General features: G+C 49.2%; 51 protein-coding genes and 1 tRNA gene (2 of these 52 cut by a window edge). 19 read left to right on the top strand and 33 right to left on the bottom strand.

Annotated features, from left to right (window positions below; all coding sequences use genetic code 11):
• Positions 1-402, bottom strand: the start of a protein-coding gene (locus IE181_RS09150; RefSeq protein ID WP_191252199.1) for an ArsR/SmtB family transcription factor. Its footprint begins 522 nt before the window's first position; only the first 402 of its 924 coding nucleotides appear in the window; it begins with the start codon at positions 400-402; the stop codon falls past the left edge of the window.
• Between the two features lie 203 nt (positions 403-605).
• Between IE181_RS09150 and IE181_RS09145 the strand changes: the two genes are divergently transcribed.
• Positions 606-1,343, top strand: coding sequence for an MlaA family lipoprotein (locus tag IE181_RS09145; protein ID WP_191252197.1), 738 nt, complete (start codon positions 606-608; stop codon positions 1,341-1,343).
• A 78-nt stretch (positions 1,344-1,421) separates the two neighbouring features.
• Here IE181_RS09145 and IE181_RS09140 read toward each other — a convergent pair whose 3' ends face one another.
• Positions 1,422-1,796, bottom strand: a complete 375-nt coding sequence (locus IE181_RS09140) for a VOC family protein (RefSeq protein ID WP_191252194.1) — start codon at positions 1,794-1,796, stop codon at positions 1,422-1,424.
• A 169-nt stretch (positions 1,797-1,965) separates the two neighbouring features.
• On the bottom strand, positions 1,966-3,636 hold the full coding sequence (gene ettA, locus IE181_RS09135; RefSeq protein ID WP_191252192.1) for an energy-dependent translational throttle protein EttA: 1,671 nt from the start codon (positions 3,634-3,636) through the stop codon (positions 1,966-1,968).
• Positions 3,637-3,715: 79 nt separating this feature from the next.
• On the opposite strand from ettA, the gene IE181_RS09130 reads away from it, so the two are divergent.
• Positions 3,716-4,318: a methyltransferase family protein gene (locus IE181_RS09130; RefSeq protein ID WP_191252191.1), complete on the top strand. Its 603-nt coding sequence runs from the start codon at positions 3,716-3,718 to the stop codon at positions 4,316-4,318.
• Positions 4,319-4,343: 25 nt separating this feature from the next.
• On the opposite strand, the gene IE181_RS09125 is transcribed toward IE181_RS09130, so the two are convergent.
• The 5 genes from IE181_RS09125 to IE181_RS09105 form a co-directional block, all read right to left on the bottom strand.
• Positions 4,344-5,006, bottom strand: coding sequence for a glutathione S-transferase family protein (locus IE181_RS09125; RefSeq protein WP_191252190.1), 663 nt, complete (start codon positions 5,004-5,006; stop codon positions 4,344-4,346).
• 14 nt (positions 5,007-5,020) lie between these two features.
• Entirely contained in the window at positions 5,021-5,674 is a 654-nt protein-coding gene (locus tag IE181_RS09120; RefSeq protein ID WP_191252189.1) for a glutathione S-transferase family protein, read from the bottom strand.
• Positions 5,675-5,706: 32 nt separating this feature from the next.
• The gene (locus IE181_RS09115; protein ID WP_191252188.1) at positions 5,707-6,702 is read right to left on the bottom strand and encodes an alpha/beta fold hydrolase; all 996 of its coding nucleotides are present in this window, start codon (positions 6,700-6,702) and stop codon (positions 5,707-5,709) included.
• A gap of 28 nt (positions 6,703-6,730) precedes the next feature.
• Positions 6,731-8,098 carry a sodium-dependent transporter gene (locus tag IE181_RS09110; RefSeq protein ID WP_191252187.1) on the bottom strand — a complete coding sequence of 456 codons (1,368 nt, stop codon included), beginning with the start codon at positions 8,096-8,098 and terminating at the stop codon, positions 6,731-6,733.
• 264 nt (positions 8,099-8,362) lie between these two features.
• Positions 8,363-9,283, bottom strand: a complete 921-nt coding sequence (locus IE181_RS09105) for a TIGR01777 family oxidoreductase (protein ID WP_191252186.1) — start codon at positions 9,281-9,283, stop codon at positions 8,363-8,365.
• A gap of 131 nt (positions 9,284-9,414) precedes the next feature.
• Here IE181_RS09105 and IE181_RS09100 point away from each other — a divergent pair, with 131 nt between their 5' ends.
• Positions 9,415-11,025 (top strand): fumarate hydratase, encoded by a 1,611-nt coding sequence (locus IE181_RS09100; protein WP_191252184.1) that lies wholly within the window; start codon positions 9,415-9,417, stop codon positions 11,023-11,025.
• A gap of 95 nt (positions 11,026-11,120) precedes the next feature.
• Here the strand turns inward: IE181_RS09100 and IE181_RS09095 are convergent, their stop codons facing one another.
• The 3 genes from IE181_RS09095 to IE181_RS09085 all read right to left on the bottom strand — a co-directional run bounded on the left by IE181_RS09095 (position 11,121) and on the right by IE181_RS09085 (position 14,621).
• Entirely contained in the window at positions 11,121-13,214 is a 2,094-nt protein-coding gene (locus IE181_RS09095; protein ID WP_191252183.1) for a TonB-dependent receptor plug domain-containing protein, read from the bottom strand.
• A 364-nt stretch (positions 13,215-13,578) separates the two neighbouring features.
• Positions 13,579-14,301: an acetoacetyl-CoA reductase gene (phbB, locus tag IE181_RS09090; RefSeq protein ID WP_191252181.1), complete on the bottom strand. Its 723-nt coding sequence runs from the start codon at positions 14,299-14,301 to the stop codon at positions 13,579-13,581.
• A gap of 56 nt (positions 14,302-14,357) precedes the next feature.
• Positions 14,358-14,621 carry an ACT-like domain-containing protein gene (locus IE181_RS09085; protein ID WP_191252179.1) on the bottom strand — a complete coding sequence of 88 codons (264 nt, stop codon included), beginning with the start codon at positions 14,619-14,621 and terminating at the stop codon, positions 14,358-14,360.
• Between the two features lie 141 nt (positions 14,622-14,762).
• On the opposite strand from IE181_RS09085, the gene IE181_RS09080 reads away from it, so the two are divergent.
• Positions 14,763-15,236: an Lrp/AsnC family transcriptional regulator gene (locus IE181_RS09080; RefSeq protein ID WP_191252177.1), complete on the top strand. Its 474-nt coding sequence runs from the start codon at positions 14,763-14,765 to the stop codon at positions 15,234-15,236.
• 78 nt (positions 15,237-15,314) lie between these two features.
• Here IE181_RS09080 and IE181_RS09075 read toward each other — a convergent pair whose 3' ends face one another.
• Together IE181_RS09075 and putA are read right to left on the bottom strand one after the other, a co-directional pair.
• On the bottom strand, positions 15,315-16,727 hold the full coding sequence (locus IE181_RS09075; RefSeq protein ID WP_229819297.1) for an amidohydrolase: 1,413 nt from the start codon (positions 16,725-16,727) through the stop codon (positions 15,315-15,317).
• A gap of 202 nt (positions 16,728-16,929) precedes the next feature.
• On the bottom strand, positions 16,930-20,052 hold the full coding sequence (putA, locus tag IE181_RS09070; protein ID WP_191252175.1) for a bifunctional proline dehydrogenase/L-glutamate gamma-semialdehyde dehydrogenase PutA: 3,123 nt from the start codon (positions 20,050-20,052) through the stop codon (positions 16,930-16,932).
• A gap of 147 nt (positions 20,053-20,199) precedes the next feature.
• Between putA and IE181_RS09065 the strand changes: the two genes are divergently transcribed.
• The 3 genes from IE181_RS09065 to IE181_RS09055 all read left to right on the top strand — a co-directional run bounded on the left by IE181_RS09065 (position 20,200) and on the right by IE181_RS09055 (position 23,962).
• A complete protein-coding gene (locus IE181_RS09065) occupies positions 20,200-20,676 on the top strand; it encodes an Lrp/AsnC ligand binding domain-containing protein (RefSeq protein ID WP_191252173.1) in 477 nt (158 codons plus the stop codon).
• Positions 20,677-20,878: 202 nt separating this feature from the next.
• Positions 20,879-23,323 carry a M1 family metallopeptidase gene (locus tag IE181_RS09060; protein ID WP_229819294.1) on the top strand — a complete coding sequence of 815 codons (2,445 nt, stop codon included), beginning with the start codon at positions 20,879-20,881 and terminating at the stop codon, positions 23,321-23,323.
• 123 nt (positions 23,324-23,446) lie between these two features.
• Positions 23,447-23,962 (top strand): DUF6702 family protein, encoded by a 516-nt coding sequence (locus tag IE181_RS09055; protein WP_191252169.1) that lies wholly within the window; start codon positions 23,447-23,449, stop codon positions 23,960-23,962.
• 81 nt (positions 23,963-24,043) lie between these two features.
• Here the strand turns inward: IE181_RS09055 and IE181_RS09050 are convergent, their stop codons facing one another.
• Entirely contained in the window at positions 24,044-24,856 is an 813-nt protein-coding gene (locus tag IE181_RS09050; RefSeq protein WP_191252167.1) for a thioesterase family protein, read from the bottom strand.
• Between the two features lie 334 nt (positions 24,857-25,190).
• Between IE181_RS09050 and IE181_RS09045 the strand changes: the two genes are divergently transcribed.
• A tRNA-Ser gene (locus IE181_RS09045) sits at positions 25,191-25,280 on the top strand.
• Between the two features lie 182 nt (positions 25,281-25,462).
• Here the strand turns inward: IE181_RS09045 and IE181_RS09040 are convergent.
• Together IE181_RS09040 and IE181_RS09035 are read right to left on the bottom strand one after the other, a co-directional pair.
• Positions 25,463-26,140 carry a DUF4336 domain-containing protein gene (locus IE181_RS09040; RefSeq protein WP_191252164.1) on the bottom strand — a complete coding sequence of 226 codons (678 nt, stop codon included), beginning with the start codon at positions 26,138-26,140 and terminating at the stop codon, positions 25,463-25,465.
• A gap of 39 nt (positions 26,141-26,179) precedes the next feature.
• Positions 26,180-26,731 carry a TetR/AcrR family transcriptional regulator gene (locus IE181_RS09035; RefSeq protein ID WP_191252162.1) on the bottom strand — a complete coding sequence of 184 codons (552 nt, stop codon included), beginning with the start codon at positions 26,729-26,731 and terminating at the stop codon, positions 26,180-26,182.
• Between the two features lie 65 nt (positions 26,732-26,796).
• Here IE181_RS09035 and IE181_RS09030 point away from each other — a divergent pair, with 65 nt between their 5' ends.
• The 4 genes from IE181_RS09030 (at position 26,797) to IE181_RS09015 (ending at position 31,549) form a co-directional block, all read left to right on the top strand.
• Positions 26,797-27,189 carry a hypothetical protein gene (locus IE181_RS09030; protein WP_191252160.1) on the top strand — a complete coding sequence of 131 codons (393 nt, stop codon included), beginning with the start codon at positions 26,797-26,799 and terminating at the stop codon, positions 27,187-27,189.
• A gap of 257 nt (positions 27,190-27,446) precedes the next feature.
• A complete protein-coding gene (locus IE181_RS09025; RefSeq protein ID WP_191252158.1) occupies positions 27,447-28,463 on the top strand; it encodes an AraC family transcriptional regulator in 1,017 nt (338 codons plus the stop codon).
• Positions 28,464-28,630: 167 nt separating this feature from the next.
• A complete protein-coding gene (locus IE181_RS09020) occupies positions 28,631-31,120 on the top strand; it encodes a S8 family peptidase (RefSeq protein WP_191252156.1) in 2,490 nt (829 codons plus the stop codon).
• 129 nt (positions 31,121-31,249) lie between these two features.
• The gene (locus IE181_RS09015; RefSeq protein ID WP_191252154.1) at positions 31,250-31,549 is read left to right on the top strand and encodes a hypothetical protein; all 300 of its coding nucleotides are present in this window, start codon (positions 31,250-31,252) and stop codon (positions 31,547-31,549) included.
• A 14-nt stretch (positions 31,550-31,563) separates the two neighbouring features.
• Here IE181_RS09015 and IE181_RS09010 read toward each other — a convergent pair whose 3' ends face one another.
• The gene (locus tag IE181_RS09010) at positions 31,564-31,902 is read right to left on the bottom strand and encodes a hypothetical protein (protein ID WP_191252152.1); all 339 of its coding nucleotides are present in this window, start codon (positions 31,900-31,902) and stop codon (positions 31,564-31,566) included.
• Between the two features lie 232 nt (positions 31,903-32,134).
• Here IE181_RS09010 and IE181_RS09005 point away from each other — a divergent pair, with 232 nt between their 5' ends.
• Positions 32,135-33,304: a PepSY-associated TM helix domain-containing protein gene (locus IE181_RS09005; protein WP_191252150.1), complete on the top strand. Its 1,170-nt coding sequence runs from the start codon at positions 32,135-32,137 to the stop codon at positions 33,302-33,304.
• A gap of 58 nt (positions 33,305-33,362) precedes the next feature.
• Here the strand turns inward: IE181_RS09005 and IE181_RS09000 are convergent, their stop codons facing one another.
• The 5 genes from IE181_RS09000 to IE181_RS08980 form a co-directional block, all read right to left on the bottom strand.
• Positions 33,363-33,668, bottom strand: coding sequence for a DUF1905 domain-containing protein (locus IE181_RS09000; protein ID WP_191252148.1), 306 nt, complete (start codon positions 33,666-33,668; stop codon positions 33,363-33,365).
• Between the two features lie 168 nt (positions 33,669-33,836).
• Entirely contained in the window at positions 33,837-36,011 is a 2,175-nt protein-coding gene (locus tag IE181_RS08995; RefSeq protein ID WP_191252146.1) for an acylase, read from the bottom strand.
• A 62-nt stretch (positions 36,012-36,073) separates the two neighbouring features.
• Positions 36,074-37,303 (bottom strand): NAD(P)/FAD-dependent oxidoreductase, encoded by a 1,230-nt coding sequence (locus IE181_RS08990; protein ID WP_191252144.1) that lies wholly within the window; start codon positions 37,301-37,303, stop codon positions 36,074-36,076.
• A 64-nt stretch (positions 37,304-37,367) separates the two neighbouring features.
• Complete coding sequence (locus tag IE181_RS08985) at positions 37,368-38,420, bottom strand: M14 family metallopeptidase (protein ID WP_191252142.1); 1,053 nt, start codon at positions 38,418-38,420, stop codon at positions 37,368-37,370.
• A complete protein-coding gene (locus IE181_RS08980) occupies positions 38,417-39,907 on the bottom strand; it encodes a glutamate-cysteine ligase family protein (protein WP_191252140.1) in 1,491 nt (496 codons plus the stop codon). Before IE181_RS08980 ends, IE181_RS08985 begins: the two co-directional genes overlap by 4 nt.
• 263 nt (positions 39,908-40,170) lie before the next feature.
• Between IE181_RS08980 and IE181_RS08975 the strand changes: the two genes are divergently transcribed.
• Positions 40,171-41,094 carry a hydroxymethylglutaryl-CoA lyase gene (locus IE181_RS08975; protein ID WP_191252138.1) on the top strand — a complete coding sequence of 308 codons (924 nt, stop codon included), beginning with the start codon at positions 40,171-40,173 and terminating at the stop codon, positions 41,092-41,094.
• A gap of 273 nt (positions 41,095-41,367) precedes the next feature.
• Complete coding sequence (locus tag IE181_RS08970) at positions 41,368-42,096, top strand: hypothetical protein (protein ID WP_191252136.1); 729 nt, start codon at positions 41,368-41,370, stop codon at positions 42,094-42,096.
• 7 nt (positions 42,097-42,103) lie between these two features.
• Here IE181_RS08970 and IE181_RS08965 read toward each other — a convergent pair whose 3' ends face one another.
• The 10 genes from IE181_RS08965 to groES form a co-directional block, all read right to left on the bottom strand.
• The gene (locus IE181_RS08965) at positions 42,104-43,264 is read right to left on the bottom strand and encodes a CCA tRNA nucleotidyltransferase (RefSeq protein ID WP_191252134.1); all 1,161 of its coding nucleotides are present in this window, start codon (positions 43,262-43,264) and stop codon (positions 42,104-42,106) included.
• Between the two features lie 4 nt (positions 43,265-43,268).
• Complete coding sequence (locus IE181_RS08960; RefSeq protein WP_191252132.1) at positions 43,269-43,604, bottom strand: COX15/CtaA family protein; 336 nt, start codon at positions 43,602-43,604, stop codon at positions 43,269-43,271.
• Between the two features lie 18 nt (positions 43,605-43,622).
• The gene (locus IE181_RS08955; RefSeq protein WP_229819291.1) at positions 43,623-44,237 is read right to left on the bottom strand and encodes a CoA pyrophosphatase; all 615 of its coding nucleotides are present in this window, start codon (positions 44,235-44,237) and stop codon (positions 43,623-43,625) included.
• Entirely contained in the window at positions 44,237-44,812 is a 576-nt protein-coding gene (locus tag IE181_RS08950; protein ID WP_191252130.1) for a DUF1285 domain-containing protein, read from the bottom strand. The genes IE181_RS08955 and IE181_RS08950 overlap by 1 nt, the downstream gene beginning before the upstream one ends.
• Before the next feature lie 85 nt (positions 44,813-44,897).
• A complete protein-coding gene (locus IE181_RS08945; RefSeq protein ID WP_191252128.1) occupies positions 44,898-45,434 on the bottom strand; it encodes a GNAT family N-acetyltransferase in 537 nt (178 codons plus the stop codon).
• Positions 45,435-45,658: 224 nt separating this feature from the next.
• Complete coding sequence (locus IE181_RS08940; protein WP_191252126.1) at positions 45,659-47,092, bottom strand: PQQ-dependent sugar dehydrogenase; 1,434 nt, start codon at positions 47,090-47,092, stop codon at positions 45,659-45,661.
• A 177-nt stretch (positions 47,093-47,269) separates the two neighbouring features.
• Entirely contained in the window at positions 47,270-48,604 is a 1,335-nt protein-coding gene (locus IE181_RS08935; RefSeq protein ID WP_191252124.1) for an OprO/OprP family phosphate-selective porin, read from the bottom strand.
• Between the two features lie 192 nt (positions 48,605-48,796).
• Positions 48,797-50,854: a methyl-accepting chemotaxis protein gene (locus IE181_RS08930; protein ID WP_191252122.1), complete on the bottom strand. Its 2,058-nt coding sequence runs from the start codon at positions 50,852-50,854 to the stop codon at positions 48,797-48,799.
• A 195-nt stretch (positions 50,855-51,049) separates the two neighbouring features.
• On the bottom strand, positions 51,050-52,702 hold the full coding sequence (gene groL, locus IE181_RS08925) for a chaperonin GroEL (protein WP_191252120.1): 1,653 nt from the start codon (positions 52,700-52,702) through the stop codon (positions 51,050-51,052).
• Positions 52,703-52,761: 59 nt separating this feature from the next.
• Positions 52,762-53,049, bottom strand: a complete 288-nt coding sequence (groES, locus tag IE181_RS08920) for a co-chaperone GroES (RefSeq protein WP_191252118.1) — start codon at positions 53,047-53,049, stop codon at positions 52,762-52,764.
• A 567-nt stretch (positions 53,050-53,616) separates the two neighbouring features.
• On the opposite strand from groES, the gene IE181_RS08915 reads away from it, so the two are divergent.
• The 4 genes from IE181_RS08915 (at position 53,617) to IE181_RS08900 (ending at position 57,493) form a co-directional block, all read left to right on the top strand.
• A complete protein-coding gene (locus IE181_RS08915; protein ID WP_191252115.1) occupies positions 53,617-54,078 on the top strand; it encodes a hypothetical protein in 462 nt (153 codons plus the stop codon).
• A gap of 151 nt (positions 54,079-54,229) precedes the next feature.
• Positions 54,230-55,537, top strand: coding sequence for an FAD-dependent oxidoreductase (locus IE181_RS08910; RefSeq protein WP_191252113.1), 1,308 nt, complete (start codon positions 54,230-54,232; stop codon positions 55,535-55,537).
• A 166-nt stretch (positions 55,538-55,703) separates the two neighbouring features.
• Complete coding sequence (locus IE181_RS08905; RefSeq protein ID WP_191252112.1) at positions 55,704-56,756, top strand: GSCFA domain-containing protein; 1,053 nt, start codon at positions 55,704-55,706, stop codon at positions 56,754-56,756.
• Positions 56,753-57,493 carry a hypothetical protein gene (locus tag IE181_RS08900; RefSeq protein ID WP_191252110.1) on the top strand — a complete coding sequence of 247 codons (741 nt, stop codon included), beginning with the start codon at positions 56,753-56,755 and terminating at the stop codon, positions 57,491-57,493. The genes IE181_RS08905 and IE181_RS08900 overlap by 4 nt, the downstream gene beginning before the upstream one ends.
• A 10-nt stretch (positions 57,494-57,503) precedes the next feature.
• On the opposite strand, the gene IE181_RS08895 is transcribed toward IE181_RS08900, so the two are convergent.
• Positions 57,504-57,671 carry the end of a PaaI family thioesterase gene (locus IE181_RS08895; RefSeq protein WP_191252108.1) on the bottom strand. The gene runs 246 nt beyond the window's last position, so only the last 168 of its 414 coding nucleotides appear in the window; its start codon lies beyond the right edge, outside the window; the stop codon is at positions 57,504-57,506.

The raw sequence follows: 57,671 nt of genomic DNA, 5'->3' as shown, positions 1-57,671 counted from the left end.
TTCTTCCGGTACGTACAGAGACCGTATTTCATCCCAGCTTGCAGCATTCTCACGGAAATATGTTTGCGCTTTTTTGAAATTGGCTTCCCGAATACTGCGCAGTCTGGTCTCGTCATCCTGAATAACGGGGTCATCATCGCCTAATAAAGGCAGGATACGACTGCTGAAACTTTCTGCACGGCCCTGATCAGCTAGACGGTAAAAAACCAGCGTCCCTTCTTGAAAGCGAACCAGCAGATTTGCATCACACAGTAGTTTAAGGTGCCTGGAAACACGCGGTTGACTTTGATCCAAAACCTGAACAATTTCACCAACAGTCAATTCCCCATGGCGAAGCAAGGCAAGTATGCGCAGACGGGTTGCCTCGCCAGCGGCGCGCAGCTCTGTCAACAACCTTTCCATATGCCAGTACTCCTCCAATTGCTTCACTGCAATATAAAGTTTTCTTTATATTTGTAAAGGTGAAAAAATATATAATCAGAATTAGTTTCTCTAATGATCACGTGCTGGTAAATTAATCGTCAAGACCATTGAAACTGCCCTCTGGTTGACATATTTCAAGGGCAACGTTCCGAGTATAAATAAGTAAAATTAAGAACACCCACATGAGAAGTTTATTTAAAAAATTCATAATTCTTGGTGTTCTGCTGGCATCTGTTAGCGCCTGCAGCACAACCCAGACAGCGAACAGCGACCCACTGGAAGGCTTTAACCGCACCATGTTTGCCTTCAATGAGGTAACGCATAAAGCCGTCCTGAAGCCCGTTGCCAAGACTTACGAAACAGTAGTGCCTGAGCCTCCCCGCAAGGCAGTACGCAACTTTTTCCGCAACCTACGTGAACCGTGGGTTTTCATAAACGACATTCTGCAAGGCGAATTCAAGCGGGCTGGCACTACTTTCCAGCGCTTTGTGATTAACTCTACCGTCGGGATTGGCGGCCTTCTAAATATTTCAGAAGGGGCCGGCCTTGAATATCATCAGGAAGACTTTGGACAAACCCTTGCTGTTTGGGGTGTTGGCGATGGTCCTTATCTGGTTCTTCCCTTTCTCGGGCCATCAAGTGGCCGCGATGCCTTTGGCAGTGGTGTTGGATTCTTCGCCGATCCGGCAGCTATTGCGATCGACAATGCTGACGAAGAAGGACTGCAGCTTGGCAAAATTGGTGTAGAATCTCTGGATCGTTACTCCCGCAGTTATGGCCTGATTGATGAAGTTCTACGCAACAAAGATCCGTATCTATACATGCGTATCCAGTATCAACAAAACCGGGCCTTTGAGATCAGAAACGGCAAGCGTGACCACTCTGAAGCGGATGATATATTTGATGAAATAGAAGATTAAACTTCATCCAGGAAAAGTTCTCACAAATAAAAAAGGCGCCTTACTTGGCGCCTTTTCTTTTAATAAAACTAGCTTTGATTAAGCGCTTGTCATCGCGAAAAAATTCAGTTTATTTCCGTCCAGGTCCCGGAAATAAGCGGCATAAAAACCATCCATACGCTCGCCGGGCTCGCCCTCGTCCGTGCCGCCAAGCTCTAAAACTTTTTTATAGAGTGCATCTACCTTTTCCGGGCTCTCGACATGCAAGGCAACCATAACACCATTACCAACGGTGGCAGGCTTGCCGTCATGCGGTTTGATTACACAGACTGATGGTGCATCAGGTGCCGTAGCCCATGCGACGAACGAGTCGCTTTCCATAAAACGGCCTGCGCCCATTTCGCCCATTAGGGCGTCATAAAAAGCCACAGCTTTATCGTAGTTATTTGTTCCTAAAGTTACATATCCAATCATACTTCTTCTCCCTTGCTGATGGACATTAACCATACTCCATGTTCCCCATTTGTTCCAAGAAAAAAAGAGCACCAATAATGAATAGTCTGTAAAACATTTTTGCATAGAAAAAGGCGACCAACATTGGTCGCCTCCTCCATAGGTATTTTTATAAGACTTTTATCCGCGATTAACGTTCGAACTTGCGGAACTTAATCTTGTGTGGCTGATCGGCGTCTGCACCAAGACGACGTTTTTTGTCTTCTTCGTAAGCTTCAAAGTTACCTTCAAACCACTCCACGTGGCTGTTGCCTTCAAACGCCAGAATATGCGTCGCAATACGGTCAAGGAAGAAACGGTCGTGTGAGATTACCACGGCACAACCGGCGAAATTTTCCAGCGCTTCTTCCAGTGCTGACAAAGTTTCAACGTCCAGATCGTTTGTTGGTTCGTCAAGCAGGAGTACGTTACCGCCCTCTTTCAGCATCTTGGCCAGGTGTACGCGGTTACGCTCACCCCCAGACAGGATACCGACTTTCTTCTGCTGGTCACCACCCTTGAAGTTAAAGGCACCAACATAGGCACGCGTATTAATCTCGGTTTTGCCAAAATAGAAGACGTCATTACCTTCGGAAATTTCTTCCCAGACATTTTTGTTCGGGTCAAGGGCATCGCGGCTCTGATCCACATAGCCAAGCTGAACAGTGTCACCCACTTCAATTGAACCAGCGTCTGGTGTTTCCTGACCGGTAATCAGCTTAAAGAGTGTAGTCTTACCAGCACCGTTCGCACCAATCACGCCAACGATACCACCCGGTGGCAGAGAAAAGTTCAAATCATCAAATAGCAGTTTGTCACCAAATGCCTTTGTAAGGCCTTTGGCTTCAATAACCTTATTACCAAGGCGCTCAGGCGGCTGAATCTTAATCTGTGCACTACCTTGCAGACGCTCCTGCTGCTGATTAAGAAGCTCATCGTACGCCTTGATACGCGCTTTTGATTTCGCCTGACGGGCTTTCGGGCTTTGACGAATCCATTCCAGCTCTGCGTCCAGTGCTTTTTGACGGGACTTCTCGGCTTTTTCTTCCTGGGACATACGCTTGGATTTCATTTCCAGCCATGCACTATAGTTGCCTTCAAACGGAATACCGCGACCCCGATCAAGCTCCAGAACCCAACCAACAACATTATCAAGGAAATACCGGTCGTGCGTTACAAGGATCACACAGCCTTTATAGTCCTGCAGATAACGCTCAAGCCATGCAACTGTCTCAGCATCCAAATGGTTGGTTGGTTCGTCAAGCAGCAGCATTTCAGGCTTTTCAAGCAGAAGCTTACAAAGCGCAACACGGCGGCGTTCACCCCCAGAAAGCTTATCTACAGCCCAATCAGATGGCGGACAACGCAGCGCGTCCATCGCCACCTCTGCCTGACCCTGCAGGTCCCATGCATCAGCCGCGTCAATCTGCTCCTGCAGTTCTCCCATACGGTTCAGAAGGTCCATGTTTTCAGGGTCCATACCGTAATCACCTGCAACCTGATTAAACTCGTCAACCAGAGCCTGCAAGTCCGCCAAGCCGAGCATGACATTGCCAAGAACATCCAGACTATCGTCCAGCACTGGCTCCTGCGGCAAATATCCAACACGGGCACCTTTGGCAGCAAAACACTCGCCCTGATATTCTGTATCAATACCCGCCATAATCCGCATCAAGGTTGATTTACCGGCACCGTTGTGGCCGATTACAGCGATCTTGGCGTTCGGCAGGAAGTTCAGGCGGATGTTATTCAGAACCTGCTTGCCACCAGGGTAAGTTTTGGACAGGCCCTGCATCTGATACACATATTCGTAGGAAGCCATTCGTTTTTGTTCCTTGTTCAAATGGAAATATTTGGCCATGCTGTACCGCAAGATGCCGCGAAGTACAAGGGGAACTAGGATGGAAACTATCGGCTGGCCGAATTGGACAATACTGATTTTCGGCGCTGTAATGATTGGCGGCTTTGTCTGGCGGACAGAACAAATGCGCCGCTCGTCCGGCATCAACCCCTACCGTTTGAAAGCTGACGACAGCCCGATGGGAGAGATCGGCAAATGGTACAAGCGGGTAACCTTGCTCGTGATGCTCTATGCAGTTGCACGCTGTTTCTGGGATATTGACATCCATACGGGGCCTTTTGCAGCCTTCTACCTACCCGCCGTGCAGTGGGCAGGCGTTGTGGTTACCAGCTTTGGGATCGTTTGGTCCCTTGCCGCGCAGGCACAAATGTCTGATAGCTGGCGCATTGGCATCCCGGACGACGAACCTGGTGCGCTGGTGGACCGCGGTCTTTTCAGTATAAGCCGTAATCCGTTTTTCCTTGGCAGTGTGATATTTAATCTGGGTATGTTTCTGATGCTGCCAAGCTGGTTTATGTTGATGATGCTAACCCTTGGCTGGGTCGCAGTGAACATACAGGTACGGCTGGAAGAAGAGTTTTTGACCAGATCGATAGGGGATGATTATCTGGTCTACAAAGAAAAAGTACGGCGCTGGGTATAAGCGCCGTACTTGAAATTCATTAACATTAATCAGCCATTGCTGCCTGCAGATATTCGAATGATTTCTGCATCCGGGCCATACAGTTCTGCACGATAGCTGTGTCCTGCACATTGCCCCACCATGCTGCCAGAACTTTATGATCTGCCAAAACATCAAAACCAAAAGCATCCTTAGCCAACTGCGCATGAAACATATAAGGGATCAAGGCAGCATCGCCCGTGGACCAACTATCGCCAATCACATTTGGGCCATCCCCGATATAGCGTTCCAGTGCCTTAATCGCATCTGGAATACCTTTCTCAATCGCATTCTGTTCGCCTTCGGGGTCTTGATAACCAAATATCACATTGCCAGACAATTTTCCCTGATGCGGAAAGATATATGTGTCCACAATCCTGCCAATCAGGGAAGCGCGCGCCCTATCGTACGGGTCAGCGGGTGTCAACGTGGGTCCCCCCACAACACCGTCCAAATATTCCATGATCACCTGGCCTTCAATCAGACAGGTATCATCATCCAGTTCCAGATAAGGGATTTTACCGTAAGGATGCCCCTTGAAATGCGCATCAGATTTCATCCCACCCGGCGGGAACCCAGGATACTGAACAGCATCCAAAGCATTTTTCATTTCAAGAGCGATCAAACACCGTTCGTAAAAAGGCGAGACACTACTTCCGTACAATTTCATTATTCGACCCCTTCTTATTTTTTCTGCAGGAACGCTAGTAGCTGTTCCAATGACTTTTCTGCACGCACCATACTGTCTTTGACAATATCTGTTTGGGAGACATGGGCATACCATTCCTGTAATTTAGGGCGGTCCCCAAAGCCGTCAACACCGTGCTGTTTTGCAAATTTTTCCATATGAAACAGCCACGGGATCAAAGCAGCATCCGCAATGGTCCAACTATCACCGCTTAGATATTTACCGCCGGTGATAAAGTGCTCCAAATAGTCAAAAGCCGCTGGCAGGCTTTCTGTGGCAGCCTTCTTGACTTCCTCGTCTGAGTATCCCCGATTGGCCCAAAAACGTTCCATCGCCGGGGCCATATATGTATCAATGATACGGCAGATCATCAGCGCGTGCGTTGCTTCATCCAGGTCTTCGGGGACCAAGGCATCCCCCTCGAGAATAGCATCCAGATATTCGGCAATAACCTGACTTTCAATCAGGTAAGTGCCATCATCTTTCTCCAAGTATGGTATCTTTCCAGTCGGATTTGCCGCCATATGTGCCGGGGACTTCATACCGCCCGGAATATCTCCCAACTCTACCGCATCTGTTTGGCCTTTAAGGGCCATAACCAGATAACAGCGCCCAAAATAGGGCGATAAATGTGCTCCATAAAGTTTCATAGAAACCTCCTTATAAATCCGTATATGTGTTGCTAAACGCTATCATTCAACCATGACTGAATTGCTTTATTCACTTCATCTGGCTGTTCCTGCATACTCCAGTGACCGCAGCCACTTAGATCATGCCGTCTATAATCTGTGCATAGTGCGTCCATGCCATCCGCCAAATGGGCAGGACATGCCCGGTCCATATCAGCAGTGATCATAAGCGTTGGTATTTCAACAGTCGGCAACTGGCCTTCTTCGTTCACAAATCTTTTTTGATCCTGCCAATTAGCGGTCATATTCCTGTACCAGTGGATTGGTGCGCGATAACCACCCGCCTTGAAAGCATCTACATAGACCTGAACATCTTCTTCTCCTAGCAGCAGTTCACCGCCCCAGGACTGCTCCCCTGCTTCAATCATATCCAGCAGGTTTAATGAATTTTTTCTCTGGCTTTCGTTCTTAACCCGCTTGGTGTTCTTGCCCGGCTTCCGGAGGAAAAAGCGCATGGTATGCAACGGGTCTTTTTCCAGTATTTTCTCGCAGCTGCCATCATCCTTCTGGAAGCGTACGATATACATATCGTCGCCGAGGCCCGCCCGCATCATCTGGACCGGGTCCATGGGATAGTGCGGTAACAGCGGAACATTCAGCCCAGCACAGCCAAGCAGAATTTCAGGAACATAAAAAGGCATTTGCCACAGCACCAATGCTCCCCAGTCGTGCCCGACAAAAACAGCTTTGTCTATGCCGTATGCCTTGATCATATCCGCCATGGCGCCCGTCAGTTTAGTCATTGTGTAATCACTGACATTGTCTGGCTTGCTGCTTTTTCCGTATCCGGGCATATCTGGTACCAACACAGGGTACCCTTCAGCAGCAAAATAGTGCGCCTGATAGCGCCAGCTATACGCCAGTTCCGGGAACCCGTGCATAAATACAAGCGTTGGCTTATCCGTTTCGCCAGGCTTAGGGCCAAACTCGTAAACTGCCAGCGTAAAGTCCTTGGTTTCGACCATTTGTGGTGTCGGCCACTGTGTCATTATATTCCCCTTTTAACAAACAAGCAGATTATAGCCCCAGACTGTAGACAAACAGCGCGGCGATTGCCACCGGCACCAAATATCTGACAACCTGAAACCATAAAGCAAAAAAGATCGTGTCTTCCATCGGCAGCGCAGCGCGTACTCTGTCGCGCCCAACGCCCCAACCCACCATCAAGGCAAAAGCAAAAGCCCCGACCGGCAACACGATATTATTGGTAAACTCCCGCATCAGATCAAACCATGTCATCCCGTCAAAACCTAGCGCGGCAAGCGGGAAAACATGCTGCCAGTCTGTTAGAGACATGGCGGTCAGAAAACTGAAGAAGAAGGCAATAGAGACAACTAGCCAGGCAGATTTATACCGGGCTATTCCACTCTCTTCCATACGCTGTACCGCGGGTGCAATCATAGAGATCGCAGACGTTATCGCGGCAAACACAAGCAGTGTAAAAAAGATGCAAGCAACGATGCTACCTGCGGGCAATTGTCCAAACGCAATCGGAAGCGTTAAAAATACCAGCCCGGGGCCCGCTGCAGGCTCCACATCAAAACCAAACACAAAAGAAAATACCGCAAGACCAGCCACAATTGCGACCAACAGATCCATTGCCACAATCCACAGAACCGCGCGCGGCAAACGAACATTATCGCCCATATAGGCACCGTACATCATGATACCACCTACCCCGACAGAAAGTGTGAAAAAAGCCTGTCCGACGGCCTCCATCACAACGCGCGGGGTCAAAGTAATATCAGAGAAGCCAAACATAAAATTCGTGGCGGCGGCAAAGTCACCCACCAAGGCTGCATAAATGACCAACCCAATCAACATGATAAATAAGGCGGGCATTAACAGCTTACCTGCGCGTTCCAAGCCTGACCGTACATCCGCCGATACGATCAGGGCCGTTGCCGCACAAAACAGGCCGGACCAAACGAGTGGCAACAAAGGCCCTGCCTTGAAACTACTATCAAGGGCAGCGACATCTTCAGCAGAAACAGCGGAAAACCCACCTGTCAGAGATACAAAAATATAATGCATCGCCTGCCCTGCAATCACACTATAGTAGCCGAGGATAACAATCTGTGACACAACACCAAGCCAGACAGCCGGCGCCCAAGGTAGACGCGATCCTGATTGTTTCTGTAACGAGCGTAACGAGGTTGGCGGGCTGGCTTTGCCAAGCCTGCCCAGAAGAAGTTCCGCCATAAAAACAGGGGCTGCCACCAGCGCCAGCGCAAGCAGGTAAATCAGAACAAAACCACCGCCACCATTCTTGCCGGCAACATAGGTAAAACTCCAGACATTACCCAGACCAACAGCAGCACCAGCCGTCACAAGAATAAACGCAAGCCGCGAAGAGAACTTCGGTAAACTATTTGGATTTGACATACTTCCCCCGAACGATCTGCAGTCCTGCAGCCTTAAAACCCGGCAAAGCTTCGGTCAGGTCCTGATGTAAAGTCAAGTATCAAAAGGGGATAGCGAAGATACATAACAAACTATTGACTAAAAAGGGCATCCAGGCGGATACCCTTTTTAGTCAAATCGACATTACAGAAACTGTAAAACTGGAAACTGAAGCCAGCCCCTTAGTCTTCCCTCATTCTCCTGATAAATCAGGCGACAGTCTATAAGCGAGACAGCTGTGGGCAATCATTGTGCATGTAATTCGTGCCGGTATAGACTTAGGTCTGAGAAAGCGTCGTCAAGCGACGGATACTGAAAAACGAAACCAGCGGTTTCCAGTTTTTCTGCAGACATTCTCTGACCGGAAAGAAAGAGATGCTCCATCCCCCCTGGCAACAACCGCAAAAAGAATGACGGCACTTTTAGAAACGCCTTTTTGCCGTATACTCTGGCTAAACGCTCGGTAAAGATACGCTGCATCACCATGTCCGGCGCGGCCATATTTATAGGACCCGAGACTTGATTATCCTTCAAGGCGAACATCAACGCCCGGATTAAATCTGCCTTATGGATCCATGGGAAATACTGCTCCCCTGACCCAAGAATTGCGCCCATTCCGACTTTGGCTGGCAGTGCCAGTTTTGGAAAAGCACCCCCATCCTGGCCAAGAACAATGGAAATACGGGGAATTACCAAGCGCACGCCGTATCCCGTGACGCCGCTAGCTGCCGCTTCCCAATCTGCACACAGGCTAGACATAAAAATATTTTGCGGTGGTTCCTCCTCACCCAACAGATCATCTTTTCTGTCACCATAATATCCGGCAGCAGAGGCGCTGATCATCACAGACGGTTTTATTGCCATCCTGCCAACAAGGCGCACCAACTCCCGCGTTGTGTCTACCCTGCTGTTTAGGCACTTGTCCTTGTAGGACGATGTCCAAAGGCGGTCCGCAATAGGCGCGCCTGCAAGATTAATGATTGCCCCAACATGGGTATCAGCCCCCATGGTCCGCAAATCCGTTACGAGAGACACTGTTGGCCCCAACAATGCCGAAGCCGTGGACAGATCACGTACATAAGCAGTGACCTTGTATCCCTCAGCGAGTAGTTCCTGAACTAGTGTGGTCCCAATAAACCCCGTGGCACCTGTTATCAAAACATGCATCTATTAAATCCTTTTCTTCTTCTACGGAAAAAGAACCAGAATGGATGCACTTTCCACTGGCACCCCTATACTAGCATGATATAACAAGCGCGAATAAGATCAGACACCTACATTTAAGGCGGATATAATTCATGAGCGACTATACCTATTCCAAACTTTTTCAGCATGGATCGGATGACACTGAATACCGTAAACTCACCTCTGACTATGTTTCCACAATCGAAGTGGACGGACGAAAAATTCTGAAAGTGGAAGACGAAGGTCTGAAGCTTCTGTCCAAAGTCGCCATGTCTGATATCGCTCACCTTCTAAGGTCCAGCCATCTGCAGCAGTTGGCCGATATTCTGAAAGACCCTGAAGCATCAGAGAATGACCGCTTTGTTGCAACGGAACTGCTGAAAAACGCCAACATTGCAGCGGGACGTGTCCTGCCAAGTTGCCAGGACACAGGCACTGCGATCATTGTCGGGAAAAAGGGGCAAAATGTCTGGACCAGTGGTGACGACGCAGAACCACTGACACGCGGTGTGATGGAAACCTATACCGAAACAAACCTGCGTTACAGCCAGATGGCACCTCTGACCATGTACAAAGAAGTAAACACCAAAAACAACACCCCTGCGCAGATTGATATCTATTCTGGCACCGGGGCGCAGTATGACTTCCTTTTCATGGCCAAAGGTGGCGGAAGCGCAAACAAAACGTTCCTATACCAGCAGACAGCTGCCTTGCTGCGTGAGGATAAAATGCTGGCATTTCTGGATGAAAAAATTCGCACGCTTGGTACTGCGGCCTGTCCGCCATACCACCTGGCTATTGTAATTGGTGGTCTGTCGGCAGAACAAAATCTGGCAACTGTGAAAAAAGCGTCAGCACGCTACATGGACAATCTACCGACTGAAGGGGATGCTACTGGCCGTGCTTTCCGCGATCTGGAAATGGAAAAAGCAGTTCACCAGATGACGCAGAAAATGGGCATTGGTGCGCAGTTTGGCGGCAAATATTTCTGCCATGACGTTCGCGTCATACGTCTACCTCGCCACGGCGCCAGCCTGCCTGTTGGTATCGGCGTTTCCTGTTCTGCGGACAGACAGGCAAAAGCAAAAATCACAGAAGAAGGCATTTTCATCGAAGCACTGGAAACAGAGCCGGTAAAATACCTGCCGGAAGTCTCGCACGGTGATCTGTCTGCCGATGTGGTGAAAGTTGACCTGAACCGTCCGATGGCAGAAATCCTGTCCGAGCTGTCAAACTATCCGATCAAAACGCGCCTGTCCCTAAGCGGTACAATCGTCGTTGCACGGGATCTGGCACATGCCCGTATACAGAAAATGATCGAAGACGGCGCTGAAATGCCTGCTTATTTCAAAGATCACATCATCTATTATGCAGGCCCGGCGAAAACACCGGAAGGCTATGCGTCCGGTTCGTTTGGGCCAACAACCGCGGGCCGCATGGACAGCTATGTCGGACCTTTCCAGAAATTGGGTGGCAGCATGGTGATGCTAGCCAAAGGCAACCGCAGCAAAGCAGTCACCGACGCGTGTGCGGCAAATGGCGGCTTCTACCTGGGCTCAATCGGTGGTCCTGCTGCTATTCTGGCACAAAACAATATTCGCAAAGTCGAAGTATTAGACTTTGAAGAACTGGGCATGGAAGCCATTTGGAAGATTGATGTCGAAGACTTCCCGGCCTTCATCGTGGTGGATAATAAAGGCAACGACTTCTTCCGCGATATTTAGTCCGCACGCTAGACAAAAGATAAAGGGGACGATTTTTCGTCCCCTTTTTTGTATGACCTATATTCAATTTTCTCAAAACAGCGGCAAATCTGCTATTAGAATTGCCCGCTTAGAGAAATCGTGAAGGATGGATCCTGCGGATTATATTCCGTCTCAAAATAGTCCACAGTTCCTAACAAGCGACTATCTGCATACCGGATTTTTTCACTGCCTGTTGCAGGCGACAAAATATTATTTGCAGAAACAGACAGACGCACCACGTCAGACAATTTCTTTTCAACGAACAAGTTCAGGCTAGGAGCCTCACCGCCCCAATGCCCCGTTTCGTTATAATCAAACCAGTACCGTTTACTGCTCCAGTTAAGGGATCCGCCAATACGGCCGCCCCATTCCTGAAAACTACGGTCCAGACTGGCACTAAGATGATATTTGGCAAAGCCAGACATCAATCTTTTTTCATTCAGGAAAGGATCTATAATTGTTGAATCCTGAGCCAGCACCCTAAAGTCAAGTTTGGTCTCGTCTTCACCACGCCATATAAAACTGCTTTTCAGTTCGACGCCAAAACGTTTGGCCTTACCAATGTTGCCCGTGACACTCGTATCACCAAAAGGAACATCACCGATGGCATCATCCATCCAAAGATGGAATGCCTTTACACGAATACGACCGGCACTCTCAGCAAGCTGTTTTTCGTAAACAAGGGCAAGACGCCAATTCTTTGTCGGACTAAGATCTGGATTACCAGCCTCAACCTTCCCCTCATCCAGGTCAACAGACGTGATAAATTCATCAAAATTTAGCTGCCCAACATTTCTGCCGAAATCCACATTAACTTTTTCTGATGCATTCAGGTCGTGTGTCAGGGCAATGCGCGGTTTGAAGAAAGCCAGCTGTCTGCTTTGGGCAACGTCTTCGCCCTTTTGCCGGATTTTGGAAAACTCATATATACTGGAGACTTCCAGCCTTGTGTCATCGCTAACGGACTTTGACAGGTTGGCAAAAACCTCACCGCGCATTTCGTCAACCTCAGCGCTGGCATTATCAATATCAATGATTTCAAGTTCTTCGAGGTTATCGCCTGTGAATTCTTCCTGATCCTTTTGCAGGTAATTATAGGCCCCTTCTGCACCATAACGGACAGACCATCCGTCAAGAAACGGGCTGTTCAGAGTAGCCCGCACAACCGACTCTCCCCGCTCCCGGTCCTCGGCAGAGCGTGTGGCGGCAACTGGCAGATTGTCTGCTACTTCTTCCCTGTCTTCATTTTCCCAGCGGTCGTTATAAGACTGCAACATCGTTAAAGTCAGAGATGTGCTGGAGCTTAACTCTCCATCCAGATTGGCGCTTAGTTCATACGCGGTCAACTTCTGGTCCCGCATCTGGTCTTCATTCGACTGAACCAGCGCCTCATCGACGACCTCTGTGAAAGCTTCGTCGCGGATCACTTTCTCATCCTGGAACTTTAAAAGCCCATTCAGGGACATGGCAACATCGCTGAATAGCTGGTCATTATACCCAAACGAGAAATTCAGACCATCGCGGGTATAATCACCGGTTCTGTCTGCATTATAGACTTCTACTTCCTCAATAGAGTCACGGGTACGCACTTTTTGGAATTCCGTCTTGCGCTCAAATATTTCGGCACCAAGTGTGACCAACCGGCTACCGTTTCTGTAGTTCAGGTTTACACTGGCGTTCGGCGCCATGATACCGCGATTTTTGAGAATTGCCTCGGTTGCCCAGCGCCCTGTCAGCGCACTACTGCCCGGCTTCAACACCACATTGACAACCATATTACTGCCGGTCAGACCTAGGTGCTCGGCGCCATTACGGTACACTTCGATCGTCTCAACGCTGTCAGGCGGCATTTGTTCCAATACTGTCTGGGCACCAGTAGACTTGCCCGTAATGCGCTTACCGTTGATCAGCAATCGCTCACTGCGACCACCTAAACCGCGGCCACCACCGCCACCAGATAAAACAGAATCTGCATTAGGAATAAACTGCACCATCTGAAGGGCATTTGACGGATCACGTGCTTCGAAATACTCAGTCGCATAATTTTCAGGCGCGGGAGGGCTGGCGGCTGACACTGTCGGCGATGCCAGTGAATATATTACAGCAGACACCGCAATCAACGAAACAAAACCAGATTTTACCCTGTAGTTTGAAGCCGGTGTGTCCATGCCTGACTAGTCTCCATTGCCTGAATTAAAGAGTAGATTTTTATATTTCTTGTGCTGAGGTCGGAATCTTCGGCTAATTTGGTTAAAAAAACCTTTAGAATCCTGAAGCTACCGGCCAACCGTACCCTTTCCTCCTTACAAGAATCACTCGCGATTGCAAAGAATAATTTATTTTTGCAATAGTTTTTTTAACAAAATTGCGTATTCAGCCCTGAAAACGGCTAAAAACCTCACAAAATCACTGAAGTTTTTTCCTCAGGGTACAGAAAACTTCTTTCTTAGAATGACAAAAACCGGCAGATAGACACTGCCGGCTTCAAAGACTTTCAGAATTTTATTGTTTATTTCAGATACAGGTATCTGATTAATACATATGCTGGCCACCATTGATTGACAGCGTAGAGCCCGTGACAAAGTCCGCGTCTTCTGCCGCCAGGAAAGCAACACCGCGTGCAATATCATCTGCCTTGCCAAGGCGACCGGCAGGAATTTTGGCAATGATTTTTTCCAGCACATGATCCGGCACCGCCGCAACCATGTCTGTGTCTACATAGCCAGGGGCAATAGCATTGACCGTAATACCCCAACGCGCACCTTCCTGTGCCAGCGCCTTTGTGAAACCATGAATGCCGGATTTGGCGGCCGCATAGTTTACCTGTCCATACTGCCCGGCCTGCCCATTGATAGAGCCAATATTGATGACCCGCCCAAATTTTCTGTCTTTCATGCCGTCAAACGTAGCCTTGCACATATTATAGCAGCTACCCAGATTGGTATCGATCACCGCCTGCCAGGCATCATGATCCATTTTCTGCAGGGTGCCATCGCGCGTAATGCCTGCATTGTTTACAAGAACATCCACACCGCCCAGCGCAGCCTCGACGGCACGGACACCAGCCTGGCATGCCTCAAAGTCACTAACATCAAACCGGAACACCGGAATACCTGTTTCCGCGGAAAAAGCCTCGGCTTTTTCTGTGTTCCCCGCATAGTTTGCAGCCACCTGAAAGCCATCAGCCTTCAGTTTTTTACAAATTGCCGCCCCTATACCGCGGGTTCCACCTGTCACTAATGCCGTTCGAGCCATATCATCCTCCCACCTGATGTTTTTAAAGATGTCTGGCTACGCTGCACTCCCCGAAACTATGCAGCAGCGCGGACCAGTGTTTCCATTCTTACACCGCGAACTGTTACGATTTGAAGTAATTTATTTTTCAGAACCGTTGCACTGTCATCTTCCAGATTGGAACAATATAGTTCGATGAACTGGTGGCCATCTTTTGTTTTACGTGCGGAAACCGTATCATAACACAGCCCGCGCAAGGTAAATTGTTCCAGAACACGGGACAAAGTGTTTGCTTCATACTCCGCCTGCACTGCGAAAGTCGTTTGTGTATTACTTTTCAAAACCATTTCCTGAACCTCTCAGAATGTTGTGTGAATTTTGACCCATAATACGGCTTTTCTTAGGGAATTTGTCCCTAGTTTTCCTTGCAATACACAAATTTACGGAATATTTTCCCTGAAAATAAACATTTTGAGGAATATATGTCATACAAACTTGATGAACTGGATACACGCATCCTGAAAGAGCTGCAAAAAGATGCACGGATTTCACTGGTCGATCTGGCAGAGAAAATTTCCTCATCCAGATCTGTTGTCTGGCGCCGCATTCAAGGCATGGAACAGGCAGGCATCATCCAAAAGCATACGGTCATTCTGGACCCAAAGCTTGTTGGCGTCGGCGTCATGGTTATCGCACAGGTAAAAATGCAGGCCCACAATCGGGAAGCACTTCCTAATTTTATTGAGAAAGTTAAAAGCTTTCCCGAGGTTGTTGAATGCCACACTCTGATGGGCAACATCGACTTTATCCTGAAAGTCATGGTGAAAGATGTACAGGCATATGAAGAATTTTTCTGGAACCGCCTGTCACAGATTGAAGGCGTCCGGGAAATCAGTAGTTCCATTGCGCTTACTGCAGTGAAAAATACTACTGAACTTCCTATTCGGCTTGACTAGGCCCCTTACGGGTGTCGCCTAACAAAAAGGCAGGGAGTATCCCTGCCTTTCTTCTAATCCAGTATTTTGAGCTGCTGCTTACTTTGCAATCGCCTTCTTGATCTCAGCGCCTTTTCGTACCGCTGCGGCCCGCACCTCTTCGGCATTCAGGCTTTTAACCTGCCTGTCTTCCATCAAAACAGCACCGTCCACAATAGTTGTGACAACATCGCGACTGTTAACCGCGTAAACAAGATGACTGATGACATCATACAGCGGTGTTGTCTCTGTGCTTTCCAGAGATATCTGGATCATATCAGCACGCTTGCCAACTTCCAGGGAACCCACGAGACTATTTTGACCAATAGCTTCGGCACCGCCAAGGGTTGCCATATGAAGCGCCGCACGTGCAGGCACAGCAGTGGCATCACCGCTTACACCTTTATGCAGAAGCGCGGCCAGGCGAATTTCTTCCCACATATCCAGATTATTGTTGGACGCAGCACCGTCTGTTGCCAACCCAACCTTCACGCCAGCTTTCAGCATTTGCGGTATTGGGGCAAATCCGGCAGCCGTTTTCATGTTAGATGTAGGATTATGGATGGCACCCAGAGGTGCCTCAGCCAGCATTTTGATCTCGTCTTCATTTGGCCAGACCACGTGCGCAGCAATCATATTTACATCCAGCATACCGATGTCTGCAACATGAGGGATTGGGCGCTTGCCGTACCGCTCCAGAATTGTCTCGGTCTCTGACTTGTCCTCTGCCAAATGCATGGATATCCAGCCGCCTGTTTTTTTGGCTTCTGCAACCACCTCTGCAAGATGCTCTTCAGAAACTGTATAAGGGGCATGCGGGGCATAAGCCGGACGGATACGCGGGTGCTTACCCATCCAGTCTGCTACGAATTTTTTCGCGGCAGCAAAGCTGTCATCCCATCCTTTGAACCCCGGGCTGGGAAAGTCAATGGCCGGAGCAGACAGGGTTGCACGTACGCCGCACCTCTCAACAACAGCCGCGATAACCTCTGGATAAAAATACATATCAACAAAGTTGGTTGTGCCTGTTTCAATCATTTCAAGGCACGCGAGACTGGATCCGATTTCAATCATTTCAGGGTCTACAAACTGCCCTTCCAGCGGGAAAATGTATTTCTGCAGCCATGTCATTAATTCATAGTCATCCGCAACACCGCGGAACATGGTCATGGCCGTATGGGTGTGACCATTAATCAGGCCCGGCATCAACACACGGCCTTCACCCCCAATTACCTTATCTGCCTGATAGGACGCTGCAATATCTGCCTCTGGACCAACTGCGATAATAACGCCGTCCCGGACAACCACTGCCGCTTTTTCCTGCACCGAACTCTCTGGTGCCATAGATACAAGATAATCTGCTTTAACGATCAGATCCGCCATTGTTCTCTCCGCGGCAAAAAGGGGAAATGTAGCAAGGATGGCACCAATGCCGACCAATGCCGATTTGACTAATGATGGTAGGGTAAACACCTGACCTGACTCCCGAGCTGTTAATATGGCGGGAGAATACCCAATTCGGTCAACTTTACCAATGTTTTTGGGCACCGTTTTCCATATCCAGAAAACACTCTGGCTGCAGCCCCATATCGATGCAGTGTATCTCTGACATAACAAAAAATTCCCCGCCCTGAGTGCCAGAGCGAGGAATTTACTCTTCTTTCAAATCTTAGGCTTAACCCAACATCAACAGATCAGCGTTACCGCCGGTCGCAACGGTGTTGATAGTCAGGACGCGTTCCCCGGCAAACCTGTGCATGTAAAGCGGTCCACCTGCCTTTGGCCCAGTACCAGAAAGCCCTTTACCACCGAATGGCTGAACCCCAACAACGGCTCCAATCTGGTCACGGTTGACATAGGTATTACCAGCAAGACTATTTGCGTAAATATAATCTGCCATGCCCTCGATGCGACTGTGGACTCCGATTGTCAGGCCATACCCAGTTGCCTTCAACTCATCCAAATGACGTTTCAAATCCCGTGTCTTATATCTAACAACATGCAGAATTGGGCCAAATTGCTCTTTCTGCAGATCGTTCGCGCCACTGATTTCAAACATATAAAGGCCAACAAAGTCACCGTTTGAACACTCTGGTCCCGGCTTGACTTTGTGCAACAGTTTACCAGCATCCGACATTGCATGTGCATGCGCCAACAGCCCCTGCTTGGCTTCATCATCAATAACAGGGCCAATATCGGTCGTCAGTTTTGCAGGGTCACCCAGTGCCATTTCATCCATGGCGCCTTTGATCATCTCGATCACTGTGTCGGCAATATTATCCTGAATATACAGAATACGAAGCGCACTACAGCGCTGTCCTGCACTGTGGAAAGCTGAACGCACAACATCATCCACAACCTGCTCAGGCAGGGCTGTGCTGTCTACGAACATGGCGTTTTGACCACCAGTTTCAGCAATGAACGGAATGATCGGCCCTTCACGGTACGCCAACACGCGAGAGATGATCTTGGCCGTGTCTGTCGACCCTGTCATCGCTACCCCTGCAATTTTCTCGCTGGATGTCAGGGTTGCACCAACTGTCTCACCCGTACCAGGCAGAAGATGCAGAACGTCACCAGGGATGCCTGCCTTGTGCAACAGTTTCACTGCCTCGTAAGCAACAATAGGTGTCTGCTCTGCCGGCTTGGCCAGAACGGCATTACCCGCAGCCAGTGCAGCAGCGACCTGCCCCATGAAAATCGCCAATGGGAAGTTCCACGGACTGATACAAACAAATACACCACGTCCATGAAGTTTATACAGGTTCTTTTCGCCAGTTGGTCCAGGCATCCTGATTGGATCTGTAAACTCCGCACGGGCCTGGGCTGCATAATACCGCAGAAAGTCAATAGCTTCGCGAACTTCGGCAATTGCATCAGACAAGGTTTTCCCTGCCTCGCGCACCAATAACGCCATAAACTCGTTATATCTGTCTTCAAGGGCGTCCGCCGCATCTTCCAGATATCTTGCACGCGCCTCACCACCGATAAAGTCCCAGTCTGGGTATGCTTCAACAGCAAGCTCTGTTGCCAGCAATACCTGCTCCTGCGTTGCTTCCTGTACCTCACCAAGCACATCAAGACGCATAGCAGGATTTGTCGCGGGCTGCCCCATACCGACCTGATCCTTACCGCCAATAATCGGCGCAGCTTTCCACACCTTATCCTGATACTTGGCAAGATCATCCATCAAAGGCTCAACATCGACAATATCTGTCAGATCCAGCCCCTTGGAATTACGGCGGTCCTTACCGAAAATCTCGAGCGGAAGTGGAATTTGATCGTGGGCGATTGTTGCATAGTCATTAACGATTTCAATCGGATCAACAACCAAATCCTCTACTGCAACCTTTTCATCAAGGAAACGGTTAACAAAAGAAGAGTTCGCACCATTCTCCAACAAACGACGGACCAAGTATGCCAGCAGATCCTTGTGATTACCCACCGGCGCGTAAACGCGAACCTGCGGGAATTCTTCAACATGGGTTGCCGCGGAAGAGAACATAAGCTCACCCATACCGTGAAGGCGCTGGAATTCGTACCCTGTTGTATTGCCGGCAATCCGAAGAACAGCTGCAACCGTATGGGCATTATGCGTCGCAAACTGCGGATAAAGAACGTCACGGTTTTTCAGCGCAAGGGATGCACATGCCAGATAGGAAACGTCTGTTGACGCCTTGCGTGTCATAACCGGGTACCCTGGCAGACCTTCTTCCTGTGCCAGTTTAATTTCTGTATCCCAGTATGCGCCTTTTACAAGACGGACCATAAATTTCCGGTCAGTTTCCTGCGACAGTTCAATAACCCACTTCAGGACTGCATACGCACGGCGACCATAGCACTGTAGCGCCAGACCCAGACCATTCCAGTCTGCCAGTTCAGGCGCGCGTGCCAATGCTTCGATAATGTCCAGCGACATATCCAAACGTGCTGCTTCCTCTGCATCAATTGTCAGATGCATATTGGATGCCTTTGCCATTTTACAAAGCTCCAGAATCCGGGGGTAGAGTTCCGTCATTACCCTCTCAGACTTTTGGAATTCATATCGCGGGTGCAGCGCCGATAACTTTACCGAAATACCATGACCTTCTTCAGGACTGGTTGGACGCGTTGCCGCTACATTGGAAATAGCTTCACTGTAAGATTCGAAATAGCGATCAGCATCCACAGCTGTTCGGGCACCCTCTCCCAGCATATCAAAGGAACAAACCTTACCGTTTTTGCGAGTCAGCTTGATTGCTTCCTGAATCGTACGACCCAGAACAAATTCACTGCCCATGATCTTCATGGCCTGCTGAATTGCTTTGCGTACAACAGGTTCTCCCAAACGAGAGACCATACCGTTCATCCATTTGGAAGGATCTTTGGTAATTTTCGGGTCAAGACGAACGAATTTTCCTGTAATCATCAACGCCCAGGTTGCGGCATTCACAAACGATGAACCTGATCTGCCCTTATGGCTGCTCCAGTTGCCACTGGATAGCTTCTCGTTAATCAATGCATCAGCAGTATCTGCATCCGGAACACGCATCAAAGCCTCAGCCAAACACATAAGGGCAATACCCTCCTGGTTTGACAATCCAAACTCCTGCAGAAAAGCATCAAGAAGACTACGTTCCTTCTGACGACTTCTAGCAGTTGTTACAAAGGCTTGTGCATCTTGCACAGCCTTTTCCCTAATCGACCTGTTCATCTTAATGCGCCCAATCAGTTCAGGCACCAAAACATCTTCATTTGCGTAGGTCAGACTACGGATTTCTTCGCGGACTTTCAAAAGCTTCGGAGACGAGTTAGTCATTCACATTCCTTCACAACAAATGGCCTACTGGCAGCTAAAATGATGGCGGGACAATGCCAGTTATTATGCAGGATTAAATTCTTTTTGTTCATGTTTTTACATTATTTTATTCTGTGAATTTTTTATTTTTAGTGATAAGCACTGATTATGAAAGATTCCAGACTAGATAAAATTGATCGCCGGATTTTGACAGAACTGCAAAATGATGGTCGCATTTCCAATGTTGAGCTGGCCTCACGGGTTGGACTTAGCCCTACCCCCTGCCTTGAACGTGTCAAGCGCCTGGAAAAAGCCAAATATATACAAGGATATACGGCCCGACTGGACGGCAGTAAGCTGAATTTGAACCTGATTGCATTCATCGAAGTTTCACTGGATAAAACCAGCGTGGATGCATTTGACCGATTCCATGAAGCTGTAAAGCGAATCCCTGAGATTCAGGAATGTCATATGGTTGCAGGCGGCTTTGATTATCTGATGAAAGTGCGCGTGCGCAACATGCCTGCGTACCGAAAGTTCCTCGCCAGCAGGCTTGCTGTGCTGCCCGGCGTGGACCGAACACGAACCTATGTCGTTATGGAAGAAGTAAAAGACAGCCAATCACTTGTCATTCCGGACCTATGACAATACGCTTTTTACACTGCCAGTTCTGCATTTAGCCTGCCTGCAACTGAAATCTTGAATGCCTGCTATCTTCTTGATAGTGTCGCCTCTTTGATAGCGGGAGTCTGCCCGGCCCCCGATCAAGCAATATTTTTGATTCCAAGGCGCGTCACCCTGTTCAGTCCGGGAATGTCCTAGCCTTCCGATGAGGGGAACATCGTTCATGATTCGAGTAAAAACACTAATGTCATTAGTAGCCGGTGCTGGTTTGCTTCTGAGTGGTTCTATCGCTCAAGCAGATGAGAGTATCGGCAGCGGCGCACGTGCCTTCAAACAGCTGGAAGAAATTCTGCCGTCTCCAAACGTTTATCGTGATGCAAGTGGCGCCCCTGGGCCAAACTACTGGCAGCAGGAAGCCGATTATAAGATCAAAGTTCGGCTGGATGAGCAAAACCGTCGTATAATCGGCGCCGAAACAATTACCTACACAAACAATGCCCCTACCTCTCTTCGTTATCTTTGGGTGCAGCTGGATCAGAATAAGTTCAATAATGGCTCCATTTCCCGCCGGACAGAGACTGCGTCCAAACGAGACGGTAAAGACAGCCTGTCTTTCAGCGCCCTGCGCCGCGAACAGTCACATGAAGAACGCCCATACGGTGCAGAAATCAAAGCAGTGAAAGACGCGCGCGGTAACGATCTGAAATATACCATTGTTGATACAATGATGCGGATTGACCTGCCTGCGCCACTGAAGACTGGTGGTCAGACAGTATTCTCTATCGACTGGGAACATAACATCATTCAGGAAGCCTCGATCGGAGGCCGCGGTGGCTATGAGTGGTTTGAGGAAAATGATACATATATCTACTTTCTTGCCCAGTGGTTCCCTCGGATGGCTGCATTCACAGACTATACTGGCTGGCAGCATAAACAATTCCTCGGCCAGGGTGAATTTACCCTTGAATTTGGCGATTATGATGTAGAAATCACCGTTCCAAGTGACCACATCGTTTCTTCTACGGGCGTTTTGACAAACCCGGGCGCTGTACTAACCAAAACCCAGCGTGACCGCCTGAAGCAAGCGGAAAAGTCCGACAAGCCAATTTATATTGTCACGCCGGAAGAGGCCCTTGAGAACGAACAGGACAAAGAAACTGACCTGAAAACATGGAAATTTAGCGCTGAGAATGTCCGCGACTTTGCCTGGTCCAGTAGCCGCAAATACATCTGGGACGCGATGGCGCACCACCAGGAGGGCGGTAAATACGACACCGTTATGGCAATGTCTTTCTTCCCGAATGAAGCAGATCCTGTCTGGTCGCTTTATTCTACACAGGCTGTTGTCCATACCATGGATGTATATAGCAAATATTCCTTCCCTTACCCGTACCCTGTTGCGCAAAGCGTAAACACATGGGCCGGTGGCGGCATGGAATATCCCATGATCACTTTCAACGGTTATCGACCCGTCCTGGACAAGGAAACTGGCCAGAAGACCTACTCACGCCGGACAAAATACGGTTTGATCGGTGTGGTTATCCACGAAATCGGTCATATCTATTTCCCGATGGTGGTCAATTCAGACGAACGTCGTTGGACATGGATGGATGAAGGTCTAAACACCTTCCTGGAATATCTTGCTGAAGTAGAATGGGAAGAGAACTTCCCAGCGTTTGGAAATAAAACAAACCTTCTGGACAGCATTACAGATTATATGACCAGTGCAAATCAAGTGCCGATCATGACCCAGTCTGACAGTGTTATTTCCTTTGGCCCGAATGCTTATACCAAGCCTGCATCTGCCCTGACTGTCCTGCGCGAAACCGTGATGGGCCGCGAACAGTTTGATTATGCATTCAAGGAATACGCACGCCGCTGGAAATTCAAGCGACCGACACCGGCCGACTTTTTCCGCACAATGGAAGATGCATCGGGTGTCGACCTGGACTGGTTCTGGCGTGCATGGTTCTACACCAATGACCATGTAGACATCGGTATTACGGATGTCCGTTCCTACACCGTATCCACACAGGACCCAGAGGTGGAATTCCCGCAAGACCGGGCGCAGAAAGCTAAGGATCAGCCCGAGCCACTGCAGCAAAGCCGTAACCGCGAGGCGGGCATCAAAACACGCCTGCAACGTGTTCCTGCATTGAAGGATATGTATAACGACAATGATGAGTTCACTGTCACCAATAAGGATAGGAATGAGTTTAATAGCTTCCTGGATGGTCTGAAACCATGGCAGAAACGCGTTTACGAAAAAGCTATGGCAGACAAGAACTTCATCTATTTCGTAGACTTCAAAAATATCGGCGGCGTGCCGTCACCCCTGCCTGTAACGCTTCATTTTGAAGATGGCAGTAGCGAAGACATGCTGATACCAGCAGAAATCTGGCGCTTTAACAGCATGAATGTCACCAAAATGATCATTCGTGACAAGAAAATCGCCTCGGTTGAGCTTGATAGACACCATCAGACGGCTGATGCAGACTTTGGAAATAATCATTTCCCACAGCAAATCAGCCAATCGCGGATCAAACTTTACAAAAGCGACCGCAAACGTAAGGACTTGATGGCAGATATGCTGGTGAAGCTGAAAGATCGCGCCAAGGCAGAAGCAAAAGGTGACGACAAGGAAGTCCCGCTGACACCAGCTAACTAAACCTTACTTTCCTGACTACATGGTCAGGCGCAGTGTACAAAATGGACCCGCCTGTGTATATCCAACATATGCAGGCGGGTTTTCTATGAAGCCCCCTGCCTTATTGCATTAATGAGATTACTGATGATTAAAAAGTTCGCACTCTATCTGTTCTCTGTGTTGATACTCATGCAGTTCAGCATAACCGGTGCGCACGCACACCGTACGCAGATGTCCATAACCACGTTAGAGTATCTGCCAGCCGCTGCAGGCATGACAATCGAGATCACACACAAAATCCATTATCATGACGCACAGGAAGCGTTATTGCTTTCCGATCAGGGTGCCACAGGCATGTCCGTCATGGAGCTGGAGGCACAGGCCCGCTTCGCGCTGTATACTTCACAGAATTTTTCCCTGTGGCACGACAATGCCAAGACTGATGTAACCCTGATTGGTGCAGAAGTGGACGGCGACTATATTTATATCTATCAGGAAGCTACGCTTGAGACGGCACCACAGACAATTACCGTAGACTGCTACATACTACGGGATGTGTTCGGATCCTTTGGCAACCATGTAAACATCCGCAGGGGCAGAAATGTCCAGACCCTTATTTTTCAAGGTGATGAAGGTGTAAAGTCTGCGCCCCTGCCGTAAAGGCCAAATACCTAGGCAGCCACTAATCACTTCACAAAAGGGGCCTCGGCGCCCCTTTATGCTTTTGTCGTGCCTCCCCGCTTAGGAAAAAGACTTGCCACTGAAATAACACATGCATTGGTGGCTTAGCATGATCAGATTGCCTGCCTCGTCATAGATACGCCCTGCCTGCTGGCTATAGCCGTCCTGTGCATCCTCCAGCGTATAGTCCAGATGGAACCACTGTGTTTCAAAATCCTGCGGCTGTGTCAGTATTTCAATTTTCCAGGTCAGGCTGCTTGCTACAAGCGGTGAAGTATAATGCGACATCACCACTGGGGGCGGCACATCTGCAATCGCCATCATGCGTTCAAGTGGATAGGCGCTCATATCATCGCGCAGTCGGGTCCATAAATTCAGTGTCGAATCTTCTTTGCCTGACATCGGCATACCGTTCCCCACCCATTTATTCTCAAAATACTGGATAAAGTTTGGCATCACCCCCTTCACAAAAGGCGCGGACGGATATTTATCCAGCGGGGGTAAGTCATCCCGTGCTGGCTGCCTGTAACGAAGTTCGTCACGTCCCTGTCCGTACACAGCTGATATCTGTGCGATAAAGGCGTCTCCTTGCGTAATCTCTACACAGTACTGTGCAACAGATTTCCCGGTACGCAGCGTTCTGACATGTATTTCACACGTCCCACTTTGCATCGGCCCGACGAATGAAACCATTAAGGACCGCAAGGGGCGTGTTTCCTGGCTATGAAGCTGCAGCGCACGCACGCCAATCGCGCCGGTCAGGCCACCAAATGCAGCACGGCCTTGCAGCCAATTGTCTGGCACTTCTGCGGTGTAAGCCCCGTTTTGCCCCTTGACCGTGTCAATAACGTCCGGAAATGTCCAATCACTCATAATACATAACTCTTTTTCTATTCCTGATGCAGCTCTTTACCCGGCATACAAACCTTTGAGAACCTGCTTGGTACCGTACCGACATGCCGTCTTGCCATCAGATAGCACTTTCATGCTCTGCCTTGTCTTATATGAAGGCTGCACATGAACTTATCAGCCACTTTTGACGGCAAAAATTCGCGCGGAAAACCCCCAACATGTCAGCTTGAATGCCATGATGGATAATCAGGTCCAGCTACACAAGTTATAAATATGAAAGGGTCACATAAATTTTTTTATACTTTTTAAGAATGGAGCGTTGACATACCTGAGCGGTTTATATATTCACGGCCTCGGAGACGTGGCTGAGTGGCTGAAAGCGCTCCCCTGCTAAGGGAGTATACTGGAAACGGTATCGAGGGTTCGAATCCCTTCGTCTCCGCCATCAACCCCAGGATAACCGGGGTTTTCAAGCCCAATGAAAATCATACTTCAACTGGCTGTTTTGCAGGGCCTTGCATCCTTTTGCGCCTTATACGGAGCAAATAAGGCGTAACAATTACGTCACGCCCTGCAGCGCCCTATCTAAAGAAGTAGTTATCAGGACTGTCTTACTGACAGTCTACATTAGATAATCGCGGCCCAGGCATCGCGGAAAATCTCTGCCACATTTTCGTCTTCGATAATTCTGCCATGGGACATTACAATCCGCCGAATATCCCATGCACAGACCGTATCGATTGCATGCTGCATCGCCTCTTTATCCTTCACATAGGATTTATGGTAAAAAGCAACCTTGGGCGCGCCGTACGCCCGGATCAAACGAAAGAACATGCGTTCACTAAAAGACTGTTCTGACTGTATGTTATAAAGCAGATCACAGGTAATCAGTGTTTTGCTGGCCTTATGATACAGGACAGTTTCCTGAATATCATGCCCTTCAAAGGTAACCTGCTCCAGATACTCATTTGATGCAATCGGCGTTGCATCCTTTAGTGTCTTTGCACCCTCAACCGATCCAATTTTTAAAACCACCCCATCTGCGATCCATGCTGTCGCATCCGGGAACGCCTGAAGCGCCTGTCGGAAGTAAAGATAATGCATCGTATTGGGTGCGATAATCGCCCGCACTGGGCCAATGTCAGCAATCGCATCAAGGTCTTGCTGTGATAGGGCCACCGGCGAATAAATCAGCACACCATCACCAACCCATACGATACTCATACGGGCACTGCCCTTTGCACCAAGAACTTTAAAACTTGAATCCAGACACCATAGACCTTCATCAACCTGACGAATACTCACGGTACTTTTCCTTATATTTATTACGTTTTCGAAACGGTATTATGCAGTGGTGACATATTGACTATGTAGCAAGTGGGCAATATCCCCCGCAAACGCCACTGGTAGGGACTGCGCCAACTCTGGCGACAGGGCCAAACCAATATGGGCCCATACGACAAGGGTTGCACGCCCCCGCGCGATATCCTCCTGCACACCAGCACGCACCAATGTATTCGACACATAGTCAATACGCAACTGGTCTACTTCCTTAACAGCAGCAGCAGCTAACGGGTCAACCTGAGCCCAGCCACGTATGGCGGCCTCTAAGGTTTGCGAATGCGTAATGACGCGGTGTATGAGTTCAGTCAACTGCTCTTCACCGTTCGGAAGCGATTGAAGGTCTGTGATGATTGATTGCGTAAGGTCTTCCCGCCATGCATTTAACAGTTGTGACTTGAAGTCATCAACTGAATCAAAATGCCAGTAGAAACTACCGCGCGAAACACCAAGCTCCTTTACAAGGCTGCCTGCCTTTAAAGCCACATGCCCGTCTGACTGCAACACAGTAAAACCATGCTGTAGCCAATTTGATTTGGTCAGTCTTTTTGTCATGACAATAACCATACAGTGATGTACGGTACAGTCAATACACTAGTGTATGGTAAAAGGAGATCACCATGCTTACAGTCGCGGCCATTATGTTACTTCTTGTTGGTGCAATGCACAGTCTGCTAGGCGGTAAACGTTTAATTGCCCCAATTCTCAGACGCGAGGACCTTCCCGTCATATTGGGTTCGGTTGAGAACACGAAAATCACGCTTTGGGCTGGCTGGCACGCTTTAACCCTGTTCTGGTGGGCGCAGGCGGCAGGGTTACTAACACTGGCCTATGCACCTGAGCATTTTATCCCTGCGATTCTTGGTTCCACCGCCATTGCAGCTGGCATTATGGGCATCTGTGCCATTATCCTGTCCAAGGGTCGTCATAAATCCTGGATATTTTTCCTGCCACTGGCATTTACAACCGGTTATCTTGCACTGGAGGCTATTGACATAGTTGCCGTGAACTAATCAGCCAACGTAACAAAACCACAAAGTCTCTGTTTATTTGTCTTACCAATTTTTTTAATTCGTCTTCTATAACTACGAATGCGTTTCACATTCAGCTTATCTAGGAGGAATTGGCCCAAAGACTTTTCTCGCTGCTCTTTTTATATTTAGATAAACCAGAAACCCAACCAAGGTTATACTGGTCAAATGAGGGGCGCGGCTTTAGCCTTCCAAAAAGGATTAGATATAGAAATTAGCCATAGGGGTAGATAGCAGACGTGTCTCAGATATCCGTGGTACTTGTCAGTATCAGTTCAATATTGTCCTTGCTGATGATTGGGTTTTGTCTAAAATTCAACGCGCCCAGATCTTTGATGTCTGTGTTTATTGTTCTCTTTCTAAGCAATATTGTCTTCACCGGAATCCCCATTCTCGATACCGTTCGCGGCCCCCTGATAATGACCATATTGTTCATCAAAGGGCCTGTTGTCTGGTGGCTTGTTCGGTCGCATATAACGGGGGACAGAGGTTTTCTTCCCTGGCCACATATCATTCCCATTGTGATTGCCCTGATATGGCGCCTTACAGCAAGTGGTGACATCGTTCTTATTCCCGTCATAGCAGCCCCCTTATGGGGATTAGCGTACGGGATATATGCCATAAGGGACTTTCAAGCCAATCGCGCCTTATTTATTCGCGGCAAAGCACATATCTGGTTTCTGTTAATTCTGATAATGGCTGTTTGGGTCGGTCTTTGGAGCATGTTCAACTTTCTGCAAGCGTATCTGCAATACCGGATACTGCCAGACGGTGTAGGCATGCTCATTCAGGCAATAATATACAGCTGCGTTACTCTGACATTCGTATGGTGGGCCCTTGTCACACCTGATACGTATTTACAAAGCTCCCAATCTGAGCAGAGCACATCCCCCAAACCCAGCGATTTTGACCGGGAGGTCTTCTCCCGCCTTGAAAATATATTCGGAACTGAAAAGCCTTATCTGGACGCAACAGTAAACCTTGAAACCCTAGCCCATCAGATAGCGGTCACCCCGCGGGAATTATCCAACGCCGTCAATCGGTGCACCAATGATGGGTTTCGTGCATTTCTGAGGAAGAAACGTGTCGGCCATGCACAGGAATTACTGACAAATAAAACGTGTCAGGACCTTTCAATATATGACATAGCCATTGCGTCAGGGTTTGGCACAAAGTCTACATTTAACGAATCATTCAAACTATATACAGGCATGCCCCCCAGCGAATTTCGGCGACAGTTTAAAGAAGCCACGTAGACATCTATGTAATTCCCACTTCCGTTTAGTGCTTCCGCCTAAAAAAGGTCCAATTACCTGTTTTCGGTCGAAAATTTCCAACAAAACCTACTCTTATTCCATGATTGTTGGCCAACTTGTCACTCTGGCCAACACAACAGCGAGGGTCAAACGGGGGAGGTCATTTGGTGGCAACAAGTAATAAGCGGAAAAAAACCATATTTCGGAAAAAACGTCACCTTCTGAATATGGTGATAGCATCACATATGCTCGCGGCATGTAGTGGCGGGTCTGGTAAGCCGCCACCGCCGCCGCCACCTCCTCCGCCACCTCCTCCGCCACCGGAGTATAACACTGCCGAATATCGTGCTAATCCGGGTCTGGCGGAAATAAACGCGTTATCCGCCTACGATGCAGGTCTGACAGGTAACGGCATAACCGTAGCACTGTTGGACAGTGGTGTAGATGATCAACACCCTGATCTAATTGACAATATTCACCCGGCCAGCAAGGACTTTGGCGGCAATGACGGCGCTCTGTTTGATGACACCGTCTATGACACGGAGCAATATCCATACATTGTCACTGGACTTATTCACGGGACCATGACAGCCGGTATTGTGGCCGCCAGTCGTAATGATCAAGGCATGCACGGTGTCGCGCCAGAGGCTCAGATTTTGGCGCTTCGGATGGACTTGCCAGGTGTTGCTGACTGGGGCGGCAAGGAAATTAATCTACCCGCAACGCCTGCCGCAATTGATCATGCTATTGCGAATAACGCCCGTGTTCTGCTTGTAGAGTGGTCATTCTGGGATGATACAGCCAACCAGTATGCAGGCACAGACCATCAGATAGATCCAAGCTTTTTCGTAGATAGTGACTTGATCACCCCCATACGTGATGCGTTTCAGCGCGCAATTGATGCAGGCATGTTAATCGTCATTCCTTCGGGAAATGAATTTGGCAGTGCACCAACCGCTTTCATTTCTAAACTCGGCCTGAGTGAAGAAAATAAAAACTCCGTTATTGTTGTCGGATCTGTCGATCGAAATCAGGTTATTTTCGACCGGTCCAATAAGGCTGGTTATGCACAAGACTATTTTCTGGTCGCACCAAGTCAGGTGTATACCACCCTTCCCTCACGCGGGGTTGGGGAAGGCAGACCAGACTGGGGCGGCACATCAAACGGTACATCCTTCGCGGCACCACATGTGGCCGGTGCTGCTGCCTTATTAATGGAAGCATTCCCGACCCTGACCGCCAGGGAAATTGCAGAAATCCTGTTTGATAGCGCCAGAGACCTGGGAGCAACCGGCACAGATGATATTTATGGATTTGGGATGATTGACCTGAATGCTGCCCTACAGCCGACCGGCGCCGTGGCATCCGCCAATATAAAGGGACAAGTCGTTCAACCCGCCGATGCCATGATGCTGGCATCCCCTGCTTTCGGTGACGCGTTTGAAAAAATGGATAGCATATCCCGTGTTTTGGTTCTTGATGCCTACAAACGGGCATACGGCGTTAACATGACACGGCAGATATCCTCACAATCAAGCAGTATCAACATCCAGTCGCGCCTGAACGGTATCCAGCAAGCAGGCTGGACCAGCCTGCGACTGGGACAGGACAGTGCGTTATCTTTCTCCTATAGGATGCCGCAGTGGGGTAAGCATGACTTGATTGGGCGGCCATACTTGTGGGACAACCCTGCCGCAGGCAGTGCCCGCAATGTTTCCGTGTCCTTCCGGCAGGCCGTTAATACCTCAACGGAGATTCTGGCATTCTCTGGCTGGGGCGGTCAAAATCTGACCATGTTCAGAGACACACAAACAAGCCAAAGTCTGAGCGGCATGAGCCCGTACCAGAATAGCTTTTTCTCGCTGTATGATACGGCCCGGGGTTTTGGGTTTCAGTTCCAGCACCAAGAAAACTTTTCATACGGCCTTACTACCTCTGTTCACAGCAACAATAATAGGTATCAGGATGATTGGGACAGTGCCAGCCGCCTCCTTACCCCCTTGCCCGAGACAATCAGCACGGATATGGAGCCACTGAGAGCCAATGCAGCCGCACACAGCATAGAAGCCAACGCAGCATGGCACACGAATAATACTGTACTGCGTCTGGCGCTTGGCACCATGCGTGAAAAAGACAGTTTTCTTGGTACTGTGTCCACGGGGGCGTTCACACCCGGCAAGACAGCACAGACAATCTTCAGCAGCCTGACATCCAAACTGGATTTCGGCACCGATTGGTCCGTCACAGCGAGTTACCAAATCGGGCTATCCGACCTTTCTGTGCCCTCGGACGGCTTTATCACGGATATGTCGCGTATAAGGTCTGATGCCTACAGTGCCCGTCTAACTAAATCAAATCTCTGGAGCAGTTTTGATACGCTCTCCGTAGCTGTTTCCCGACCACTTGCCGTGACAGGGGGCACCCTGACCGCAGACCTGCCAACAGGACAGGATTTCATCAGCAGAACCCTGACCTTTGAAACGGTAACGGAACGATTATCCCCAGCCCACAGAGAAACCAATTATGAACTTCTCTATACGCTGACGGACACATCAAGTGCCTTCAAGGTATCTGGTAATCTTCTGTACCAGCATAACCCGGGCAACCGTCCGGGGAATAGCAAGGCTGTACTGGTGACAGCAGGCTGGATATTTTAAAGCCACAGCGTGAACAGTCAGGCAGTATCGACTAACATACTGTCTGACCTACAGTGACAAATAGCGCACACATATTGTATCCTGAAAATTCAATTCAAGGCCTATGCCGAATAAAGGGATACAAACACCATGCCCCCTAATGTGACTGAACTATCCCCGGAAGTTCGTTCCGGCCAATGGACGTTCCACTGGATTGGGTTTGAAGGTGATGATTGCCGTATTGGCGGCCTGAACATTTGGGACCACGACTGGAAACTACTGAAAGCTGCACCGCTTATAGTGCCGCATCCGGCACATCCCCATCAACGCCACAAAGTCCGGCAGTTCACAATCACGGATCATGCTAATGTGGTTCAGTTTGCCGCCGGGGAAGTCAGTAATCTCGTTTACTGCATTTATATCCCGGCGGGGCAAACTTCAACGACATAACAACCACCCCAAACCTAGCCTGAGCAATCGGCAAGGGCCGATGCAATATACAGGGGCGCATCCTCTTCCAGCATAAACATATATTCCTCCATGAATGCTACCCATGCATCACTCATGAAAAGCATCTCCAGTTCCGTTTCCGATCCGTCATAATCAATGATGGCAACAATATCGAAACGCTTATCTTCGGGCAGCATGCCACTGGGGTCAAACCGTCTTTCAGTCCGGTACACCTGATATCTGGAAACTTTGGGTAGGGACCGAACAAAATTTAGTTTCTTTTGTTCAAGAAATTCAACATATGCCTCAAGCATGCCCGGCTTTGCGCTGTGGCCTGTCACCATTGTAATCACTGTGTCTCTCCTTCTATCTTATATCCTCGTCCACCATGACAGCGGGGTTTTATGCTCTGCGCTAACTGGCTCTATGCATATTTCGCGCAGTAGTGGATTGACCCTACAGTTTCGACCATGCTTTAAGGTCAAGTTCTTTTTGCTGGTAACTGCGGTATCCGGTGAAAGGGATTTGGCCCACCAACGCGTATCATGGGCCGGACTATGACACGTTTACCCAAGGACTTGCTTTATGCCGTTTAGGAAACTTCTCTATTGGCCACATCTGATTTGTGGCGTAACCGCTGGTATTGTTATTCTTCTGATGTCAGCAACGGGTGTTCTTCTGACATATGAACGCCAGATGATCCGCTGGGCAGAGCCATCTATAGAACAGCTGCAGAATGAAACAGATACTGCTTCAAGTCTGGCGCCACCGGAATTACTTGCTGAAAATGCCGCGACTGTCCTTGGCAAGCCAGTTACCAGCCTAACATTTGACAAAGACCCGACCCGTCCAGTTATCGCCGCAGCAGGCAGACGGGAGCAAACCTATCTTGCCCCCTCAGGGGAAAGCTTGGGAGCGGGCCCCACGGGTCTGAAATCTTTCTTTAGCACCGTCACTGGCCTGCACCGCTGGTTCGCACTTGAAGGCGAAGCACGCGGCACAGCACGTATGGTCACGGGGGCCGCCAACCTAATGTTCCTGTTCATCGTTGTTTCAGGTATTTATCTTTGGGTGCCGCGTGTTTTCAAATGGCCGATTATCAAAAAAGTGCTGTTCTTTCAGAAAACCTCCAACGCGCGTGCCCGTGATTTCATTTGGCATCATGTAATGGGCATCTGGTCTGTGATCCCGCTGATTGCGATCACAGCCACGGCTACAGTTTTCTATTATTCCTGGGCGAATGATCTGGTGTACACACTTGCTGGAGAGGAGCCTCCAGTGCGTGGCGCACGATCCGGCTCTGCGGCAAAAGATCAGGAACAAACCCCTGTACCCCTGCCCGGTGCCGTATCACTATCAACCTTGCTCTCGCAGGCTAAAAATCACCAGTCCGACTGGAACCGCATTACCCTGACAGTCCCAAAACCAGAAGACACCGAGGTACGTTTCACCATCGACACTGGCACAGGGGGAGAGCCCACTAAACGTGGTACGCTTACGTTTGACCGTTCCTCAGGGGCGGTAAAAGCATGGGCACCTTTTGAAACTAACACCGCTGGCCGGCAGGCCAGAATATATATCCGGTACCTTCATACGGGCGAGGCACTTGGCATAATTGGACAGACGATTGCCGGTCTAGTTTCCCTGTTTGCAACTATATTGGTGTGGACGGGCGTTGCCCTTGCGTGGCGCCGGTATATAACCCCTGCGTTGAAGCGGCGCCGCAAAAAACAACAGGCAAAAGTCGGCGCATAACCGGCAAAACTAAATACCCCTAAAAAGCAGTCACGAAAGCATATTAGTGGCTGCTTTTTTATGTCTCTATCACCCTGATATCGACGGTTACCTTATCCCCTGCGGTCAGTTTTTCTCTCTTTCTGACCTCCGCTTTTACAGGCAGTAAATATGTCGCATCTTTTGCCGAACGGAATATAGATGTTTGCCACTGAGTATCTCCAACCTGAACGTCAACGCGCACAGAGTTCCACCCTCTGCGCTGACCACTGGTGAAGAATTTAATCTCGGCTGATATATCTTCGGGGACTGTAACAAAGTGCCACGCCGCCTTTGCCGGATAGATCCACAGATCTTCGGTAATCGTGTAGGATAGTTCGTGCATACGCCCTCTTAATCTTGCGATGTTCACCTGCACTTTCGGTAGTGGAGCCATAAGATGCAATGCACATTTCGTTTAGGCGCAAACATTTAACCTCGCAGAAAGGTAAAAACCCCGACCGGTTTGGTCGAGGCTCTTGTCTTTTTATGTATAGTCAATCGACCGCAGTCGTTACTGACCTGGCGAATATGTCCGCTTGGCATTGGCTTCCACATCTGCACGGTAATAATGTACATCCCGCAGTAAGCCTTTGCTGTAAAGCTCGGCCTGATCATAGAAGTGTGGACTTTGAGGATCGCCAGACTGGCCGCCGGCCGTAATCGCCTTGGCCCGAACCTTATCGCCAAATTCCACGATCGCCACAAAGCTGTTACCCCGTGTACCGTAGATTTTCTTGGTGCCATTGAATGTCCGCTGACCATATGCAGCCAACGAGCCCCAACGAGCAGACGGGAATGCAACAGGATAGCTTGGCTGGCTATCATCGAATGGCTGTACGATATCGCCTGTTAAACGCTGGAAGCGGTTGATATCACCCCACGGCGTTTGCCATGTACCGAAATCTTTCTCCAGTTTCTTAACAGCCCGAAGAAGTGCAAAAACACGCTGTTCTGGTGTTGTTTCACCTGCCATATACTCATAGATATCAGCTTCCGCATCGCGTGCTTTCTGCATCACTTCACGCATCAACTCCTGCCCCCAGAAGATAGCAACAGAAGTCGGCACACTATCAACACTGTACCGCTTGTCCCAGCCGCGCAGGGCTTCAACAGGTGCTTTCAGGTCTTCTTTGAAGGGATCATCATCACCAGTTGCATCGTAAGCATCAAATAGTGCCGGCAACAGTGTATCAAACGCAGTCAGATAACTGTCGTACGCAGCCTCGCGCAGGCTTTCAATGGTGAAATCAGTTTTACCTTCCAGCACCTTGATCGCATGAATACCGCGTGGGTTTTCTGTGTTGTTAGACATATAAAGCGGATAATCGGCACGCTTCGGGCTGTTTTCACCGGCCGCAGAAAATGGCCAGTTATTAGTGTTCATCAGCCAACCATTGGACGGGTTCAGAAGCGTAATATGCTCTGACACCGGATGCAGGCCCTGCCACTCTGTTGCAGACGTGCTGCCGTCAACCGGCTTACGCCAATCATAAGAAGGGTCGCGGCGTGGTATAAAGTTACCGTGCCAGTACGCAATGTTACCCTCAGCATCTGCATAAACAGTATTATTTGATGAGTTGGTCAGGATGTCCATTGTCTCGGCAAAGCTTTTATAGCCAGTAGCCTTGGTGCGTGTGTAAGACTGCGTCAGCGCCTTGATCGGCTCATGCATCAGCTTAACACTGACCCATTTATCGCCTTCAGAACGAATGATTGGACCATGGTGGCTATAATAAACGGTGACCTGTTTTTCTTCCATGCCGCTATCGGTCTTGTAAGGCAGAGTAATCTCTTTGGTTGTCAGCTTACGTTCTTCCCCATCATAGAGATAATAATAGCCATCTTCTTTCTCAGAAACGGTTTCAAGATAATAGTCTACCGCATCCGCCTTGGACGATGTGTGCATCCAACCTGTTTTTTCATTAAATCCCTGATAGACAAAGAACTGACCCCAGGTAACCGCACCGTATGCGTTCAGCCCCTCTTCACTTGCCATCTGCAGTTCTGCCCGGAAGTAGAAAGAAGTATGCGGATTAATCAGTAGCAAAGCATTGCCCGTAGCACTATTGGACGGTGCAATCGCAAAACCATTGGACCCGGACGGTTCTTTTGTCAGGTCAGTCGTCTCCAGTGGCAGTTGCTCCATTCTGTCGCCGTAGAAATTTTCAAGCTGGTTCATGGAGACAAAAGATTCGATATCACCACCAATACTACCCTCAGTGAATGTCAGCGCCATCCACGGTTCGAAACGTGTCAGAACCCGCGGTTTCACCTCTGGATGAGTATGCAGATAATAGTTCAGACCATCTGCAAACGCATTCATCAGCTTTTTAAGCCACTCGGGGCTTTCTTCATATTGTTGCTGAATTTCCGCAGGATCTATGAACATTTTCATCCGCAAATCGCGGTATAGTTCGGATTCACCTTCTGCCTCGGCAAGGCGGCCCATAGCATTAAGATAATTCACCTCAATACGGTTGAAATCATCTTCTGCCTGGGCATAAATCATCCCGAATACAGCATCAGCGTCTGTTTTGCCGTACACATGCGGGATGCCCCATTCATCACGAATAATTGTGACATTTTTCGCCTGCTCCTGCCAGCGCGAAACCTCCAACTGTTCGGGGGTCGGCTGCGAACAGGACACGCAGATAAACGTAAATAATATTAATAAGATATGTCTCATCAAGTGTCCCCATTTTGTAAATGTGAACAAAGATTAACTTTGGTTTGTTACACTGTAAAGATTTAGTACAGCAATTCTGCCACAATCTCTTTAAAGGGGCGTGTATCGTCTGCCAGCATCAGCGCATCAACGGATGTCTGTGCTAAAATCAGCTTCTTTGCCTGCATAAATTCCTGAACACGACTGACACAGTCAGCTGCAATCATTTTACCGTCTCGAAGATAGAAAAACGCCGCAGACCTTGTTGCAGGGTCACCGCGCACAACTATCTGGTCATAGCCCTCGCCCAGGCCTGCCATTTGCAGTTTCAACCCATATTGATCTGACCAGAACCACGGCAATGCGTCATATACTGCCGGTACACCCAAAATATTCTGAACGGCGATTTTTGCCTGATCAACAGCATTTTGAACGGATTCCAATCGCATCCAGCGGTTATAAAACCGGTTGTGATGCCAGGTTACGTCGCCTACCGCATAAATATGGTCGACTGATGTTCTGCAAGTATCATCAACAACAATACCCGCCGGATGCGTCTCTACGCCGGCCGTGTCTGCAAGATCTGTATTGGCGACCAGCCCAATGCCGACAATGATTATGTCAGCTTCAATCCGCTCCCCCGCCGCCGTTACGACAGCAGAGGCCCTGTCAGCACCTTCAATAGCTGTAACCGTTTGGCCTGTCTGGATAGTAACACCCTCTTCCGTGTGAATTTGGGTGTACATTTCAGAGACCTGCGGCGCTGTCACACGAGCAAGGATTCTGTCTTCTGTTTCCAGAAGGGTAACCTGTTTCCCAAAGTGTCGCGCGATGGCCGCAGCTTCCAGTCCGATATACCCGCCGCCCACGATAACAACATTCTCTGCATTCTGCAGGTCAACCTTCAGTGCATCAACATCAGCAATGGTTCGGATTGTGTGGATGCCGGATTTATCAGCGCCCGGAACAGGCAGATGTCTGGCATGCCCCCCTGTAGCCAATATCAAATTGCCATAAGGAAGACACACACCATCTGCAAGTGTGACTGTCTTTGCAACTGCATCTACCGAGCTGGCGCGCACACCCAAATACAGATCAACGTCCATATCCGCATATACTTTGTCGCGCAAAATAGGCAGTCTTTCCGCGGCCAATTCCCCTGACAAATATCCTTTGGACAACGGCGGCCGCTGATACGGTATCACGGGTTCTTCACTGACAAGCGCAACAGACCCATTAAACTTTTGCTGTCGCAGGGAAGTGATAATCTGCGCCGCTGCGTGACCGCCCCCGATAATAACAATGTCAGCCATATGAATTTCCGCCCTGCGTATTTCAGGATACACCCTGATCCATTAAGTTAGTTGTCTGATGGATTTATGCTGCCCCATCAATGACATCCAGTGGCACGACGTAAAACAAACAATCTGACTTGGCAATATCTGCACGTGTCGTTGCCATAAATATTCTTACATCCTGCACCGTGAATATCTGGCCACCTGAAACACGCAGCAGACGATTAACCACATGATTGCCGGCTTCATCCACCAGCTTTAATTGGTCCAGGCTGCCACGATTTAACCAGCCAAGCGGCGTGCCCGCGGACGTAATACCTGTATTACAATGCTCAATGTCTGCGCGCAGGCTGATATCTGCCACCGGATCACGTTCAAAATGATAAGACAGACTGACTTGCTCCTCAACTTCAACCCTGAGCGGGTGCCGTAAAACGTCAACAAGCGTATGGTGATGCCCCTCACGAAACCGGTCAATCTGTGCCAGTTCCTGAATACCCAGATATGCCGTTTCGTGTGATTCAGCGTCATCGGCGCCGCCACATTCAACAGTGATTGTGGGGCAACCAAAATCTGTCTCCATCAGAGACCCCAGACGCAAATCCGTAAGAATAAGCCGGCGACAAAAAAGCGATGCCAAGGACCTATTATGCTGGCTGTTTACTGTAGCCAGCGCAAACGCAGGACCGGAACCGGACGTGTTATGCAGGTCCACAACACAGTCAGGGCTAATTGCCCGGATGGCCTCAGCGATAGACAAAGCCCGCTGCGCATCCCTACCTTCATGCTGTGCGTTCTCTATCCTACCGAAACACCGATTTAAATCGCGCTCCCCATACAAAAAGCGTGTCGTAAGTAATGGTTCCATCAAGGCGGCCTCAACCGATGCGATGATAAAACGCATGTTGGTCACAGGCGTTATACCCTCCAGCAACCACCTGTGTGCTGCGAACAGACCTGACGGTTCATTTCCGTGTATCAGGGTTGATACAACACGGGTTCGGCTGGTGTCACGACCGGATACGTCAATCACGACCGGCCCCGTTACCGAATGCAGAAAATCCAGCGGCGTCTCCCCCAACTCACGGCGCGATGGGTCCTGTAGAAAAGTCGGGGTGACTATATGTCCGCTCATGACCAGATCGGCTCCCACTCAGCAACCGGATTACCGTTTCTCGAGTTCTGTAAATACAGATGCGTCACCATTTCTGACGCTTTCTTTTTGCCGTACAGATTTTCAAGATACCGGTGACCATTTTTGGTCCAGCGCGCGCCTGTTTGTCCAACGTGGATACGTTTCTCAATGATACCAAGGTAAGTATCAATCTCTGCGTCTTCAATTTCAAGCTGTCGCAGGCCTTTGCTGGCATACTCAAACATTTGATCAAGCACATTGCGCACAGGCTGTTCTACCGGACGACAATAAGGCCCGGACGGCCATAAAATTTTTGCGTCCATCCCAGACTGCGCTGCCCGGTAAAAATTATATTCCGCATACCGGAAGGGTACCACGGCTATAAAATCTTTAATTTCATCTGCCATGCCAACAGCAAGCCCCATAGCAAAAGCAGCATTAGCCATCATGTCCAGAGGCGTTGGTCCCGCAGGGATAGCGCGAAATTCAATTCGGACATGTCCCTGCCCTTGCCGGGAATACACCGCACGGTGCCACGGCCAACTTGTTCCCATTTGCAGTTTCAACTCATCAAAGCGCGGCAAATCGCCTTGTCGCCAAGCATGTTCTGCATCCTCTTTGCCAAGAATCGGCAGTACGGGTTCAAACAAAGCAACTGTTTCCGCAAAAATTTCCCAGGAATCATCCCTGATCCAGCCCTGACCAAACGACACACGCGCCGCTGCCTGCCAGGGCACTTCGCCAGCCACACGGGTATCAAGAGATTGTTTGAACAAGGCCACGCGTGTTTCGTCCCATAGCCTGTTCCCCAGCAGAATACCCGAATTTCCAGAAACCGCAGTCACCAGCGGCACTGTCAACTGTGCCGCATTAAATATGTCTGCAAAACGAGCATGTTCAACCATCATATGAACCTGAAAACTGGTATTGGCGCCTTCGACTGTCACGTCATTGGATGACAAGGCAACAGACTCTTCTCCATTGATATTGATTTCAAAAGAACGGCCTCTGCGGTCTGCTAATTGCTTCGACAGAACCTCATAGCGCAGTTCCTCTGTCATATAGTGCCGTTCAAGATGGGATTGTTCCAGCGTCGGCAAAATACCAATCGGCACAATGGTAATATCCATATCCTCTGCCACTTGATCCAGATGGTGTGCTTTTTGCTGCAACTCAGATAGCATACCTGAAAAGGGGGTCCCCTTTGCTGGCTGGTGTGACAGATTCAATTCCAGATTATACTTATTAATCTCTGCCTGATACTGGGGGTCATCAAGGGCCGCCATCAACTCAGCTGCCTTCGGACAGACGGTGGCATGCCTGTCTACCAGATACATTTCCAGCTCCGCACCGACACACAAAGGATCAGTCCCAAAGTCAGGCGATCTGATCACCTCTTTCAGGACACCAAGCTGGGTGTGTAGAACCCTGTCAAAGTCCTCATAGTCCTGATCAGAAAATGATTTTCTGGTAACCTTTTCCCCCATGGACGATGCCTCCCGTATTGACCTTCATATCCTGCATGCTGCCACGTCCCACTTCAACGAAAACAATTACAAAAGTCAACATCACCACCATGCAGCGAATATTTCCTTCAAAACACAGGAAAGCGGGATACCCTAGCAGTCAAATATGACCAGTTTTGATTTCTTGCCTTGATCGCGCAAATTTTAATGCGAATATAGTCAGGAGCCACAACTACTAAAACATATTGTATAAATTTTTCTAATTGCTTCTAACTGGATCAGATATGCGCAAAGTTGAAATCGTTGAAGTCGGAGCACGTGACGGCCTTCAGAATGAAAAAACTCTGTTTTCGACGGAACAGAAACTCAAGCTGATAACGGATGCCATCGCGGCAGGCGTCAAGCGGCTTGAAGTAGCAAGTTTCGTTCATCCAAAACGCGTTCCGCAGATGGCCGATGCAGAAGCGGTGATTGCAGGCCTGCCGGACATTAAGGATGTTGAATATATTGGTCTTGTACTAAACAAACGGGGATTATTACGCGCACTCGAAACACGGGAAGGCAACAAACGCGGTGTGGATGAAGTAGGCGCCGTTGCCATTGCATCCGATAGCTTTGCAGAAAAGAACCAAGGCCAAACAATGCGTGAATCCATTGATGTTTCAAAAGACATTGTCAAAATGGCCAAAGAAAACGGCCTGAGCGCCCAGGTAACAATTTCCACATCCTTCGGCTGTCCCTTTGAAGGCCGAGTTGACCCAAAAACTGTAATCGCAATGGCCGAAGAAATTGCGGAAGTCGCCCCCCGCGAAATTGCAATCGCCGATACAATCGGGGTGGCGTCGCCTCTCAGGGTTCGGGAAATGTGCGAAGAATTACGCAGTCGACTGCCTGACATTCCACTAAGGGCACACTTTCACAACACCCGCAACACTGGCATTGCAAATGCCTGGGCCGCGTATGAAGCAGGATTTGATGTACTGGATAGTTCAGTCGCGGGTTTAGGCGGCTGTCCGTTTGCCCCGCGTGCCACTGGCAACATCGGCACAGAAGATCTTATATATATGCTAGACGAATCTGGTATCGAAACGGGTATTGATCTGCAAAAAATGATTGATCTGGCCAATTGGATTGAAGGTGTTCTTGGCCGTACCCCACCCGCAATGGTCTCACAGGCCGGTGGTTTTCCTGATGGCTTGGGTGAATAGTATGCGAGGTAAAAAAGCTAGCTTTTACCTCTGAGTATCTTCACTACCCTGCAGCTCGTCGCTGAATAACAAAGCTATGACCCACAAGACTGTATTTTAGATGAACTTTCTTTTGGGCGCCCATGCAGAATTATTACGAGTTAATCCAAAGGGACAAATAGTTGATCCTGGTTCAGACCTGGGAACCACTATTCTGAACCTTCCCAATTCCTCTGCCGCTATCATAATTCTGCCCAAGTCTGCCGTTTAACTGCGCGCTGCGGGGAGAATTTTATGAGACATGTTCAGTGGGCTAACACCACCTTATTGCTACTGGTTGGGCTTTATGCTTCTGCCAGCCTGTCACTTTCTGCGGTTGCGCAAGACAATAGTGCTAGCCCGGAAAACGACCAAACACCCCCCACAGCGACCAATACAGCGGATACTGCAGCACCGATTGAAGTTCCCGTTTTTCGTCGTGACCAATATCAAAATACACCGCTTCCTCCCGTGGATGCATCCAGACTAAACCCGTTATCAGATAGTTATATCATGCTGGAAGATGGCGCAGTTCTCTCCCTGAAAGAATGGGTAAAGTGGGGTGCAAACAAGGGAGATATCAATCGCCCCATGTCTGACGCGGAACAGCGCCTTTTTCTGGGCAAGGGTGCACGGGCAGCACTGGGGCATTCACAGGACCTGACAACACAAAACCTGATTAATGTTGCACCTTCTGTAAATTTCAAACCGGGCGACGAACCTGCTCCTGCCCTACAACTGATAGAAGGGCTTTTCCGTGCATTAATTCTGCCCGGCACTCCAGAAGGGTGGCGACCGGAGACGGCAGGCGGCTCCTTTTCGCCTACTGCGAAAATTGGGGCACCGGGTACAGATGCAATTCTATTTCAAAGACAGCTTAATGAAGCCATGGAATGGTCTGCAGAAGACTTCCGTCTAAATGGCACACTGCAGAATATGAATAGAGAAAATAGTCAGGCGCAAAAACAGGACAATAACAACTAGCCCAATCTTACAGAGAGGCTAACAGCGCGTCCCGATCAAGGGAAAAATCAGACGCAATCCACTTCTTTTCCAATTCTTTCAGGAATTGGCCCATTTGCGGGCCAGGTGCAACACCGCGGGCAAGAAGGTCCCGCCCCTGAACAGGGAAATCTGGCAGTTTTATGCGAGTAATTTCCTCTGCCAGATCAGACATCTTCTGTATCTGTGCCATCTCGTAGCACGGGCCTGCTCCGAACCTATACACATAATTTCGCACCTGGGTTATATCAGGAGCATCCCATAGGCCCGACAAGATAGAGAGGCTTTTCAGGGTCGCAGACTCTGCACGCGACATATTCATCCGTGCTTTGGCAGACTGTCCACTGCCTGCGCCGTGGATCATGAGGAAAAACATCGTCAGCGCCCGGATATCAAAAGGATCATCAAGCCCGCTGATATGCGGGTACAGACGAGGCATGTCCGAATTCAGACCCAACTGGCCTAGTATGCCCGTGTCCGCCATCGCAGAGAGCGCAGGAAATGCGTTCGGGGCGACCGACATTTTTTTTAGTTCAGTCCAGATACGCTCACCGGACAAGCCGTCCAGTAGCGGCGCAAGATCCCGGCAAGCATCCAGTTCAACCGTATCAAGGGGCGCGCTGCCGTACCTTGCATAAAACCGGAAATATCTAATAATTCGCAAGGCATCTTCCCGGATACGGCTGGCGGCATCACCAATGAACCGCACCCGTCCGGCCAGTGCGTCTTCAACACCACCAAAAGGATCATACAGGTCCCCGGTCGCGCTTAGATAAAGGGCATTCATCGTTAAATCACGCCGTGCGGCATCTGCTTTCCAGTCCTCTGTAAAAGCCACATCCGCATGGCGCCCATGACTTTTGACATCAATACGCAGGGTCGTTACTTCGATAGGAATATGATCATAAATGGCTGTGACTGTACCGTGCTGTAGCCCCGTCGGCACAACAGACAGCCCCGCAGCCTTCAATCTGGCAGTTGCCTCTTCTGGCAAATGCACAGTCGCCGCATCCAGATCACTGACCGGAAGCCCAAGGAGACTATCCCGGACAGCACCGCCAACAAATCGGACAGAATCCGGTCCAAGAGCAGCCACAACCTTCTGCACGGCATCCCAGGAAAGCCAATCAGGAAATAGTGTGTTCCCCAAAATACTATCCTTGCCCTTTAGGGGTATCACCATCTGTGTCAGTTGGGTTGTCTGGCTCCTCATCTATCGGGACAAAATGGCCAGGGATGATTTTGCCATCTTTTTCGTAAGGAGGAACATACCGCATGTTAGGGTCGCCCTTCCCATCATCAACAAAATACAATGTCATGGCAGCGCCGAAAATCAACGCAATTGAAATCAACAAAATGCGGCGCAGGTCGCTAATATCCTCGGACAATTCTGCGTCACTGTGCTTGCGTTTGATGCGCCAGCGCAGCCAGAAAATTACAGCGGCTATAGGCACCAGAATTAAAATCAACCGAACGATGATAAGTATCATAAAGCCCCCTAAGGCATATTAGCGTTTTGCTTCTTCCATAACATCACACAGATTAACGAGCATGGCAGCCGTCGCCCCCCATATATTAAAGCCGCCATACGGCATTGTATAATAGGTGCGGTCCCGACCACGCCAGAACATCGTCTGTAATTGATGATTGGTGCGGTCCAATATAAAATCAAGCGGCACCTCGAAGGCGGCTTCAACCTCGTTTGGCTCCAAAGTCAATGTAAAATCGGGTTGAACTATCGACACGATTGGCGTGATAACAAACCCCGTGCCGGTACGGTACTGGTCAAGGTTCCCCCGAATATCGACTATTGAAGGGTCAAGGCCAATTTCCTCCTCTGCTTCACGCAAGGCCGTATGCACAGGATCACGGTCTGTCTCATCCGCGGCACCTCCCGGAAAACTAACCTGTCCTGCATGTTTGCGCAGGTGTTCTGTGCGTTTTGTGAGCAAGATCGTCGGTTCTTTGCGTTCCACGATTGGGATAAGAACTGCCGCCTCGCGCACAGTTTCTGGCATATATTGTTCAGGCACACCATTGATGACTTCAAGGTCCGCATCACTACGCATCCCGCGAGCCGCAGGGTTTTCAATAGATAAAGCGCGATCGACCCAGTTGCGCATCAATCCACCTCTTCCAAAGTGCCGATTTCAAACTCCATACCCTGACTTTTTATCAGAAGCGTAGGTACACCGTCCTTGGTGCGTGTCTCTGCCAAATCCACAAGTTCGTAGAACGCAGCGCGACTAATAAGTGCTTCCAATCTGCCGCGAACATGAACATAGGGACTTGGCTCCCCGGTTTCAGGATCAACTTCCACCCGAATTGGATTATCTTTTCCTGCGATTACACAATCACCGACATTCGTGGTGAAATGCAGTGCCTGACTATCCCCTTCACCGACGGCATCAACTCGAACCGCAACAAACGGTGCGTCATCGACTGTTATACCGACTTTCTCCACGGGAGTGACAAGATAGGTTTTACCGTCTTCGTCTTTTCTGAGAATTGTTGAAAACAGTTTGACCATGCGCTGACGCGTAATCGGAGTTCCCATATAAAACCACGTACCATCACGGGCGATACGCATATCAATATCGCCGCAAAAGTCCGGATTCCATTTATCAACCGGCGGATAGGATTGTCCCTCCACCTGCTTCATCAGGTCTTCCAGATTAAGTGTAGTCTTTGTCGTCATTGGTTACTTACTCCTACCTTACAATATAGGAGTAAGTACAGCTACTTGCAAAGAGCGAGTTACCAAATTCCAGCAGAGACCCCTATCAGGCCGCAAAATCCGCATCCGCAACGCACGGTGCAATCTCCAGACGCCCGACAATGGGCAAACTTTTAAGGCTGTCCTTACGCTCGCGAACAAGCAACCGGTCTGCATCACGTCTGCCAGGTAGAGAGATATACCGCGGCATAACCCGCTCGAAGCCAAACCGCCGATAATATTCTAGATCGCCGACCAGCAGGACACGGTCATAACCACCAAGATCCAACATCTTCAATGCCCGGCGCATAAGCTCACTGCCCAGTCCCTGCCCCTGCAAGTCTGGATCAATTGCCAAAGGCCCCAACAAGACCGCCGGCAAAGAATACTCGCTTAGCATATCTACAATTGAGATGGACCAAAACTGGACAGAGCCAACGAGCTCACCATCAAGGCGCGCCATAATCGACAAATCCGTCAGCGCATTACTGGCGGAACGCAGGCTGTAAGAAGACTTGTTTGTTCTGTCCGGACCAAACGCCCGATCAAGCAAAGAATCCAAAAGAAGAGAGTCGGCGGGCCATTCCCGATCGAAAGTGATCATAACACATATTCCCAAAGTCACTTGGTGCTTTTCAGACGCACCAAACCAAAAACAAAAAGACAAGCGGCTAAAGAGCCATCATCTTTCGTCGTCGGAGCTGGCAAACCAGCTTGCTATGGGTGTGTTTATTCATAAATCTCGTGTCACTTTCGTGTTGAAGACGCGACACTATTGTTACAAGCGCCAAAAATCCAGCAGAATTTTCAGCGCTTGCATAAATTTTTCTAATCTGAAACAGGAACCAGGCGTGCGATAGTGCCCTTATCAGTATTTCCGTCATTCAGAAGGACATAAATATATCCGTCGGGGCCCGTTTCCACATCACGGATACGCCCCATACCGCGCAGTATTACTTCGTCTTCCAGGGCTTTGCCGTCTTTGATCCGAACACGGTGTAATTCCTGGCTTGCCATGCCGGCAACTAGCGCATCGCCCTTCCAGCTTGGGAATTTGTCCCCGTCGTAAAAATCTGAACCGGCAGTGGCGATCGAAGGTACCCAGTAGATTACTGGCTGTTCCATACCAGGTGCTTCTGTCTTGTCCGTCATAGGCGTACCATTATAGTTCATGCCGTACGTGATAACCGGCCAGCCGTAGTTCTTGCCTTTTTCAATCAGGTTCAGTTCATCTCCGCCCCGTGGGCCGTGCTCGGTATCATACAGAAGACCTGTGGTCGTATCCATCATCAACCCTTGTGGATTTCTGTGGCCATAACTCCAGACAGACTTCATCGCACCAGGTGTATCAACAAAGGGATTATCTGCGGGTATGCGCCCATCGTCATGAATTCGGTGAATTTTTCCGTTTGGCCTTGCCAGATCCTGGGCCATTTCCATGCGTCCCCGGTCCCCGATGGAGAAATACAGATACCCGTCATCAAACACGAAACGCGACCCAAAATGATGATTGGTCGCAATATGAAGATCAGTTGGTGCGAGGAAGATAGTTTCTTCGTCAGTCCACTTATTGTCCTTGATCTTACCGCGGACAACCTTGGTCATCCCTGTCATGTTACCGTCACGCTCTACCGAGCTTGCTGAAAAAGACAGATAAATCCAACCATTATTTTCATAGTCCGGATGTGGCTCGGCATCCAGCAAACCACCCTGACGTTTATGCCAAACTTCCGGTGTACCTTCGATTACAGTCGCCTTGCCATCACGAATAACAAACAGCGTACCGTCACGGCGCGTAACCAACATATCCTGATTTGGCAGGAAATTAATGGCCCACAACACCCCCTCTGTTTCAAACAGGGTTTCCAGTTTAAAGGAATGCGCCTCCGTAGAGAATTCAGAATTTGCAGGACGCTTGATGCTCTCAAGTCCGCCAATCTCTGCCAACCTTTTATTTTCACTGATATAGATCACCAGTGCTCTGATATCTTCTGCGCTTAACCCGTCTTCAAAGGCCATCATTTCTGTGTCTGGGACACCCTTGGCGATAATGCGCGTCAAGTCTGCTGGCGTATTGCCGTGCAGGCTTTCATCATCAATCAGGGATGGACCACTGCCGCCCTGCATGTTGTCACCGTGACAACTTGCACAAAAATCCTTGTATGTTTCTGCGACCGGGCCTTGACCAATCCTAAGCTGCGCCTGTGCTGAAAATGAAACTGCGGCCAGCATCACCGCTGACACTATTCCTTTAACTACCATCTTTTACTCCCCTGAAAGCCCAGGACCTGAGCTTTCTAATTTTTTGTCAGCGCCATAGTACCGGGGGATCAAGCGCTACACAATGTAAAGATAGTGATTTTTCTATGCCTGCCCCAACATAAAAGGGCAGCCTAAATAGACTGCCCTTTCTAGTATCCAAGAAGGATATGTTAGATTTTACCAGTCGATCTGGAACCGCAGACCCAGTGCATCCACGCTGTTCTTGCCGTCATCGCCGTTCAAGGACACACCAAACGCATCGTCAATGCTGCTATGGCTGAAATTCATCATAATCCGTGAATTACGGTTTAAGTACCAGTTCACGCCCAGCATCCAGGTGTCCTGCTCGCCACCAAAGACGCCATTATCTGTCAGGTCAATAACATCATAGCGTGCAGCAATCTGCCATGCGCCCATACCGCCTTCATGAATTGGTGACTTGACCTTTGGCCGCCCCCAGGAACCTTTACTCAGGTCCAGTGGCTTGCTTTCGCCGGTCAGGAACCAGCCTGCTTCGACATAGCCACCCCAGAATGAAGCATCACGGCTATTAGTGCCACCGTTGCTATTCTCTAGACGCATATATTCACTTGCCACATGGAAGGAACCTCTCTGATAAGCACCTTCAAGCCCAATCAGAAAGTCTTTGTCTGAAAGTGTCCCGGTATTCACAAAACGTGGCGCAATGTGACTGTGCGGGCGCTGACGGTAGCGGAAACCACCATCATCATCAGTTTCGCGGTAGCGAACAGAAGCGCCAACCAACCATGTGCCCATGTCAGTTGCCTGACCATATGTACCCCGTGCAGCGAGCGTCAGGCGGTCAGAATCGACCGTAATATCTGATCCTGCCTCGCCTTTCATAATGGCCGCCGTCAACGTATACCCATCGCCTGTGCGACCAACACTGATACCCAGTTCCCGACGCAAGTCAAAGGCGTCTGTCAGCGAAGAACGCTCCATAAATGTAATGTAGCGAGAGGAGGTAAGCTCCTCCAGCGAGTTTGGCCCTTTAAACTGGCCGATACTGATAGTGGTGGCATTCTGTGTTTTATATTGCAGGTATGCATCGGTGATGTTGATGTCATCACCAGCAACATCAATACCCAGCTTATATTTAACAGAGTCATAAACCTTGCCGCCCACTTCGATCCGGGCTGCCCGGAACTCAGTGCCATTCAGGTCTGTTGTGTCATCCCCATCATTGACCCAGCCCATGTCAGCAAACACGCGACCTGTCACAGTAAACGTAGAGGACTCTACTTTTTTCTCAACCTTTGCAGGGGATGTGCTTGAGGGCGTCTGAGCAGCAGCCATCCGTGCTTCGCCCACCTGTACTTCCTTGATTGCCGCTTCGTTAGTAGCCTGCTTTGCTTCCAACTCTTCAATTCGCTTCGCAAGAAGGGCTAGCTGGGCTTTCAATTCGTCAATCGACTGTGCCGATGCTGGCATTGTTGGAACAACAAGTGCTGTAGCCGTCATCAGCGATATCAAAAACTTCTTTTTGGTCATTGTATTATCCAATCCGATATTCAGATTTTGCATTACAAAATTACTACAAACTGATCTATGCCTGCCCTATACAGGGGGAATAGTTACTGTTTTATTACATTCAGGCGTCCCATAAGTCTTATTTGTAATTTTTCTGTCACTTAATGGGCAGATAAAACCCCGCACACCAAAGATGAGCGGGGTTGCTTTTCTTTAATCTAGATTTTTCACCTGAGACAAAAACTGGTCAACTTCTGTTCGAATAGTTTCTGCAAGTGATTTTAGCTGTTCTGAAGCCGTCATAACAGACAGGCTATTCTGCTGGGACTTCTGGGCCCCGGCGGCCACCTGAACAATCTCACCAGAAACCTTTTTCGTACCTTCTGATGAATATTGAACGCTGCGGCTAATCTCGGCAGAGACGACTTCCTGTTCTTCAATCGCAGAAGAAATACTGATCATAACTTCGTTCAGGTCAGAGATTGTCCTGCTGATTGTCTCGATCGACGATACAGCCACTTTTGTTACATTCTGCATATCACTGATCTGATTAGTGATCTCGGTTGTTGCCTGTGCCGTCTGATTTGCAAGGGACTTCACCTCGGACGCCACAACGGCAAAACCTTTACCTGCATCCCCAGCACGGGCTGCCTCAATAGTCGCATTCAGTGCCAGCAGATTTGTTTGTTCTGCAATATCATTGATAAGCTGCACAACATTTTCAATCTCTTTGCTCGAATTCGAAAGATTATCAATCGCGGTTGCACCTTCGTTGGATGCAGTGACCGCAGATGTAGTAATGCCGCTTGCAGACTGCACCTGCTGATTAACTTCCTTAATCGAAGCAGAGAACTCCTCCACTGCAGAAGCCATGGTGGATACATTATTATCCATCTCCGAAGCAGCCTGCTCCACTTCTGATGCCTGGGTCTGCGTTTCTTCAGATATCTGCACCATTGCGTTTGCAGACGTTGCAAGCGTTGTGGACGAAGAATCCAGCTCTTCAACAGAAGACGTAATCGTGTGATCGAAACGTCCAACGATCGCTTCAAGTTCGGCTGCTTTACGCTCCCGTGCTTCAAGCACTTTACGTTCTTCTTCCGCTTTACGGCGCTCTTCTTCACGTTCGAGGCGGTCACGCTCCTGCTGCAACTCAGCTTCACGCTCTTTGGCTAACAATGCCTCTTTCTGAAGACGTTCTGCCTCCGCCGCGCTGTCACGCAGCATCAGTGTAGTGCGTGCCATGCTGCCAATCTCGTCCCGTGCATCTGTGCCCGGTACATCAACAGAATAATCTCCCCCTGCGATCTGGGTTAGCGCTCCTTCCAGTGTAGTGATCGGGTTAACTGTCAACCGTACGACTATCCAGGCGATAAAGCCTCCAACGACTGTAATACCAAATGTTGTTAATGACAAAATAAGGACGATTGTTGCTTTGATGCTCGCGGCAGCCTCTGCTGCATCCTCAACACCCTTTTCGACAGTTGTGATAATAGTCTCAAACGGTGCTTCTGCCTGCGCATAAATGGTGCTCAACTGCGCAATATTATCTTCCAGGGCTGATCGGCCAGCAGCATACGCTTTAAAATCTTTTGTATAGGCGTCAAGCTTGGACCGAATATCGTCTTTGACATCCTCAGCCATACGCGCTCGCTGTAATTCTTCCAGGAACAACTCGCGATTTTTATCAAAGCGGCCAATATAGCTATCATCAACACGCATGATGAAATCTTTTTCCCGGCGCCGCAACATTAGCATCTGAACCATCAATGCATCATTATCGCTCACCTCAGGCACAGCTTCCACAGACTGAACTGCACTGCGAAGCGCACCCTGCAGGCCTGTTTTTTCATCAAGCCCAATCAACAGAACATTTTCGTAAACGGTATTAAACTGTTTGCCGTGCGCATCAATGACTGCTGTCAGCTCTGAAACAGCCCGCTTTACGGAGGCTTCTACCGTCTTGCCATTTAACTCTTTCAGCAACCGGACTGTGCGGTCATGTGCATCCGCATATCGGTCTTTGTATTTTGTGTCGCGCCTTAAAAGAAAGTCCTTCTCATTACGGCGCATTTCAAGGGAAGTCGCAACGATCTGACGCTGTAAATCGCCTTTGTCCGCGTACTGTTTGGCCTCTGCCTGCGCATCTTCGATAGAAGAATTAGCAATAAATACAGCCGTAAGGATTAAGGCCAGACCCAGAAAAGATATGAAGGAAAGAAAATAGACTTTGAAGGCAACCGACTTGTGCCTAAACCATTCTGTGAACATACGCATCATCCTTGAGCTCACAATCCCCAAGTCGTTGATTGTAATTTACGCTCTATTCGTTAACAAAATGCATATACCTACGCGCGAGTGTGGAAAATCTCCCCATAAAACACAAAAAGCTCCGCAGAATTTCTGCGGAGCTTTCCTCGAGTGCTGTGCTTTGCCACCCGAATATTTTGGTTTGAACAGCGGACCTTAGAAGCCCATGCCGCCCATGCCGCCCATGTCAGGCATGCCGCCACCTGGCATTCCGCCAGCTGCTTTGTCTTCTGGGATGTCAGCAACCATCGCTTCGGTAGTGATCATCAGACCAGCAACTGATGCAGCGTCCTGCAGCGCAGTACGTACAACTTTAGTCGGGTCGATAATACCTTTGGCAACCAGATCACAGTATTCTTCATTCTGTGCATCAAAGCCCCAGTTTGCTTCGGTGCTCTCAAGAAGTTTGCCGGCAACAACCGCACCGTCAACACCAGCATTTTCAGCAATCTGACGAACAGGTGCCTGCAGTGCGCGACGAATGATGTCGATACCTTTATTCTGGTCATCATTTGCACCGGAAACAGTATCAAGTGCTTTTGTAGCGAACAGAAGTGCAGTACCACCACCAGCGACAATACCTTCTTCAACAGCAGCGCGTGTAGCGTGCAGGGCATCGTCAACGCGGTCTTTACGCTCTTTCACTTCTACTTCAGTAGCACCACCAACCTTGATAACGGCAACACCACCAGAAAGCTTCGCAAGACGCTCCTGCAGCTTTTCTTTGTCATAATCAGAAGATGTAGCTTCGATCTGTGCTTTAATTTGCTCGCAGCGTGCTTTGATGTCGTCTGCTGAACCAACACCGTCAACGATTGTTGTGTCTTCTTTAGTGATTGTAACAGATTTCGCAGAACCAAGCATGTCGATGCCAACATTTTCAAGCTTGATACCCAGATCCTCAGACACAACCTGACCATTTGTCAGAATTGCAATGTCTTCAAGCATTGCTTTACGGCGATCACCAAAACCAGGCGCCTTAACAGCAGCGATTTTCAGCCCACCACGAAGCTTGTTCACAACCAGTGTTGCAAGAGCTTCGCCTTCGATGTCTTCTGCAACGATCAGAAGTGGACGGCTGCTTTGAACAACTGCTTCCAGAAGTGGCAGCATTGGCTGAAGGTTAGACAGTTTCTTTTCGTGCAGAAGAATCAGTGGGTTCTCCAGCTCAACTGTCATTTTTTCAGAGTTAGTGATGAAGTAAGGAGATAGGTAACCACGGTCAAACTGCATACCTTCCACAACGTCCAGTTCACTCTCTAGACCTTTGGCTTCTTCAACAGTGATAACACCTTCTTTGCCAACTTTGTCCATCGCGTCAGCAATCATCTTACCAACAGCGACTTCACCGTTCGCAGAAATTGTACCAACCTGAGCGATTTCTTCAGAGGTAGTGACGTCTTTTGTTTTGGACTTCAGCTCAGCAACAACAGCAGAAGACGCAAGATCAATACCGCGCTTCAGGTCCATTGGGTTCATGCCAGCAGCAACAGACTTCAGACCTTCGCGAACAATTGCCTGCGCCAGAACAGTCGCAGTAGTCGTACCGTCACCCGCAACATCGTTTGTGCGGGAAGCTACTTCTTTCACCATCTGCGCGCCCATGTTTTCGAACTTGTCTTTCAGTTCGATTTCTTTGGCTACAGAAACACCGTCTTTTGTAATGCGTGGTGCACCGAAAGATTTATCCAAAACAACGTTACGACCTTTCGGGCCCAGAGTTGTTTTTACAGCGTTGGCAAGAATATCAACACCCGCCAGCATTTTTTTGCGGGCATCTTCATTAAATTTTACTTCTTTGGCAGCCATCTTGGCCTCCTCGATAGATAGGTTAATCGATTAACAAGTTACGAGATCAAACCGAGCGATTACTCGATGATACCCATGATGTCAGACTCTTTCATGATCAGAAGGTCTACACCGTCAACTTTGACTTCTGTACCGGACCATTTGCCGAACAGGATTTTGTCACCAGCTTTAACGTCAAGTGCGACAACAGAACCGTCATCAGCTTTAGTACCGTTTCCAACTGCTACAACTTCGCCTTCAGATGGCTTTTCCTGAGCAGTATCAGGCAGGATAATACCGCCTGCAGTCTTGGTTTCGCTTTCAAGGCGCTTTACCAAAACACGGTCATGAAGTGGACGTAGTGCCATGGTTTCTCTCCTAATATACATTAATAGATTGGTTGACCCTGTTAGCACTCACATCCCATGAGTGCTAACACTGAGCCCTATGTAAGCGGCCCTGGAAAAAGGTTCAAGGTCCGTTAGAGAGATTTTTTAAAAAAATTTACCTCTCAGCCACCGATAAAAGCCTTCATAGGGAAAGCATATGAAAACCGATGCCAAGATAAGGTCGGTGGGCACAGCGGACCACCTGTCAGTAGTCCGCATACATCATCTATCAACACATATTATATGGTGACTGCATCCGATGTCAGGTCTGCAACTGTACTGCCTTCCAGACACATCCGTATAATTTTCATGAAAGCGAGTCGCGCCGAGTCGCCAAAATTCAGCATTTCCCTAACCCTTTGATATAGCGGCCAAGCATAAGTCACACATTTTTTTGTGGTAAAATATGCCCCCATGAGCGGTTCCAGTATTCAGATATTTTTTGAAACCCCTCACACCTCTATCTCCACAGTATGTCCCGAGTAGTTCAACATAACCACGTTGGTCTGCTGTCTAAAAGGCTGGCCGAACACTGGGAGGAAAGAAATGAAATTCATCAAAACACTTTCAATGACAACACTGGCAGCAAGCTTATTCCTGATTGCTCCGCACGCAAATGCCCAAATGGAAGCCGCTAAACAGGAAAATGCCATCTACATGAGCGTCGTGCTTGTAGATTATAAGCCGGGCATGCGGGAAAAAGCGATGATGCTGGTAGAAGAGAAATTCGCCCCTGCAAGCAAAGCTGCTGATGTGCCGGGCCCCTGGGTCATGCATTTTGATAGTGGCAAATGGGACGCTGCCTATTTCTGGGAACATAAAGGCGGGTATGCTGATCTGGAGTATTCCACAACGCCGGATGATGTAAAATGGTGGGCTGCACTGGTCAAACAGGAAGGCTCTGAGGAAGCTGCACAAAAAGCTTGGGATACATACATGAGCTATGTAGCCACCTCCACAAGTGTTATTGGCCACCATCACCGAATGGAAGGTGAAAACGACGAATAACCCCCATTATTTTCACCTAACCTCAGGCGCCTCCGGGCGCCTTCTTTTTTAGTTTTGGTGGGCACTGCACCTGAAGGCCACCATGTTTGCAAGTGCCATGGACTTGACCCGCTTTCCGTGGCATGATCCAGGTGCTTACAGGGAGGATGGTATGGTGAAAAAAACACTTTGGGTTGCTGTCATTGGTGCTGGTCCCGCAGGCTACTATACAGCCGAAGCACTGTCAGGTGGGGACGACGATGTCAAAGTGGATATAATCGACGCCCTGCCCACACCGTACGGACTGATCCGCGCTGGTGTCGCCCCTGATCACCAGTCTATCAAAAATGTAGCTCGCCGATATGAGGCAACAAACGTCCGGGACAATGTCCGGTTTGTAGGTAATCTGGCGCTTGGCCGTGACCTGACGCTTAAAGAATTGATGGAACTTTATGACGCTGTCGTTTTGGCGACCGGTGCACCAAAAGACCGCCCGCTGGGGATCGACGGCGAAGACCTGAAAGGCGTGATCGGTTCCGCAGCCTTCGTTGGCTGGTATAACAGTCACCCCGGCTTTACCGACCTGAATCCAGATCTGAATGTACCTTCCGTTGCCGTCATTGGAAATGGCAATGTTGCTGTGGACGTTGCGCGGGTTCTGGCGAAAACGGCAGAAGAGATGGAAACCTCGGACCTGGCCGATCATGCAGCAGAAAAGATACACAGCTCCCCGATCAAGGATATTTATCTGCTTGGCCGACGGGGTCCACTCGAAGCAAGCTTTACACCCAAGGAACTTGGTGAGCTGGCAAACCTTCACAACTGCGTGGCTCTGGTTGACCCTGAACAGTTACCGTCAAACTGGGAGGACGAAACCCTGACCGGGGCGCAGAAAAAGAATATGACCATCCTGCGCAGCATGTCGGACAACACCCCGGACATGAAGCCTATCCGTCTGCACATTGCTTTTTACAGACGCCCCATGGCCATATTGGGACAGGAAGTAGCCTGTGGCCTTCGGTTAGAACATACAATTGTCACGGTCGATGGCCAGTGTGAAGGCACTGGTGAAAGCGAAGTCATCCCGGCGGGCGTGATAGTTCCCTGTATCGGCTACCGGACAACCCCCATCCAGGATGTGCCGTATAATGAAGACCGGGGCCATTTCGACAATGTAGACGGCAAGATATTTGACGGCCTGTACTGCGCTGGCTGGGCAAAACGTGGTCCATCAGGAACCATTGGCACTAACAAGCCAGACGGGCAGGAAATTGCACAAAAAATCCTCTCGGAAGTCACCCCTTCAGGCAAAAAAGGGCGGGCTGGACTGGATGCAATTATCAAGAAACGTGATCTGCAGATTGTCACCTTCCAAGATTGGAAAAAAATTGATGCAGCAGAACAAGAAGCTGCGGAAGGCCCAAGCCCCCGTGCAAAAATTGCAGATGTTGAAACGATGGTACGCATTGCAAAAAGCTAACACCAGCGCACAACAGACTTAGACATCGACCTGCGCGCAAGCACGGCTTCTGACCGGCATGATGACTTACTGTGTGTTGCCAGATAGGTGCCCCTCTCGCGTTTGACAAGGCTGTTCCCTCCTCATATGGTGCCCATCACACAATGCTTTGGGGAACAGGCCGCGTATGACCAACCAAAATCCATATCAAAATCTACCCGGTGAAGCATACTGGCGCACTGGCGTTGCATCCTGCAATCCGCTGGACTTTGAAAAACTCTACACTCGCAAGTTCGAGATATTGGAGACAGATAAAATTGCCACCGCAGGCAGCTGCTTTGCCCAGCATATCGGGCGTCATATGGCTAAAAGCGGCTTTAATTATCGGGACTATGAAAAAGCCCCACCGCTACTCCCCCAACATCTGCACGCAAAATATGGCTACGGCATATACTCCGCCCGGTACGGTAATATTTACACCGCCCACCAGTTAAGCCAACTGTTTGACCGGGCGTACGGCAAGTTTACCCCTGAGGAAACCGTATGGACCGACGGCGAACGATACATAGACCCTTTCCGTCCGACGATCGAACCAAATGGTTTTTCCTGTTTGGAAGAATTCAAAATACTGCAAGATGCACATTTTTCGGCAGTTCGGAAAATGTTTGAAACAGCGGATGTGTTCGTCTTCACCCTTGGCCTGACAGAAGCTTGGCGCCATACATCGGATAAAGCCGTATACCCTGTTTGCCCTGGAACTGCGGCAGGCACCTTTGATGCCGACGTCTATGAATTTCACAATTTTACATTCGTTGAAATTTATCAGGAACTGAAACAAACACTTGCCAAGATGCGCGAGATCAATCCTGGCCTGAAAGTAATTTTAACTGTTTCGCCCGTACCACTGACTGCAACCGCAAGCGACAAGCATGTGCTGGTCGCCAGTATGCATTCCAAATCAACGCTGCGAACAGTAGCTGGCGAACTTGCGCAGGAAGACCCGCTGACCGACTATTTCCCATCGTATGAGATAGTCGCATCACATCCTATGCGGGCCATGTTTTTTGACCCTAATCTGCGCACAGTCTCTCTGCGCGGGGTTGATCAGGTTATGCGTCATTTTTTCAAGGAACACACACCGCCCGGCGTGTTGGAGAAATCTCCCGCGGGCAATGAGAGTCTGGACGAAGACGACATCGTGTGTGATGAAGAATTGTTAGAGATGGAACAAACCCTGTGATTTTACTTGCTGGCGACTCGCACACAACGGTCCTGAAACGTGCTCATGATGAACTGCATCCATCAGACCCGCTGGTGTCCAATATAAAAATTGGTCCCTTGGGGCCAGGGTATAAATTGTCGCGCCGTTTCTTCAAACCCCATAAGAATCGCATCACCTTCAATCTGCCAATGGCCAGAAATACCTTCCTGAAAACAACAGGCAAACAAGCACTGTGGTTTGATCAGAACATTTTATACGGTTTCAGCCTGCGCATGCACAGCTTCAAAATTTCACAAAACCCGACATGGCTGCGGCACGCCCCTTATGAACTGGCTGCCGAAAAAGGCAAGGCGCCCATATCTAAAGCTGCAATGCTTGAGATTATCAAAGAAGACATTGGCAGCACCTTTGAGTTTTACGAACTTTTACTCAAAAATAATGTGCCGTTTTTTACGATTGAAGGCCCACCGCTAAACGAAAATATTCAGGTTTTAAAGCGCGGAGCTGACAAAGAGATTATCCTTGCTGTCGACAAAGCACACCGCCACTATATGCAAAGCTGGCTTTGCGATAAAGGCATTGACATTGTAAAGGCACCGCCTGCTGCGTTCACAGAAGAAGGCTTTTTAAAGCCAGAGTATTATGCTGACCGTGAAGGTGATGTCAGGCACGCCAACACACCTTACGGCAGGTTGATGCTGCAGAATGTTCTAGACTATCTGCAGTCGCACCATAAAAGCAGGTTACAGGCCTGATTTACCCAGCTTATGACCGGCGCAGCTTTTTCAAAATACCACTGAATGACAGTAGTGTATCATCGCCTGAATAGACACGACCACGCACAAACAAAAGTGATCGTGTTGCTTTGACGATCTCGCCTGATGCCTCTATTAGGCAGTTTGCACTGCCTGCAGAAACAAAATCACAATTAAA

The sequence above is a fragment of the Kordiimonas sediminis genome (genome assembly GCF_014656395.1).
In the GTDB taxonomy this organism is placed as follows: domain Bacteria; phylum Pseudomonadota; class Alphaproteobacteria; order Sphingomonadales; family Kordiimonadaceae; genus Kordiimonas_A; species Kordiimonas_A sediminis.
The sequence above is the reverse complement of the archived record's forward strand: the minus strand, read 5'-3'. Positions and strand labels throughout refer to the sequence as shown.

Excerpts from the sequence above, each read along its gene's own strand:
- IE181_RS09145 (WP_191252197.1), top strand. The coding sequence starts at position 606 with ATGAGAAGTTTATTTAAAAAATTCATAATTCTTGGTGTTCTGCTGGCA.
- IE181_RS09140 (WP_191252194.1), bottom strand. The coding sequence starts at position 1,796 with ATGATTGGATATGTAACTTTAGGAACAAATAACTACGATAAAGCTGTG.
- ettA (WP_191252192.1), bottom strand. The coding sequence starts at position 3,636 with ATGGCTTCCTACGAATATGTGTATCAGATGCAGGGCCTGTCCAAAACT.
- IE181_RS09130 (WP_191252191.1), top strand. The coding sequence starts at position 3,716 with ATGGAAACTATCGGCTGGCCGAATTGGACAATACTGATTTTCGGCGCT.
- IE181_RS09125 (WP_191252190.1), bottom strand. The coding sequence starts at position 5,006 with ATGAAATTGTACGGAAGTAGTGTCTCGCCTTTTTACGAACGGTGTTTG.
- IE181_RS09120 (WP_191252189.1), bottom strand. The coding sequence starts at position 5,674 with ATGAAACTTTATGGAGCACATTTATCGCCCTATTTTGGGCGCTGTTAT.
- IE181_RS09115 (WP_191252188.1), bottom strand. The coding sequence starts at position 6,702 with ATGACACAGTGGCCGACACCACAAATGGTCGAAACCAAGGACTTTACG.
- IE181_RS09110 (WP_191252187.1), bottom strand. The coding sequence starts at position 8,098 with ATGTCAAATCCAAATAGTTTACCGAAGTTCTCTTCGCGGCTTGCGTTT.
- IE181_RS09105 (WP_191252186.1), bottom strand. The coding sequence starts at position 9,283 with ATGCATGTTTTGATAACAGGTGCCACGGGGTTTATTGGGACCACACTA.
- IE181_RS09100 (WP_191252184.1), top strand. The coding sequence starts at position 9,415 with ATGAGCGACTATACCTATTCCAAACTTTTTCAGCATGGATCGGATGAC.
- IE181_RS09095 (WP_191252183.1), bottom strand. The coding sequence starts at position 13,214 with ATGGACACACCGGCTTCAAACTACAGGGTAAAATCTGGTTTTGTTTCG.
- phbB (WP_191252181.1), bottom strand. The coding sequence starts at position 14,301 with ATGGCTCGAACGGCATTAGTGACAGGTGGAACCCGCGGTATAGGGGCG.
- IE181_RS09080 (WP_191252177.1), top strand. The coding sequence starts at position 14,763 with ATGTCATACAAACTTGATGAACTGGATACACGCATCCTGAAAGAGCTG.
- putA (WP_191252175.1), bottom strand. The coding sequence starts at position 20,052 with ATGACTAACTCGTCTCCGAAGCTTTTGAAAGTCCGCGAAGAAATCCGT.
- IE181_RS09065 (WP_191252173.1), top strand. The coding sequence starts at position 20,200 with ATGAAAGATTCCAGACTAGATAAAATTGATCGCCGGATTTTGACAGAA.
- IE181_RS09060 (WP_229819294.1), top strand. The coding sequence starts at position 20,879 with ATGATTCGAGTAAAAACACTAATGTCATTAGTAGCCGGTGCTGGTTTG.
- IE181_RS09055 (WP_191252169.1), top strand. The coding sequence starts at position 23,447 with ATGATTAAAAAGTTCGCACTCTATCTGTTCTCTGTGTTGATACTCATG.
- IE181_RS09050 (WP_191252167.1), bottom strand. The coding sequence starts at position 24,856 with ATGAGTGATTGGACATTTCCGGACGTTATTGACACGGTCAAGGGGCAA.
- IE181_RS09035 (WP_191252162.1), bottom strand. The coding sequence starts at position 26,731 with ATGACAAAAAGACTGACCAAATCAAATTGGCTACAGCATGGTTTTACT.
- IE181_RS09030 (WP_191252160.1), top strand. The coding sequence starts at position 26,797 with ATGCTTACAGTCGCGGCCATTATGTTACTTCTTGTTGGTGCAATGCAC.
- IE181_RS09015 (WP_191252154.1), top strand. The coding sequence starts at position 31,250 with ATGCCCCCTAATGTGACTGAACTATCCCCGGAAGTTCGTTCCGGCCAA.
- IE181_RS09005 (WP_191252150.1), top strand. The coding sequence starts at position 32,135 with ATGCCGTTTAGGAAACTTCTCTATTGGCCACATCTGATTTGTGGCGTA.
- IE181_RS09000 (WP_191252148.1), bottom strand. The coding sequence starts at position 33,668 with ATGCACGAACTATCCTACACGATTACCGAAGATCTGTGGATCTATCCG.
- IE181_RS08995 (WP_191252146.1), bottom strand. The coding sequence starts at position 36,011 with ATGAGACATATCTTATTAATATTATTTACGTTTATCTGCGTGTCCTGT.
- IE181_RS08990 (WP_191252144.1), bottom strand. The coding sequence starts at position 37,303 with ATGGCTGACATTGTTATTATCGGGGGCGGTCACGCAGCGGCGCAGATT.
- IE181_RS08985 (WP_191252142.1), bottom strand. The coding sequence starts at position 38,420 with ATGAGCGGACATATAGTCACCCCGACTTTTCTACAGGACCCATCGCGC.
- IE181_RS08980 (WP_191252140.1), bottom strand. The coding sequence starts at position 39,907 with ATGGGGGAAAAGGTTACCAGAAAATCATTTTCTGATCAGGACTATGAG.
- IE181_RS08975 (WP_191252138.1), top strand. The coding sequence starts at position 40,171 with ATGCGCAAAGTTGAAATCGTTGAAGTCGGAGCACGTGACGGCCTTCAG.
- IE181_RS08970 (WP_191252136.1), top strand. The coding sequence starts at position 41,368 with ATGAGACATGTTCAGTGGGCTAACACCACCTTATTGCTACTGGTTGGG.
- IE181_RS08960 (WP_191252132.1), bottom strand. The coding sequence starts at position 43,604 with ATGATACTTATCATCGTTCGGTTGATTTTAATTCTGGTGCCTATAGCC.
- IE181_RS08955 (WP_229819291.1), bottom strand. The coding sequence starts at position 44,237 with ATGCGCAACTGGGTCGATCGCGCTTTATCTATTGAAAACCCTGCGGCT.
- IE181_RS08950 (WP_191252130.1), bottom strand. The coding sequence starts at position 44,812 with ATGACGACAAAGACTACACTTAATCTGGAAGACCTGATGAAGCAGGTG.
- IE181_RS08945 (WP_191252128.1), bottom strand. The coding sequence starts at position 45,434 with ATGATCACTTTCGATCGGGAATGGCCCGCCGACTCTCTTCTTTTGGAT.
- IE181_RS08940 (WP_191252126.1), bottom strand. The coding sequence starts at position 47,092 with ATGGTAGTTAAAGGAATAGTGTCAGCGGTGATGCTGGCCGCAGTTTCA.
- IE181_RS08935 (WP_191252124.1), bottom strand. The coding sequence starts at position 48,604 with ATGACCAAAAAGAAGTTTTTGATATCGCTGATGACGGCTACAGCACTT.
- IE181_RS08930 (WP_191252122.1), bottom strand. The coding sequence starts at position 50,854 with ATGTTCACAGAATGGTTTAGGCACAAGTCGGTTGCCTTCAAAGTCTAT.
- groL (WP_191252120.1), bottom strand. The coding sequence starts at position 52,702 with ATGGCTGCCAAAGAAGTAAAATTTAATGAAGATGCCCGCAAAAAAATG.
- groES (WP_191252118.1), bottom strand. The coding sequence starts at position 53,049 with ATGGCACTACGTCCACTTCATGACCGTGTTTTGGTAAAGCGCCTTGAA.
- IE181_RS08915 (WP_191252115.1), top strand. The coding sequence starts at position 53,617 with ATGAAATTCATCAAAACACTTTCAATGACAACACTGGCAGCAAGCTTA.
- IE181_RS08910 (WP_191252113.1), top strand. The coding sequence starts at position 54,230 with ATGGTGAAAAAAACACTTTGGGTTGCTGTCATTGGTGCTGGTCCCGCA.
- IE181_RS08905 (WP_191252112.1), top strand. The coding sequence starts at position 55,704 with ATGACCAACCAAAATCCATATCAAAATCTACCCGGTGAAGCATACTGG.